Here is a 57,671-nt window from a genome sequence, read left to right on the forward strand (position 1 = left end):
TTCCCGGATCGTCCTGGAATGTGTTGCATTGTTGCCAACCACTGTGTCTACAAACAGGTCGCTGCCGGTATAGTTATTGAACTTTCCTTTCACGCCCATTCCGGAAACGGTAATGGTGTTACGGTTATCCAGGAAATAATCAAACCCGGCCCTGCCGAACATAAAGGTTCCTTCTCCGATATTATGATCGTTTTGCAGCAATTGCAGGGTGGTATCTTTTAAATATGTTGTTCTTGTAGTGGTACCATCAGAAATGGATTTCCGCTGACCGTAGTTTGCATTGGCAAATACATTGAATTTGCCCTGCCGGATATTGATATTGCCTCCGAAATTGGTTTTTCCCCGCTGATCGATGCCGGCTCTAACGTTACCGCTGTAACCGACCCGTTTGGTTTTTTTCAGCACGATATTCAGGATACCGGCAGTTCCGCCGGATGCATCGTACTTGGCCGAGGGATTGGTGATCACTTCAACGCTTTCGATCTGGTCGGAGGGGATCTGATCCAGTGTAAGCGTAGTAGGGCGCCCGTCTACAAAAATCTGGGGGCTGCTGTTGCGGATGCTGATATTACCGTCGATATCCACGTTTACCGAGGGAATATTCTTCAGCAGATCGGTTGCGGTACCACCAGCCGCCATCAGGTTATTTTCCACGTTGTAAACCTTACGGTCGATACCCAAACTTACGGATGGCTTGGAGCCGGTTACAGTAACAGCAGAAAGTGTTTGATTGTCAATGCCCAGTTTGATATTGCCCAGGTCCTTGTCCAGGTTGCCCAGCAGGGAGGCCATATCCCGGTTGCCTTGTTTGAGTTTGGTGGGATCAATAAAAGAAAAGGGCTTTCGATAGGCAACGTAGCCGATACCGGTAATTTCCAGCAGGTATCGTCCGATTGCCGGCACGCCTTCCAGGCGGAATTCCCCGTTGGCTTTCGTCAGCATCCCGGTAACAACCGTGGTTTTGTTTTGACCGGTAGCAGAGTCCTTTTTTACCAGCAACAGCTGGATGGATGCAGCGTCGATACCCTTGCCGGTGGCGGAGTCTACCACTTTCCCGTAAAGTGATCCTGTGGGCATCTGGCCATTCTGCGCATTGATTCCTATTGTTAGTAAGAGCATCAGCCCCAGGAAGAGTTGTCTTTTCATCAAAATTACTTTTAGTGCGTTAGACGGTTAAATAATAGAATACTTGTTACGGGACAAAAAAAAGCAGCCGCGCTGCTATAACGCCATGAGCCATCAGCAAACCAGGTAAAAAATAACCAGGTTTACCAGCCCGATGGCCAGCCCGAAAAGCAAGCCTGCGTTGCGGTACCTACGGAGCGGTGCAGCGGCCTGTTTCTTAACAAGGGAGGATATGGGCTGTTGTTTCAACTGCCGGATGACGATCTGTTCCGGATTCAGCGATGTTTTCAGATTGCCGGCGATCTGGAGCATTACCTGGGGAAACAGGATTTTCAATTGATTTATAAATACCTCCTTTACCTTGTCGGTGGTCTTATTGCCGATGAACATCGCCAGCATTGGGATCTCTTCTTTGAGCTTCACGTTTAAAAAGTCGTCAATGTGTTGCTCGATGGCCGGCATGGCTTTTTCGATAAGGGCCGGGTCGCTAACTTTTTGTTCAATATTAAAGGACTGACCAACCAGTTCACCGGCCCATTGGCCCGCTTTTGCAGCCAGCTGTTCGTCCTGGCGGGGAAGGTACCGGTTCAGAAAATAATTGCCCGCTGCCATATGCAGCAACCAACCAGTGAGGGCCGAAACAGGAAGAAGGAGCAATAAGCAATAAGACATAAAATAAATTTGTCGCGGGGTGCTTACAAAAAAACCCCGAATAAGGATTCGGGGTTTGATCAGGGTGGCTAACCGGGTTCGAACCGGCGACCCTCAGAACCACAATCTGATGCTCTAACCAACTGAGCTATAGCCACCATTAACAGGGCTGCAAATGTAAATAAAAAAGGAATATAAACGGCAAGAAATTATTTATTTGACAGCAAATATTTTTATTGACGTAATTTTAATAGGAAATTTTATCAATTTATTGTCTTAAAAAAAATAACGAAATACGTAAGTCGTCGTTTTAAAATATTATTTTTGGGAAATGCGTGGTTTGTTAAAGTATATATTGAATATGAAAAGATTACCTTTTGTACTGTTGATTATATTGTTGACGGGTTCTTTTTTTGCATTTAAATCATCCGTTGCACGTACACCTCCGGGTAAGTACGAGCAGATCATGGGACTGGTGGGGCAGCTCCTGGTACAAGGGCATTTCAGCCCCCAGAATATTGATGATAACTTTTCAAAGAAAGTGTTCGACAAGTTTATCGATGATCTCGATTTTGAAAAGAATGTGTTTCTTAAATCCGATTATGATTCGCTGGCCGCATTGTATGCTACCCGGATCGATGATGAAATAAAAGGAGCGCCGGTGCAAAGCTTCCTGGCGATCTCTGCTGTTTTTGACAGGAGGATCCGTGAAACAGCCGGATGGAGCCAGACCATTCTTGCAAAACCATTTGATTTTTCAGTAAATGAATCCATCACCCTCAATGCAGATAAACTACAGTACCCGGCCAGCGGCGCCGAGCGCCAGGATCGCTGGAGGAAGAAGCTGAAATACCTGGCACTGGAACGGTATGTAGACCTGCTCGATGAAAGAAGTGCCAATAAAAATCAAAAAGGCTATGCGGTAAAGAGCGATGCAGAGCTGGAAAAGCAGGCGCGCAGTCGTACCGATACCGTGATCGGGCGGTTGTTTGAACGCTATAAGGCAAAGTACCGTGATGAAGATAAGTTTGATATGTTTATGAATGATATCGCTAATACGATGGATCCCCATACGAGTTTTATGGCTCCAGTGGACAGGCGGTATTTTGATGAGGAGATGAGCGGGGTATTCTTTGGCATTGGGGCGGCACTGCAGCAGGTGGATGGTAAGATAAAGATCACCTCACTGAATGCCGGAAGTCCGGCGGAAAAATCCGGACAACTACAGAGCGGCGATATCATCACTAAGGTAGCGCAGGGCGATGGTCCGGCGGAAGACCTGATGGGATATAACGTACAGGATGCAGTGAAGCTGATCCGAGGTAAAGAAGGCACGATTGTAAAACTCACCGTACGGAAAGCTGACGGCGTAGTAAAAGTAGTAAGCCTGAAAAGGGAAAAAATTGAGAATGATTTTGATACCTATGCCAGAAGTGCCGTAATCAATGACCCGGTAAAACATACTAAAGTAGGTATTATTTACCTGCCTGAGTTCTATGCCGCATTTGATGATCCGAATGGTCGCCGCAGTTACCTGGATGTGGCGAAAGAAGTACAAAAACTAAAAGATGCCAAGGTTGACGGCATCATCATCGATCTGCGTTACAATGGCGGCGGTTCGTTATATGATGTGGTAAAGATGGTGGGTCTTTTTGTTGGGAACGGCCCCGTGGTGCAGGTAAAAGGCCGCGTGAACCCGGCTGAGGTGCTGGATGTAAAAGACGAGTCAGTGCTGTATGACGGCCCGCTGGCGGTGATGGTGAATGAATTCAGTGCTTCTGCTTCTGAAATATTTGCGGCTGCCATACAGGATTATGGCAGAGGTGTGATCATTGGAGGCACCTCTACTTTTGGTAAAGGAACCGTGCAGCGCAATTTTGGCCTGGATGCTAAAAACGGAATTACTTATGGAGAGTCGGACCTGGGAACCATAAAACTGACCCTCCAGAAATTTTACCGGGTAAGCGGGGGCTCTACGCAATTAAAGGGAGTGGAGTCCGACATCGTGTTACCCAGCTACATGGATGTGCTGAAGATGAAAGAAAAGGATAATAAGGATGCATTACCTTACGATGAAATTAAGCGGGCTAATTACATGCCCTGGAAAAGCGCCTGGAACCTGCCGGAAATAAAGTCCCTGAGCGAACAGCGGCTGAAGGCAGATTCTTCATTCAAAGTGATCAAGGCGAACAGCCAGTGGCTGGTACGCGAAAATGATGAGAGCTCGCTGAATATCGAAAGCTATCGCCAGGAGCGGAAGGCGATCAAGGAAAAATCAGACCAGATGAATGCCGCACAAAAATTAAAAAATAAAATGGATGTGGCCCTTATACCAGCGGAGGCCAATAAATTTGCCAATGACAAAAGCAAAGCAGAAAGAGCAAAGCAGTGGTTAAAAGTACTGAGCGAAGACATTTATCTGAACCAGGCTGCAAATGTAGTAGATGATATGGTGAAGATTGACCGTCTGGCCAAGAACACGGCACCACCGGTGCATCCGTAATTGTTTATTGAATCATCATCTTATTAAGTACATGAAAAAACCGGCTGAAAGGCCGGTTTTTTTTGATATAGATGATTTGGTTTACGCTAAAAGACCAGCTTATTCAAGTAAGCGGCTCCTTCCTTCACACATTCAATCGGCGCTTTTTCATAAGCTTCCTGTTCCAGGATATAATGCTCCATTCCCGCAGCACGGGCAGCTGCCAGGATCGTTTTAAAATCGATGGAGCCGGTACCCACGATCACACTTAAATTCGGCTCTCCTTTTTGTGGCACGGCGCCTTTTTTCCGGTCTTTTACATGGCAAAGCTTAAACCGGCCGTTGTATTTCTTCAACCAGGCCACGGGATCCTGTCCTGCTGTAACCACCCAGTAAATATCCATTTCATAGTCCATCAGACTTTGGTCCGTGTGCTGCATAAAAATATCCTGGGGATATTGTCCTTCCTGCTGGCGGAAACTGTAATCATGGTTATGGTAGGCAAAGCGGATTCCGTTCTTCTTGCAGATTTCACCCGCCATATTGAATTCGTCGGCTAGTTTTTTATATTCATCAAGGGTTTTCTGCGGACCTACATACGGACAAATCAGGTAGCGCATACCAATTGCTGCGGCTTCTGCTGCCTTGCGTTCAAAGTCGGTCCTGAAATCACAGTGGCTGCTCACGATCTTCATACCCAGTTCATCCATATAGGCTTTAAATCCTTTATGCCCCATGCCCCAGAACATTCCCTGCGCACCTTCATAGCTCTCGATTTCTTTATAACCAAAGGCGGCGAGCTGTTTCAGGATGCCTTTCGGGTCTTTAGGCAGGTCGTCTCTCAGGCTGTAAAGCTGTATTCCCGGGGCCTTAATACTGCCGGCAGCCTTCATGCGGGAAGAGGGAGTGCAGGCGGCATTCAGTGTTGAGCCCAGCATCAGACCAAGCGCGGCGCCCCCCGACCGTTTTAAAAATTCTTTTCTATTATACATAATTATACGTTTAGCGGGTTTAAACATCACATAGCAGGATGGCATCTTTTAGCGCCTGTTTGCGTTCTTCATCCGTTTTTCCTGTTGGAATAAATTCCTGAGCCACATATCCTTTAAAGCCGGTTGCCGCAATGGCTTTCATAATAGCGGGATAATTTAGTTCCTGCAGCTCATTCAGTTCATGCCTGCCCGGAACACCTGCCGTATGATAATGGGTAAAGTAGGAGTGATAGGACCGGATATTGGCAATCACATTTCCTTCATCGATCTGCATGTGATAAATATCGTAAAGCAGTTTGAAATGCTCCGATCCTAAACGCTTGCAAAGCTCTACGCCCCATGCACTGTGATCGCACATATAATCATGATGATCTACCTTGCTGTTCAGCAGTTCCATAACCAGGGTTACATTGTGTTTTTCTGCATGCTGCAGGATCTTTTTCAATCCCTGCACACAATTTTTCAGACCGGTTTCATCATCCATGCCCCGCCGGTTACCGCTGAAACAGATCAGATTTTTATAACCGGCTTTTGCTACATATTCAATATGCTCGGTATAGTTTTTTATCAGGGTGCTGTGAAAGTTAGGCTCGTTCCAGCCATCTACGAGGTTGATCTCGGCACCGTTACACATGCTGGAGTAAATGCCGTGTTTCTTTAGTGTATCCCAGTCTTTGGGCCCTACCAGGTCAATGGCCGCAAATCCCAGTTCTTTTACATTAAGGCAAAGTTGTTCCAGTGAAAGATTTCCGTAGGTCCACCGGCATACGCTGTGATTAATATTCCCTTTTAAACTCATGTTCTTTTTATTGTTCTTTAAAACCGAGCTCCAGCCGGAAACATTACCGGCCAGGGCTGCTGTGATGGCAATTGTTTGGATCGCTTTTCTGCGGGATGTCTTTTTCATACGACTATTGAGGTAATGCTGCAGCTTTTGATTTATCCCTGAAAAGTAATATGAATAAGACCATTACCACGGCCGCAATCCCTGCCGGAACCAGCCATACCATTTTCCATTCAGGCGTGCCTGCTGCTGTTTTATAATGCTCGGATATAAAACCTGCTACCCAGAAACCGATCAGCATCCCTACACCATAGGTGGCCAGTGTAATCAATCCCTGAGCCGAACTTTTATATTGTTCACCAGCTTTTGCATCAGTATAGATCTGCCCGGATACAAAGAAGAAGTCGTAACATACTCCATGCAGCACAATTCCGGCAATCAGCATAAAAGCCAGTTCACCGGAATTGCCATATGCAAATAAGATATAACGAACGACCCATGCGAGCATCCCTACAAGAATGGTATTCTTAAACCCAAAACGTTTAAAGAACACCGGTAACAATAAAATAAACAATGCTTCGGATACCTGGCCGAATGCCATCATACCAGTGGCATTTTCAAGCCCGATGCCTGTAAGGAAGGGGTTGGCATTTTGATAATAGAAAGCAAGCGGAATACAGATAGCGATGGAGGCAAGGAAAAAGATCAGGAAGTTCGGGTCCTTTAATAATTTAAGCGCATCCAGTCCAAGGATCTGTGAAACGCTGGCATTTCCCTGCGCTTTTTTAGGAGGTGTTTTGGGAAGGGTAAAGCTGAAGAGTCCCAATACACCAGCAGCAACAGAAGCCATCAGGAAGGTGTTTCTTAACGTACCATTCGTGGTATTGTTTTGCACCTCATCCCATTTGAGCCAGCTGATCAGCAAACCCGCCAGGATCCAGCCGATGGTACCAAAAACCCGGATATTGGAGAACTGTTTTTCCGGATTGCTCATCTGGCGGAAGGAAACCGAATTCACTAATGCCAGAGTAGGCATATATACGATCATATAGCCAAAGGTATAGGGATAAAATACACTTACATCGTTAGACTTGTACATCATATACATCAGGATGGCTCCGGCAATATGCAAAAGCCCGAGGATTCTTTCGGCGTTAAAAAAACGGTCAGCGATTAACCCGATAATAAAGGGGGCAATAATGGCTCCGTAAGATTGGGTGGAAAATACTTTTGCAATATCCAGGCCGTCTGCTTTTAAGTTTGTTCCCAGGTAGGTACCCAATGTTACAAACCAGGCGCCCCAGATAAAAAACTCCAGGAACATCATAACCGATAACTGGACTTTTACGGATGATTTCATATAACTGCTTTAGAAGGATTGTTTAAAATTAGTAAAGAATATAAGGTTTGAATATTACCGGTCAGGCAGTCTGAAGTTGTTTGTTTTTATTTCGGGTATAGATGTTCAGGCCAATAAACGCTACGATCAGCACGATCGGAATCACGAGTGTGGAGTTGATGATCTCGGGGCCTGCTGCTTTGTTGGCTTCTGCAAGGGCAATCTTCATTTCCTGCGTAGCCTCCGGCGCATTATAGGCCTTGAGGTCGGCACCTGCAGGCAGTTTTTCTGCGATCAACCGGTCATATACGCCGCCCATCAGCATCATGTATATGGATACAGCAAACATCCCGGCCCCGCCCATCAGGTTGAGTCCGATGGCTCCTGTTTTGGGAAGGTATTCGGATACAAAACCCAGCATCGTAGGCCAGAAATAGCATACACCCGCACCAAAAATGAGGGCCCCTATAAAAATCATATTGCCTGATGTATTGCCCAGCAGGTAAAGCCCGATGGTAGCCACGATGGCCGACATCAGCAGCACGCCCTGTGGTGCCAGGCGTTCTACGATCGGTCCGGCCAAAGCCCGGCCAATGACCATCACACCGGTAGATACCGTTAATACCAGCAATGCATTATCGGTGATATTACGCAGCAGCACATCGATCCACTGGCCGGTAAACAATTCCGTGATCGCTGTTCCGAACATGCAGATAAGCATAAAGATGAACAGCGGATTACCCAATGACCGGTACATTTCGCTGGTAGAAACCCCGCTGGATACGCGCTCGGTAACCGGAAACTGGAGTTTGGAGAAGAGAAACCCGTAGATCAGTGTAGGAATCAGCATAACGCCTACCTGCACCTGCCAGCCCAAAGCTGCCTTATCGAAGAAATATACAATAAGTGTACCTAATACGATGCCGCCGGGGAACCATAAGTGAAAATGGTTCAGTTTGGTGGTTTTATTTTCGGGGTAAAGCGCCGTAACAAGCGGGTTACAGGCGGCTTCCACGGTTCCGTTGGCAATACCTATAAATAAGGTAGAAAAGAATAATGCCCAGAAGGGGTTCCCGAACTTCCCGGAGAAGATCGTTAACAGAATCCCCAGCAGATGGAAAATAAAGGCCACTACCAGGAGGCGTTTCATGCCGATCACATCCACCACAATACCACCGATGATCACTGCCAGGGGAAATCCCCAGAATGCGGTGGCTGCAATGGTACCAAGTTCTGCTTTGTCCAACCCAAAGTCGACCCCCAGTTTATTTAATATACCTGCTCGTATTCCAAAGGATAGCGAGGTAACCAGGAGTGCCAGACAGCTTGCCACAAATAATTGGGGGCGTTGAATTGATTTCATACCAATGCTTTCGTTAATTTTTGAATGTTTAAAAGTTATCAGAGGCTAAATGTACTATTTTTTCATTCTTGAAATGAATTATACGATTTTTTTTTGCGTTACTGTTTGCATACTGAAAATGCCCGGCCGCAGCGGAGTACGGGAACAGGATATAGGAGCAGAAGCGCATTTTCTTCAGCTTTATACCCGCTGTTATTTTGTTTGTGCTCATTGCCCTTTTTTTTAAAAAGTCCGCAAAACTAATACAGTCCGGAGACTTCGCGTATTTATTACATATTAACCCTGAAAATCTACTTTGGGTTATTTGAAAGTTTTGTACATTTAGCCGGTATATTTTAAAAACAAATAACGATTATATGACTACGCTGAAAGGACCTGGTATTTTCCTGGCTCAGTTTGCCGGCGATCAAGCGCCCTTTAATACGCTGGAATCGATCTGTAACTGGGCCGCTTCCCTGGGTTTTAAAGGGGTACAGATTCCCACGAACAATGATCAGTTCATTGACCTGCAAAAAGCCGCGGAAAGTAAAACCTATGCCGACGAGATTAAGGGCATTGTAAATGCATGTGGAATGGAGATCACTGAGCTGTCGACCCACCTGCAGGGGCAACTGGTGGCGGTGCATCCCGCCTATGACCTTTTATTCGATTCTTTTGCCCCGGAGGCCGTACGGAACAATCCTAAAGCACGTACCGAGTGGGCGATTCAGCAAATGAAATATGGTGCAAAAGCGTCGCAGAACCTGGGACTGAATGCTCATGCAACGTTTAGCGGTTCTTTATTATGGCATACCTTCCATCCCTGGCCCCAGCGGCCTGCCGGGCTGGTAGAAGAAGGTTTTACAGAACTGGCCAAACGCTGGACCCCGATCCTGGATTATTTTGACGAATGCGGGGTGGATGTTTGCTATGAGATTCACCCGGGTGAAGATCTGTTCGACGGAGATACGTATGAAATGTTCCTGGAGAAAGTAAACAATCATCCGCGAGCCTGCCTGTTGTATGATCCCTCACATTTTGTGTTGCAATGCCTCGATTATATTGAGTATATCGATATCTTTCATGAGCGCATCAAGGCGTTTCACGTAAAGGATTCGGAATTCAATCCTACCGGCAGGAAGGGCGCTTTCGGGGGGTACCAGCCCTGGCTGAAGCGCGCCGGACGGTATCGCAGTCCGGGAGATGGCCAGGTGGATTTTAAAACGATCTTTTCCAAGCTGGCCGAGTATGATTTTAAAGGATGGGCCGTAATGGAATGGGAGTGCTGCCTGAAGCATCCGGAGGATGGCGCAAGAGAAGGCGCGCAGTTTATCAAAGAGCACATCATCCGGGTTACCGAAAAAGCATTTGACGATTTTGCGGCTACGGTTAAAGATGATGCATTAAATCGGAAAGTTTTAGGGATCAATTAATATCTTTATAAAAAAAATCAAACAAATACACAGAACATGAAGAAAGTTATTTTATCTGCGGTTATCGTGGCGGCTATAGCTGCCGCATGTGGCGGGGGAGCGGAAAAGAAACCGGAAGGTGCCGGTTCGGAAACAACGGCAACCGAAAAGAAAGATGATGCGTCTGCCAATCCGGATTATCAGGCAGGCCTGGCGCTGGTGGGGCAGTACCAGTGTATCACCTGTCATAAGATCGACGAAAAATTAACCGGACCTGCCTACCGCGATGTAGCCAATAAATATGCGGGAGCCGACGATGCTACCATTACGAAGCTGGCGCAAAAAGTAATTTCAGGTGGTAGTGGTGTTTGGGGTGAAGTACCCATGACCCCGCATCCGAATGTGTCTGAGGCTGATGCAAAGACCATGGTAAAATACATCCTGCTGTTAAAAAAATAACCTCATTAAACCTTGATTATGACAAAAACCTTTTTGATTGCTGCAGTGCTTGGCCTGTCGGCATATTCCTGCTCGGGCCAGAAGCATGGCCAGTCAAACGAAGCGCCGGCTAACACACTTAGTAAAAAAGAAAAAGCCGCCGGCTGGAAGCTGCTGTTTGATGGCAAAACCACGACCGGCTGGCATACCTACGGCGCCACGGCCCCGGGTACAGCCTGGCAGGCGGTAGATGGCACCCTGCAACTGGATGGGGATGCTAAAGACGGGAGAGGCGACTTAGTTAGTGATGAGGAGTATGGGAATTTTGAGCTGCAGCTCGACTGGAAGATCTCTCAAAAAGGAAACAGCGGTGTTTGTCTTTATGTGATCGACAATAAAGAAAAGTATAAATACATGTGGTATACCGGGCCTGAAATGCAGATCCTGGATAACGACGGGCATCCGGACGGGAAGATCACCAAGCACCGGGCAGGTGACCTGTACGATATTATCAAAAGCAGCAGCGAACCGGTAAAAGCCGTGGGTGAGTGGAACCATGTGGTGATTAAAAGTTTGAATGGCAAACTGGATTTCTTCCTGAATGGTGTTCATATTATTGATACCCATATGTGGGATGATAACTGGCGTGCACTGGTTGCCGGAAGCAAGTTTAAAAATCTTCCGGATTTTGCTGCTTTTAAATCAGGCCGTATCGGATTGCAGGACCATGGCAATACGGTTTGGTTCCGCAATATCAAGATCAAAAGATTATAATTTAATACGTTCCCTTTTCCATGTACCGCTACAGAAGATTCGGCCGCGGTCTGATGCTCGTGTGTGTGTCTTTGCTCCTGCAATACGGAGCTGCCGCACAAAACGACCAGGCCTCATTTGCCATTGGTGATACCCGCTTTTTATTAAATAACCAACCCTTTGTGATCCGTTGCGGGGAAATGCATTATACCCGTATTCCCAGGGATTACTGGCGGCACCGGTTAAAAATGGCAAAAGCCATGGGGTTGAATACTGTATGCGCCTATCTTTTCTGGAACTTTACGGAGCGGGAACCCGGGCAGTTTAACTGGACCGGGCAGGCTGATGCTGCTGAGTTCTGCCGGATGGCACAGCAGGAAGGTTTGTATGTGATCCTGCGGCCAGGACCTTATTCCTGTGCAGAATGGGAGTTTGGTGGATTTCCCTGGTGGCTGCTGAAAGATAAAACGATGCGTGTGCGCACGCAACATCCGCAGTATCTGGAAGCCTGCAAGCGCTACCTGCTCGAAGTGGGTAAACAGCTGGCGCCCCTGCAGATCAATAAAGGCGGCAATATCCTGATGGTGCAGGTGGAAAATGAGTATGGAAGTTTTGGTTCCGACCGGGAGTACATCGGGTTGATCCGTGATTACCTGAAGGAAGCCGGCTTCACGGTTCCCTTCTTTACCTGCGACGGGCCCGTTCAGTTAAAGAATGATGTGCGGACCGATATTTTCGCGGCAGTTAATTTTGGCGGTAATCCCGAAAGCGGCTTTAAAGCGTTGCGCGAAGTGCAGGCACAGGGGCCGCTGATGTGCGCCGAATATTATCCCGGCTGGTTCGATAGCTGGGGACGCCCGCATCATACCGGATCCAGCCAGCGAGTGATTGATGAACTGAAATGGATGCTGGATCATAACGCGTCCTTTAGTATCTATATGGCACACGGAGGTACTACTTTTAGTACCTATTCGGGTGCTAATGCTCCGCCGTACCTGCCACAAACCAGCAGTTACGATTATGATGCGCCCATTAACGAAGCCGGTAATCCCACCGCCAAGTTTTATGCAATCCGGGAACTGCTGGGAAAATACCTGCAACCGGGAGAAACCCTGCCGGATGTACCGCAGGCCGCAACAGCGCAATCTTTGGCGCCCATGCACTTTACGGCGGTAGCTCCATTGTGGAAGAACCTGCCGGATCCGGTTGCGTCGGATACTGTGTTATTTATGGAAGACCTGAACCAGGGATATGGTGCTGTGCTGTATCAGACCTCGATGCCGGCCGGTGGAGCGGCCACGCTTCAGTTTGCAGATATCCATGACTATGCACAAGTATATCTAAACAATCAGCAGATCGGAACCCTGGACCGGAGAAAGGGCAATTTTAATATCAGCATTCCGGCACGTTCCAAAACCGTGTTACTTCAGGTACTGGTGGAGGCAACCGGGCGGGTAAACTACGGGCACCTGATGCATGACCGGAAAGGCATTCACGGCCCTGTTGTATTGAACAATGGTACAACCAGGAAAGAACTGGGGAAATGGAAACAATATCCCATTCGCCTGGGTGATGTGAACATTCCGGTAAAATATGAACCGTTTGCGGGACAGGTGCCTGGTGGGGCCGGTTTTTATAAAGCAACCTTCCGGGTGAATGAACTAAAAGATACCTATCTCGATCTGCGGAAATGGAATAAAGGACTGGTATGGATAAACGGCATTTGCCTGGGCCGTTACTGGAATATCGGGCCTACGCAGACCATGTACCTGCCGGGCTGCTGGCTGAAGAAAGGGATCAACGAAGTGGTCGTGTTTGATCTGCAGGGCACCCCTAAACCCGAACTCCGGGGACTGGATCAACCCATCCTGGATTCCGTGACTGAAAAGCGTGCGGCTGGTCATAAAAAAGCAGCTCAAAAATGGATGGTACCGGCTGCCCAGGCCTATCATACCGGCAGCTTTGAAGACAGCAAGGAATGGCAAACGGTGCGCTTTAAGCCCATAATTGCAAGGTATTTTTGCCTGGAAGCGTTGACTGAATTTAAAAACCAGCCCTATACCTCCGCTGCTGAGCTCCAGTTGATGGATACAGAAGGGAAAGAGATCCCGCGCAGCGCCTGGAAAGTGCTGTATGCGGATAGTGAGGAACTGAGTGGCGACGATGGAAATGCGGCCAACCTCTTTGATCTTCAGTTTACCAGCATCTGGCACACCGAATGGCAGGACCGCAGCCCCAAACATCCCCATCAGGTAGTGATAGACCTGGGTAAAGCCTATAAAATAGCCGGTTTAAAACTGCTGCCCCGGCAGGACAATCCCAACGGCCGGATCAGGGATTACCGCCTGTATTTTTCAGCTACACCTTTCAAGGGTTTGTAAGCCGGTTTGCCACGGCGGCAATGATTTCACGCAATGCACTATACCGCTTCGTGTTTGTTAGTGCCTTCCGGTCTTCGTGGCGCCCATTTCGTGCAACAACGGGAAGGAACGGGATGCAAAGAATGTAATAGAACCTCTGTGTATGCTGCGCTTCTGTGGCTTTTCTCGCGGCGACGCGGCAGGCCTGGAGATCGATTTCGATTTAACCGCAAAGCGCGCAAGGGTTTCGCAAAGTTCGCTAAGGCTTTATAGCCGGATATTTCCCATTGCGTATCCTGGCGGATTCTTTGCGCGCTTTGCGGTTAAAATGGAACCACAATACTTCCGTGTTTCCGTGGCTTTCCCTTTAACACGATAAACTTTCCTGGTTTCACGCAACGACGCAAAGAAGCAACGATGCGTGAAAATAATTATATTTCAGTGTTTCAGTGTTTCTGAGGCTTTTCCTTCAACACGATAAACTTTCCTGGTTTCATGCAACGACGCAAAGGAGCAACGACGCGGGGGAAAGAAATAGCATCTCAGCGTCCCGGTGCCTCTGTGGCTTTCCTCATTTTTTCTTTAACACCTTCAATGCCCTGCTGCGTACACCCGGTGAAGCGTTGGGCAGCGCAAATTCCAAGGCTGTTTTCAATTCGGGTAATATTTCCGGGTAACGGTCCGTCATACGGGAGAGGATGCCAATGGCAAAGGCACGGGAGGCGATCGTTTCCTCCGGATCTTCCAGTATGCGGAAACAGCTATCCATGACCGGACCATGAAATTTTTTGGGTGTTTCCGGGCCCTGATCCATCAAACGCAGGATATTCCTTTTTACAGCGGCCGGTTGTGCCGGATCATTCAATAGCTGGATGATCTTCCCGTAGTGCGGTGTAATTAGCTCCGGATGACGGATGACGCAGTAGCTCAGGGGCCAGGCGGCCCGCTGTACCACGCGGGGTTCGCCCTTTGAAAAAAGCCCGAACAACTGATCAAACCGCTTTTGATTGGCACCGATCCATTCAACAATTGCAGCAACGGTTTCTTTTTTTATGGCTGCCGTGAAGATAACCGGTAGATTCATAAAAGCTGGTTAAAAGAAAAAAGCCGGGAAAACCGGCTTTCAAAAATAAGATTTAAATTGTTTAGTTTCTTCTTCCAAACAAACGCAGCAGCATCAGGAACAGGTTGATAAAATCCAGGTAAAGACTTAAAGCACCCATGATGGCCAGCTTCTTTACATCACCTGCAATCACGTTGCCTTCCTCATCAATTCCTTCACCAATCCGTTTTAATTTCTGCACATCGTATGCGGTTAAACCGGTAAACACGATTACCCCGATAAAGCTGATGATATACCCCATAGAATCGCTTTTGAGGAAAATGTTCACGATGGAGGCAATGATGATACCGATCAGTCCCATCATCATGATACGTCCCATGGAAGTAAGATCTTGCTTGGTGGTATAACCCATTACGGCCATGATCCCAAACATCAGCGCTGCGGTAAGGAAACAGCCAAAGACAGAAGTAGTGGTATAAACCAGTAAAATAAAACTAAAACTGATCCCGTTTATAGCAGAATAAATCAGCAGTAATGCCATTAAAACAGGCGCAGAAAGCCGGTTGAAGGCAAAGGACATCAATAAAACAAATCCGAGTGGCGCAAATACAATTGCATAAAATAAGAGCTTATTGGATATAATCGGGGCGATGTATTGCTCTGGATCGCTCGCAAAAAAATAGGCCACTACGGCAGTAATCCCCAATGCTACGAACATATAGGTAAATACATTGGCGAGGAAGGAGCGCGACCGGGAGCCTACCGCTTCGTTCCTGGAAAAAATACTGTCTGGTGTACTTCTTGAATAATTGTCTTCCATTGTTTTGTCAATTTGTACGTGAAAATAAACGAAAAAAGCTAGTTTACAAAAGATTGGATCGTTAAAATATAACCAATCAACCCTTTATTGAGAATCTCCGGAGTCATCAACAAAAAAAATCCGGAAAAGTTCCCGGCTCCTTTAGAAAAACGGTTCCAGGTTTAAAATTTGAGATTGGATCCGTTTTATACCTGATGTGTTTCCAGGGATTTAAAGTTCAACGTTTAACGTTCAAAGTCGGATTCGTTCTTACGCCCTGATGTGCTTTTGTTCTCATTTCTGATCTCTGATTTCTGATAACCAATTGCTGACGATACTCCATCAGGATACATGACATCAGACAGGAACACTATCCACATTCTCACATTTTCAAATGATTCCTATGACGCTCTAAACAGTTTCTGGATCCGGTTCAGCGCCGGCCCGGTCATCAGGGTTGTAGACAGGGCCATGATCACCAGGATAGTAAAAATTTCTCTTGAAATTACCCCCAGGTCATACCCGATATTGAGTACCACCAGCTCTGTCAAACCACGGGTATTCATCAGGGCTCCCAACTGGAGGCTTTCGCTCCAGGACTGACCGGTAAACCGCGCCGCAGCAGCGCTGGCACCAAACTTGGCAATTACGGCAATAATCAGCACAATAATACAGATGCTCCAGAGCGCGGCATTATTCAGTAACGCAATCTGTGTTTTCAACCCTGTAGAAACAAAAAACAGGGGCAGGAGCAGGAGCAGGGCCACGCTTTCGATCTTTTCAATCAGTTGCGTGCGAAACTCCATATCCGCCGGCATCACCATACCGGCTACAAAGGCGCCAAACAGGGCATGGATACCGATGGCATCGGTAAGATAGGCAGAGGCGATCAGGATGATCATGCATACAGCGATAAAAGGAACCGTTAGCCGGTTGTTTACCTTCCGGTAGTAGTTGCCCATAAGCGGACGTATCACTTTTATCATCACCAGGATATAGGCAATGGACAGCAGGATCGTGTAGAGGGCGCTCCAGGCAGATCCGGCTTTGACTACTGCGATCACCAATGCCAGGATACACCAGGCCGTAACATCGTCGGCAGCGGCACAGGTAATGGCCAGCACACCGAGGTTTGTTTTTGAGAGGTTCCGTTCCTGTATGATCCGGGCCAGCACGGGAAAAGCAGTAATGCTTAGCGAAATGCCGATAAACAAGGCATAAGAAATAAACTGTACACCCGTAGGTGCAAATTGCTGATAAGTAAAATAAGCAGTAGCCACGCCCAGCGTAAAAGGCACAATAATACTGGTGTGACTGATCATTACCGCTGCATTGGTTTTTCCCCGCAACATAGACAGATCCAGTTCCAGTCCTACAATGAACATGAACAGTACCAGGCCAATCTGGCTGAGCAGGTTGAGGTTGCCCAGCGACTGTGGCGGAAAAACAAAGGCCGATACTTCGGGGAAATAATAGCCCAGGAACGAGGCGCCCAACAGGATGCCCGCGGCCATTTCACCGATCACGCGGGGTTGTTTAAGCTTTTTAAACAGAAAGCCCATTAATGATCCCACCAGCAGGATCACAAAGATCTGCAATAGGAGGATAGCCAGCGGTTCCCGGATATTGTGCCGCAGCACCGCGGTAAACGGAATCCCCAATGCCGGCTTGCTTTCGATAATGGATTTAATATTTTTTTGCGATTGTAACTGGTTACCCATCGTCAGGATCCACCAGATAATCGCAATAGCTCCGGCAATTGTTAACACATAAAAAAGAAGGTTCCTGTATCGTTGCATGGGGGGATATTTCCTCCGCAAGATATCCTGTTTCTTTTTAATGCAACGATTATTTTTATGTTGATACCCCGGTACGGTTACTGAGGCGCTGAAGCACTGAATGCTGTTATATGTTTTCGGACTCCAGCGGAAGTGTAGTCCTTAAAAGGGGAAGTGCTGTTCTGCCTGGTATGGGATAATCTGTCTTCTAAGCAGGGTCTCTCGCAGAGGACCCCCGCGCCGGATACGGCCGCTGTGGAGTGGCGCATCGGATCCCGTTATATACTCCCTGCCCCGGCAGAAGCGTTGTCCTTAAAAGGATTACTGTTCAGCCTGATATTGGGGTGACCTGAAAAATAAAACCCTGCGCTCATGCAGGGCTTATCAATATTCAATAGTGGTGGATCTATCCATGATGATGGATGTGTTGTTGTACCGGAGTACCATGAACCGCATCTTTTACATCCAGCGTGAAGTCGGCCGTATATACAGTACCATCTACATTAAACTGAATCCATATCCGGTAATTGCCGGCTTTTTCAAATTGCGTATGCGCCACCACCGGAACATCCGTACCTGCCTGCGGGTGAATATGCAGGAAGTCCTTATCATCCCGGTGAATGAGGATCAGGTGTGCCACGGCGCCCAGATACGGCGATAAAGCTCCTGCATGCAACTGTTTTCCTTCACGCTCGATCCGGAAGGGCAGGTGTAAGGATGCTCCGGTGTACAAGGGTGCGGAAAGATCGATAGAAATAGTAAAGTCACCGGTAGTTGCCGTTAATTTTTCACTTCCCGCTGCCACCAGGTGCTGGCTGTTGCCTGAAACCTGCAGTGCTATTTTATCTACGACCGGCAATGCCCCCTCCGGCTGGTAATCCGCATACAACAGGTAATTGCCAGCGGCTGGAAAAGTAACCCTTACTGTATAACTGCCATCTGCCTGCAACACCGGATGCAGGTGCCGGAACCAGGTAAGCGCTTCATTCAGCACGATCAGGTGGAATGCGGCTTCGTGTTGTGGCACCAATGTTACAGGACCGCCGGATCCTGCACGACGGACCGGTTTAAATGAAAGCAATATTGCCTTATCTGCAGTAACTGTTTCGGGTGCTGTTAACAGATGCATTTGTATACCGGATCCGGAAAGGGGATGGGAAAGATGATTCATATGTTCTTTATATCGGTTTAAGATGCTGTTTAAGGAATATTCTGAAAACCATTAGGAAGTTAAGGTATCATGAAGATCATACAGAACAAACTGTGTTTAATGTCTTAATGGCTTCAGAATGTCAACTGCTATAAAACGGGCTCAATCTTAAAGCCGGCGTTTTTAACGGTGTTGATAACGTCTTCAGGGGTGGCGCCGGCAGTTTTTACGGTAAGAATCTTGTCCTTGCTCAGCGTATCTACATGCCACTCGGCAATGCCATTGTTGCCATCCAGCGCCGGTCTTACAGATGCCACACAGCCGCCGCAGTTGATATTTGTTTTAAACTGAAGGGCCGCGCCTGGCTGCGGGTCGTTTCCGGATGCAATGCCTGCCACTGTATAGCCGGCTTTTTCAATTGCCGCGGTAACAACGGACTGCTGTTGCGCGTCATTTACTGCTACGGTTGCCTGGCCCGCTGTTATTCCATTTACATGTATACCTTCTATGTTGCTAAGCGCGTTTTGAACACGTACCTGGCAATGGGCACTCTGCATATCGGGAATGGAGATCTGAATTGTTTTCATGTGTATTATTTTTTACTGTTTAGATTACAAATTTCGTTTAAACCTACTGCCGGACTGTTACATCATTCCGGGGTATTCTTACATGTTTTACCGTTTCCATTTAAGGCGCAAACTATTGGTGACCACGCTTACGCTGCTCAGTGCCATTGCAGCCCCGGCAATCATGGGATTGAGCAGGAACCCGTTGATAGGGTACAGGATGCCTGCTGCCACCGGAATGCCGATTATATTGTAGATAAAGGCCCAGAACAGGTTCTGGCGGATGGTGGCTACCGTTTGCCGGGATAATTGAATGGCCTCCGGGATCTTATTCAGGTCGGAAGAAATAATGGTCATCTTCGCCACATCCATTGCGATATCGCTGCCTTTACCCATGGCAATGCTTACATCTGCCTGGGCCAATGCGGTACTATCATTGATGCCGTCACCCACCATGGCTACGGTTTTACCTGCGGCCTGTAACTGCTTTACAAAAGCGGCTTTCTGTTCGGGTAGTACTTCTGCCTTATAGGCGCCGATACCGGTTTGCCGGGCAATGGCGGCGGCGGTTGCTTCATTGTCGCCCGTTAGCATGTATACCTCGATACCGGCCTGCTTTAAAGTCTGTATGGCCTGCCGGGATGAATGCTTGATCTGGTCGGCAATGGCAAATACGCCCAGAGCCTGTTGTGCATCGGCAAACCAGATCACGGTTTTGGATGCATTGCTCCATTGTTGCGCCTTTTCCTGCAACGCAGGATCGATCCGGATTCCTTTTTCACCCAGCAACCGGCGGTTGCCGGCGTAGTAGACGGCGCCTCCGGCCCGGGCACTGGCGCCGCGGCCGGTTAAACTTTCAAAATCGGTGATCGCGGTGGTGGACAAATCTCCGAAGTGTTTTACCACGGCTTCTGCAAGCGGATGCTCCGATTGCTTTTCAATACTGTAGAAGATCTGTTGTACAGCTGCTGCCTCATTTTGCCAGTAACTGTCGGTAACCATCGGCTTTCCCTCCGTGATGGTACCGGTTTTGTCCAGTACCACGGCATTCACTTTTTTGGCCAGTTCCAGGCTTACCGCGTCTTTGATCAAGATCCCTTTTTCTGCGCCTTTGCCAATACCCACCATGATTGCAGTAGGAGTGGCTAATCCCAGCGCACAGGGACATGCGATCACCAGCACGGTTGCAAAGGCGATCAGTCCCTGTGTAAAGCCGTTATCGCCGCCCAGTACAATCCAGCTTGCAAAGGCCAGGATGGCGATCCCGATCACCACCGGTACAAAGATGCCGGCAATTTTATCAACCAGTTTCTGCACCGGGGCCTTGCTGCCCTGGGCTTCCTGTACCATACGGATGATCTGGGCCAGCATGGTTTCGGACCCTACTTTATCGGCTCGGAACCGGAAGCTGCCTTTTTGATTAATGGTGCCGGCGAATACAGCATCCTTTTCGTTTTTTAATACCGGCACCGGCTCCCCGCTCAGCATGCTTTCATCAACGTAAGAACTTCCTGCTGTAACCATGCCGTCTACGGCTATTTTATCACCAGGCTTCACCAGGATGATGTCGTCCTTATGTACATTCTCAATAGACTGTATTTCTTCCCGGCCATCGGTACGGATGATAGTGACGGTTTGCGGCTGTAATCCCATTAGCTTTTTAATCGCTGAAGATGTATTTCCTTTTGCTTTTTCTTCGAGCAGTTTCCCAAGGAGAATAAATGTAACGATCACCGCTGCGGCCTCAAAATATACATGGCCATGCAATCCGCGGTTATGCCAGAACGAAGGGAACAGCGTATTGAATACACTGAACAGGTACGCCGTCCCCGAACCGAGGGCTACCAATGTATCCATATTGGCGGAACGGTGGCGGGCTTGTTTCCATGCGTTGATAAAGAAATCCTTTCCAAAATAAAGTACCACGGGTGTGGAAAGTACCCACATGATCTCATTGGCATAGTTGATGTCCATAAAAAACATACCGATGATCACCAGTGGAACCGTAATCAGGGCCGACCACAGGGTTTTCTTTTTAAGCACATTGAATTTCTGCTGGTGGATGGCTTCCAGTGTTTCGGATTCTTTTGCTGCGCTTTCGATCAGCAGGTCATACCCGATCGACTGCACCGCTTTTTGCATAGCGGCCGTGTCCGTAATATTGGGCAGATATTCTACCGCTACGGAAGTGGTGGCAAAATTTACCGAAGCCGACACGATCCCCGGCTGGCTTTTTAGCATGCTTTCAACGCTGATGGCGCAGGAAGCACAGGTCATGTCCAGTACCGGGATATTCTTTTTTACAGTGGGCACATCGTAGCCGAGATCCCGGATGGCCGATACGGCTTTGGCCACCACTTCATTTTCATCGGTGGTGATCAGTGCGCGGCGGTTGTTCAGCTCCACTTTATGTGCTGCAATACCCCCTACCTTGTCCAGCCCTTTATCTACAATAAGAGCACAGTGTTCGCTTTCTACCCCTTCCAGCGGGATGGCTATTGCATTTAACGGATCGGTTGTCATAAATAAATCATTTTATAATTCTCTGCAAAGTTCGCCCAGGTATCCGGCGGCAGTGTTACACAATTATGGAATTGGTTTATATATTTCCGGGCGTTTGTTTGGTTGCCGCTGAAACATTGAGTTTGGGTATCCGGTATTTTGTCAAGATTTCACTGGCAACAGGTAGCCGCAATAAATATCTGTGTTCCTGTATTGCAGTGGCAAACCACTTAACCTGGATTAAGCCCGGAACAAAAGAAATGATGTAGCTTGCCGTTTAAATAAAGGCGCATGAAATACAGACTCGAAAAACCGCTAAATGCCGCCATCGGCACGGAGAAGTACCAATGTACCATTACCTGGCGTAACGGTGGTTTTATTGCAGATGAACCCCTAAGCCAGGGAGGCGGGGACAGCGGCCCCGACCCTTATACCTTATTGCTTTCCTCGCTGGCATCCTGCACACTGATCACCCTGCGTATGTATATCGACCGCAAAGGCTGGGACGTGCCGGAGATCCGTGTTAACACAAATTTATACAGTGAAATAAAGGAGGGCAATACCATCACGGTCATCGACCGTGATATTTATTTTCCTCAACCTGTACCCGATGACCAGGTACAGCGCCTGCAGGATATTGCAAGGGCTTGCCCGATCTCCAAGATCCTGGAAAACCAGGTTAGGGTGCGCACGTTTATGCGGCGGGACCCCGAAACAGCGAAAAGGATTGTTTACCGGAATGAAGCAGTTGCGGTGGTTTGGCGCCCTGAATTATGCCAGCACGCCACGCGTTGCTGGAAGGAGCTGCCCCAGGTATTCCGGCCAAAGGAAAAAAAGTGGGTAGATGTGGATGGTGCTTCGGCTGCGCAGATTGTTGAGCAGGTTCGTCGCTGTCCCAGTGGCGCGCTGGCCGTGGAATGGACCGAAAAAGATGCGGACACAGCGCTGTAGGAATCTTGGGGGCTGTTTTGCAGTTCGGTAATCTTAGAATACGCAAAGGGGATCCGCAGCGCACGCAATGGGCGTTGAACTATGTCGCCCTATCGCTTAACGAACGTTGCGAGCCCCCTTGCGGCCTTAGCGTTTAAAAGCGTTTCCAGACCTGGAAGTTCGATATACCATGTTATAAAATATTTAAATTGAAAAGTATTTTTTTGCAAAACAGCCGGAAGAATTAATTTTACGCCTTTATGAAGCGGAGGAGTGTACTGATCGTTGTTTATAGCCTGCTTTTTGCTGCAGTTTTTTTATGGAAACCCGTGCAAAAAGCGGAACACGGTGTTCCTGTTTGGGCATCTCTACACCAAAAGGCGCATTATACGGCCACACCGGATCTTCCCGTTTTTCCCCCCGATCTTTTCCTGGATCGCAATGATGACAACGAAGAAGATCTGGCCCGCGGAGTGCATGAACACGCATTTACAGACTTCCTGCACGATTTTTTTAGCTGGATCCAGAGCCGGCATCCCGATGTTCACAACAGGGAAAAATTATACGGACAATCTTATCTTGCATTCCTCACCCCGGAGAAATATATCTTTTTCCGCTCCATCCGTATATAACAGTTACCACCCGGCGCTCAATACCGGATATGCAATCCGGTGATATGGAGTAATCTGTTAATGTTTTCATAGTTTAATATCAACTTAAATCAAAATTACCAACCCCCGGCAATATACTGCGGCCAGAGTCACAGGCAGCACGGGCTATGATCGGTAGACCCGGACAAACCGATTGGAACAAGGCATCGCGTTTATTGGTGCCTGAAACCCGCGGGATTTTTTAATCCTCTGACATCCGCTCCGCAGATGGGCCATTTCGCAGTCATCAGTTTTCCAGCTGAGGCGGCTGTATTCCTTTAAAATTTCCATTCAACAATGAACAAAATCGCATTGCTGATCAGCTTGTGCCTGATTACGTACGCAACAACAAGCTGTAAGTCGAAGAAAGAAGAAAAAGCAGAGATCGAATCGTTTTCCGTTACCAGCCCCTTAAAGATCGATACCAATTATGTAAAAGAATATGTGGCACAATTACAATCGGTGCGCAATGTGGAGATCCGCGCCCAGGAGAAGGGGTATCTTGAAAAAAGCTATGTAGACGAAGGGCAATATGTAAAGGCAGGGCAGCTGCTGTTCCGGATTATGCCCAAAATTTACGAGGCAGAATATCAAAAAGCAAAGGCTGAGGCCCATTCAGCCGAGCTGGAAATGCAGAATACCCATCTGCTGGCGGATAAAGAGATCGTTTCTAAAAATGAGCTGGCGCTGTCTAAAGCCAAATATGATGTGGCGAAGGCTGAAATGGCTCTGGCCGGAGCGCATTTATCTTTTACCGAAATCCGTGCGCCCTTCAGCGGGGTAATTGACCGCATCCGGTTCAAGCAGGGCAGTCTGATCGATGAAGGTACGCTGTTGACCACTTTATCCGATAACAGTAATATCTATGCCTATTTTAACGTATCTGAAAGTGAATACCTGAATTTCAAAACCGACAGCAGCGGCACTACCAAAACGCCACTGGGGCTAACACTGGCCAATGCCGGTCATTATCCTTATCCCGGCAACATTGAAACGATCGAAGGCGAGTTTGACAATACCACCGGAAATATTGCATTCCGGGCAAGATTCCCTAATCCGAATGCGCTTTTAAAACACGGAGAAACCGGCAAGGTACTGATGCAGATCCCGCTTCGAAATGCGCTGGTCATCCCGCAAAAGGCTACCTATGAGTTGCAGGATAAGATTTATGTGTATGTAGTGGATAAAGACAATAAAGTACGGTCGCGGAATATTACGGTGCAATACGAGCTGCCCAATCTGTATGTAATTGGAGAGGGGCTTGTTGAAACCGACCATATTCTGCTGGAAGGTTTGCAAACCATTAAAGAAGACCAGAAAATAAAGCCGGTATATGCGGCACCTGGTGAAGTGGCCCGTAAACTGCAATTGCTGAATCCTTAATTGATGCTATTCCAAAACCGTTTTTATGTTTAATAAATTTATTAACAGGCCCGTACTGTCTATTGTTATTTCACTGATCATTCTCTTTCTGGGCATACTGGCACTTACGCAATTGCCGGTGACCCAGTTTCCATCGGTTTCTCCGCCCAAGGTGAATGTAACAGCGGAGTATCCCGGAGCCAACAGCGAACTGATGATTAAGGCCGTGGTCATCCCCCTGGAACAGGCCATCAATGGAATTCCCGGTATGAAATATATGGCTTCCGATGCCGGTAACGACGGGGAGGCCAGCATCCAGGTGGTTTTTGAGCTGGGTACCGATCCGAACCTGGCCTCTGTAAACGTGCAGAACCGGGTAGCCGCCGTGGTAAATAAATTGCCACCCCTGGTGGTGCGTGAAGGAGTAAAGATCACCCGGGAAGAATCCAATATGCTGATGTATGTAAACCTCTACAGCGATGATCCCAAGCTGGACGGCAGCTTTATTTACAACTTTGCCGATCTGAACCTGCTGGCAGAATTGAAGCGCGTAAATGGGGTAGGGTTTGCCGATATCCTGGGTGATAAAGAATATTCCATGCGGGTATGGCTGAAGCCGGACCGCATGCTGGCGTATAAGATCACGGCCAATGAAGTGATGGAGGCGCTGAGTGATCAAAGCCTGGAAGCTTCGCCGGGACGCCTGGGTGAAAGCTCCGGCAAAAAATCGCAGGCTTTTGAGTATGTCTTAAAATATACCGGCCGCTACAATAAGAAAGAAGATTATGAAAATATTGTATTGAAGGCCGGACCTGACGGGCAATTACTGCATTTAAAAGATATAGCAGATATAGAGCTGGGCAGTGCATTCTACAATATTTATTCAAAGCTGAACGGCCGTACTTCGGCAGCCATCGTGATCAAACAGTCCTATGGCAGTAATGCCAGTGAGGTGATCAAAAATGTAAAAGCCAAGCTGAAAGAGATCGAAGCATCCTCCTTTCCTAAGGGCATGCATTACGAGTTAAGTTATGATGTATCCAAGTTCCTCGATGCGTCGATGGAAAAAGTGGTACATACGCTGGTAGAGGCCTTTATTCTTGTAGGATTTGTGGTGTTCCTGTTCCTGGGCGACTGGCGGTCGACGCTGATTCCTATTCTCGCTGTGCCCATTTCATTGGTGGGAACCTTTTTCTTTATGCAGTTCCTGGGTATCACCTTAAACCTGATCACACTTTTTGCCTTAGTGCTGGCGATCGGGATCGTGGTAGATGATGCCATTGTAGTAGTAGAAGCAGTGCATGCAAAAATGGAAAGTGAGGGTCTGAGTGCCAAGGCGGCCACCATGGCGGCCATGCACGAAATCGGCGGGGCGATCATCGCCATCACCCTGATCATGGCGGCGGTATTTATTCCCATTGCTTTTATGTCGGGACCAGTGGGTGTGTTTTACCGGCAGTTTTCGGTTACAATGGCAACGGCCATCATTCTGTCCGGTATTGTAGCCCTTACTTTTACACCGGCTATGTGCGCCATGATCCTGAAAAACACGCACGGTAAAAAGAAAAAAACGGTGGTAAACCGCGCCATCGACGGATTTAACAACTGGTTTAATAGCCTGCAGGGCTGGTATAAAAAGCTGGTGTCGGTTATTGTGAACCGGCGGGCGTTCACCTTTCTGGTACTGGTGGCCTTTATTGCCGGAACCTGGGGCTTCAGTGTTTCTGTACCCTCAGGTTTTATTCCCGGCGAGGATCAGGGGATGTTTTATGCCATTATTGTTACCCCGCCGGGATCTACGCTGGAACGTACCGATGCCGTAGCCGCCCAGCTACAGAAGATCGCATCGGGTATGGAAGATATTCAATCCGTATCGAGCACCGCCGGGTACGAGGTGCTGTCTGAAGGAACCGGCTCCAACTCTGGAACGGTACTGATCAACCTGAAGGATTGGAGCGAACGCAAACACTCTATGCAGGAAGTAATGGAAGAACTGGAAGAAAAAGCCAAAGGCATTAAGGGCGCCACGCTGGAATTTTTTCCGCCACCTGCCGTGCCGGGCTATGGTGCCGCAGGAGGTTTTGAGTTGCGACTTTTAGACAAGGCCGGAACCGGTGATTATAAGCTGATGGAAACAGTGAGCCGAGATTTTGTAAAAGAGCTGAACAAGCGGCCGGAACTGCGGTCTGTATTTACTTTCTATAGTGCCAGCTTCCCGCAATACCAACTGGCAGTGGATAATGATAAGGCCAAGCAAAAAGGGGTTTCCGTAGAGAACGCCATGGATAACCTTTCTACACTGGTAGGCAGTAACTATGAAACAGGGTTCATCAAATTTGACCGGCCCTATAAAGTAATGGTGCAGGCATTGCCGCAATACCGTCAGCTGCCAGAGGACATCTTCAGCTATTATGTAAAAAATGATCACGATGAAATGGTGCCTTATTCGGCTTTTATGACCATGAAGAAGACCTATGGCTTATCGGAGATTACCCGGCATAATATGTACAACGCTTCCGAAATCAGCGGCGGATCGGCGCCCGGTGTGAGCAGCGGTACGGCCATTGATGTGATCAATGAAGTGGCCAAAGAAAAACTGCCCAGGGGTTTTGGTATCGATTGGGCCGGCATCTCCAAAGACCAGACGCGAAGGGGCAACCAGGCCATTTACATCTTCCTGATCTCCCTGGTATTTGTATACCTGGTATTGTCGGCACAATACGAAAGTTTCGTATTACCGCTGCCTATCCTGCTTTCATTGCCCATCGGCATCTTCGGGGCGTTTTGCTTTCTAAAGATCTTCGGACTGGAAAACAATATCTATGCACAGATCGCCATGGTGATGCTGATCGGTATCCTCGGTAAGAATGCGGTATTGATCGTGGAATATGCCGTACAACGGCACCGCGATGGTCATTCGCCGGCACAGGCGGCCATTGAAGGTGCCGCAGCGCGGTTACGCCCGATATTGATGACCTCCTTCGCGTTCATCGCCGGCGTGATTCCGCTGATGGTGGCCACCGGCCCCGGTGCCATCGCCAACCATACCATCGGATCGGCAGCGGCAGGGGGGATGTTGTTTGGTACCATCTTCGGTGTACTCATTATACCGGGCTTATACTACATATTCGCCCGTATATCGGAGCGGCATATCCTGGTGGAAGATGAAGAAGAAAATCCGTTAACAGAAGAAATTGATCATAATGAATAGTATGAAACGATACCTGACCGGTGTTGCAGTCCTTATTCTTGGTATTGAAGGCTGTAAAGTACCGGCAGTAGTGAACCATGAAGTAAAGGCAGCACCACCGGCATCCTTTGAGGCGGCGCCGGCGGATACCCTGAACAGTGCCTCGGTAAGATGGCAGGATTTTTTTGCCGACCCCTATTTGCTGAAATTGGTGGATACAGCGCTTCACAATAACCGGGAACTGCTGAGCACCCTGCAGGAGATTGAAATTGCACGAAATGATATTCGTGTAAAAAAAGGAGAATTGCTGCCCAGTGTGGTGGCTAAAGCCGGCAGCGGGATCGAAAAAGTGGGGCGGTATACGAGTCAGGGCGCCGGGGATGCTTCCACGGATATTGAACCCGGGAAAGAAGTGCCCGATATCCTGGGCGATCATGAACTGGGGCTTTATGCCACCTGGGAGGCTGATATCTGGAAAAAACTGCGCAATGGCAAACAGGCCGCAGTAGACCGTTACCTGGCCACAGTAGAAGGAAAGAATTTTGTAGTGACCAACCTGATAGCCGAGATTGCGGATTCGTATTATGAGCTGCTGGCGCTGGATAATCAGCTGGCTATTGTAAAGGAAAGCATACAACTGCAGAAGAATGGACTGGAAATTGTAAAAGTGCAAAAGGAAGCAGCAAGAGCTACCGAACTGGCGGTTAAAAAGTTTGAGGCGGAAGTACTCAACTCCCAAAGCCGGGAATATGAGATCCTTCAGCAAATAAAGGAAACGGAGAATAAGGTCAATTTTCTGCTGGGACGAAATCCCCAGCCCGTTGAACGATTTTCCGGCGGCTTCCTGACAGCCTTGCCCCGCCCGGTAAGTTCCGGCATTCCTTCGCAGTTGCTGGCCAACCGGCCAGATATCCGTCAGGCGGAACAGGCTCTGGCGGCGGCAAGGCTGGATGTAAAAGTGGCCCGGGCAGCTTTTTATCCTACCCTGGATCTTTCCGCGGCAATCGGTTTGCAGGCATTCAAACCGTCCTATCTGGCAAAATTGCCGGAATCGGTACTTTTTTCCCTGGCGGGCGAACTGGCAGGACCGCTGATCAACAAAAATGCCATCAAGGCCGAATTTGCCAGCGCGGATGCACGCCAGCAACAGGCCCTGTATGAATATGAAAAAACCATTTTAAACGCGGTGCGGGAAGTATCCAATGAGCTATCCAATATCGGTAACCTGGAGCAGAAATACCAGCTGAAGAACAATGAGGTGAATGCCCTGGCCCGGTCCATTGCAGTATCCAATGAATTGTACAAGGCCGCCAGGGCCGATTACCTGGAGGTACTGATGACCCAGCGGGATGCGCTGGAATCGCGGCTGGAGCTGGTAGAAACCCGTCAGCAGCAGTTTAGTGCAGTTACCCATATATACAGGGCCCTGGGCGGCGGATGGAAATGATTTTTTTTTCCCGCAGATCTATGCAGGTTTGCGGGAAAACTAACGGCATCTTCCGTACTCAAATTAAGCTAACCGAAGCGAATTATTTTATAGCTTAGCGGTGATGGTAACAGTTGCAGAAAAGGTAATTGATTTTAATCGTCATTTGCATTATACCGGCAAATTACCAGATGGCTTCCGGGTGATGAATCCCTACCTGGATAATCCTGAAACCCTGCAGGTGATGCGGAGATTTTATAATCGATATTATAACGATCGCCACCGGCGGAAATTTATCATCGGCATTAATCCAAGCCGCCACGGGGCTGGCGTAACAGGCGTACCCTTTACCGATACCAAAAGACTGGAACAGGTTTGTGGTATCAGGATGCAGTCGGCTTACACGCATGAAGTCTCCTCGGTATTTATGTATGATGTGATTGCAGCCTGGGGTGGTGCGGCCCGCTTTTATAATGAATTTTACATCAATTCGCCCTTCCCGCTGGCAATTGTCCGGAGCACAGAAGGAAGCAAATGGGTGAATGCGAACTATTATGACGATCCGGCGCTTTTTGAAATGGTAAAACCATTTATGATTGCGTCGATGAAAAAGCATATCAGCCTGGGATTGGATACTTCGGAGGTGTTTATCCTGGGAAAGAAAAACGCAGCGTTTATCAATAAGCTGAATGCTGCTGCCCGCTTATTTGATAAAGCCATTGTATTGGAGCATCCCCGTTATATTGAGCAATATCGGTCGAAGGACAAACAGCTGTATATTGATAAATACATCCGGGCGCTGGGTGGTGCCCTTTAAGGTACAACCGCGGGAAGCACAGGCTAAACCATTAAAGAAAATGCAGCGGGGCTTATTTATGCTTCCAGCGCTTTTACAATCCGGTGATACAATTCCTCATCGCTTACCGGCTCCGGTTGAAACGCGGTTCCGATCACTTTTTCGTATAATTCGATATAACGGTTCGAGATGGTTTGGATCCAGTCATCGCTCATTTCCGGAACGGTTTGCCCTTCCTTGCCCATAAAGCCGTTGGCGATGAGCCATTCCCGTACAAATTCTTTGCTGAGCTGTTTTTGCTTTTCGCCGGCTGCCAAACGTTCTTCAAATCCATCGGCATAAAAATACCGGGAACTGTCGGGCGTATGGATCTCATCCATCAGCATGATCGCGCCGTCTTTTTTGCCAAATTCGTATTTGGTATCTACAAGGATGAGGCCCTGCTTTGCCGCCAGTTCCTGTCCGCGTTTGAAAAGCGCCAGTGCCAATCGCTCCAGTTCGTTCCATTCACTTTCTGAGGCCAGTCCCTGGCGAATGATCTCTTCTTTACTGATGTCTTCGTCGTGCCCTTCGTCAGCCTTGGTGCTGGGGGTAATAATCGGTGTCGGAAATGCTTCATTTTCCCGCATGCCTTCGGGCAGCGGCACCCCGCATAATTCCCGTTTTCCAGACTGGTAGGTTCTCCAGGCATGCCCGGTTAAATGCCCCCGAACCACCATCTCAATTTTAAACGGAATGCACTTGATTCCTATGGAGGCATTGGGGGCCGGAACCTGCTGCAGCCAGTTTTCACAAATATCGCGGGTGGCATGGAGCATATACGCTGCTATCTGGTTCAGCACCTGTCCTTTAAAGGGGATCGGACGGGGCAGGATCACATCGAAAGCAGAAATACGGTCGGAAGCGATCATTACCAACCGTTCATCGTTGATGGTATACACATCGCGCACTTTGCCTTTATAAAAAGCGGTCTGGCCCGGGAAATTAAAGTTTGACATGCTGCGAAAATAATCAGCCTTTGAATATGAACGGCTTCTGGGCCTGAAAAAATTCCTGAGAACTTCCTTTGCCTCAAAATTAAATTTTTAATTACGACTAACAAGTGTTATTTTAACATTCAAAATAATCACAAAACCATTTAATTTATGAGACCTGCGATTCGCCTATTTGCCTTTTTATGCCTGTTCTGCCTCTATCATTCCATAGCGCTTGCCCAGCCCGGAACCATTACCGGTACTGTTAAAAACAGCGAAACAGGGGAAGGAATCAATGCGGCTTCCGTGATTGTTTCCGGGAGTGTTTCGGGGACCTACACCAGTACAGCCGGCAACTTTTCCATCCGTGTATCCTCGCTGCCGGTTAAAATCATTGTCAGTTCCGTTGGATATGCCACACAGGAGCTAACGGTGAGCTCCTATGAACCGGTAACCGTTTCCATGGTATTAGGTACGGCCCTCGGGCAGGAAGTAGTGGTTTCGGCCAGCCGTACGGCCGAGCGCCTGATTGAATCACCTGTTACAGTAGAACGGGTCAGTGCAGCCGCGATCAGAAATACCCCTGCAGCCAGTTACTATGACATTATTTCAAAATTGAAAGGAGTAGACGTGGTAAACGCATCCCTCACCTTCACATCACCCACCACCAGGGGATTTGGCGGGAGCGGTAATACCCGTTTCAACCAGCAGGTAGACGGGATCGATAACCAGGCGCCTGCCCTTAACTTTTCCGTAGGAAGCGTGGTAGGCCTAGGTGAGCTGGACGTGGAAAGTATGGAGTTGCTGCCCGGCGCCTCCTCCGCGTTGTACGGCTCGGGAGGTATGAACGGTACGCTGCTCGTAAACAGCAAAAACCCCTTTAATTATACCGGGCTTTCGTTCCAGGCAAAGACCGGGGTGATGAACCTGGATAACAAATGGAGAGGCGCATCGCCGTACTATAATTTCTCGCTGAGGTGGGCCCAGAAGGTATCCGAGAAATTTGCATATAAGATTACTTCTGAATATATACATGCAAAGGACTGGCTGGCGCGGGATTACCGGAACTATGGGCGCGTGGGTACCAACGGAATGATCAAAGACGGCACGCGGGATACGGATCCCAACTATGATGGAGTGAATGTATATGGTGATGAAACCACCATTAATTTAAGAGCGCTGGTGCTGAATGCCATTGGAGCCCAGGTGCCGTTCTGGCAATCCTATATCAGCCAATTGCCAGGTAATATTCCCGTTTCAAGAACCGGATATACAGAAGACGAACTGGCCGACCCCAATACCGTCAACTATAAGTTGGCGGGAGCGCTGCATTATAAGATCACGCCAAGAGTTGAGGCGATTCTGATGGGACAGTTTGGAACGGGGAATACCATTTATACCGGTAGCGACCGGTATTCGCTGAAAGATCTGAAAATTGCACAATACAAGTTTGAACTGCGGTCCGACAACTGGTTTGCCCGGGCATACACCACGCAGGAAAACGCCGGGGAATCACACAATCTTACCGCTACCGCGCGCCAGTTTAACGAACTGTGGAAGCCCAGCACCCAATGGTACCAGGAATATGGCTTTGCCTACCTGAATGCAAAAATGGCCGGCATGGGCGACCTGGATGCGCATAACCAGGCCCGCGCGGTGGCAGATGCAGGCCGGCCGGAAGCCGGGTCTGCAGAATTCAAAAGAATGTGGGATTCTGTGCGCTTAAAACCCATTTACAAAAACGGGGGCTTGTTCTTAGACAAATCGGATCTGTACGTAGCCGAAGGACAATATAATTTTTCATCCCTGCTCAATCATGTGGTGGATGTGCTGGTAGGCGGCAACTGGCGGCAATTTGTGTTAAACAGCGAAAAAACCCTGTTCCATGAAGTGAACGGTCCCATTAAAATCAATGAGCTGGGCGCCTACATGCAGGTGGGAAAAGAAATCATAAAGGACCGCTTAAAATTGACCGCTTCGGGCCGGTACGATAAGAATCAGTATTTCAAGGGTAAGTTTACACCCCGGATCACGGCAGTAATCCAGCCGGCAAAAGATCATAATATCCGTTTGTCGTACCAGACGGCCTACCGGTTCCCCAGCACCCAGCAGCAATGGATCGACCTTACAGTTGGCAGCGGCACATTGATCGGGGGAAATAAAGTGATATGGGAAGCCTATGACCTGATCAATAATCCGGGGTATTCAGCACCCGAGTTTATCGCCAACCCAGCCAACAGGATCCCGGTAACGTATAAGGAAATTAAACCGGAAAGTGTAGCCAGTTATGAACTGGGCTACAAAGCGCTGATTAAAAACAAGGTACTGTTGGACGCTTATGTATATACCGGGCAGTATGAAAACTTTATCGGAAGACGGGATGTGGTGCAATTCTATGATCAAAGCGATCCCACCAAATACCGGGGGATTTCGGTGGTGGTAAACTCCGATGTAAAAGTTAGAACGTTTGGCTGGGGGATGAGTATCGACTGGAGACTGCCGTCAAATTTTGCAGTGAACGGTAATATTTCTTCCGATGAGATCAAAGATGTACCTGATAATTTCCGGGCATCGTTCAATTCGCCTAAATACAGGACCTTGCTCGGATTGAGCAACACGGGTTTTGGTCCGAAAGACCTGTTTGGATTTAACGTAAGCTGGCGCTGGCAGGATAAGATCGATTTTGAGGGCGATTTTGCCTCCGGGCGAATCAACCCCACACATATTGTGGATGCGGCGCTTATGTACCGGCTGCCCGCCATCAAATCGCAGCTGAAGCTGGGGGCCAACAACCTGCTGAACCAGTATTACATCAATGCCATCGGGAACCCCAGCATCGGGGGACTTTACTACCTGGCATTTACCTATAATTTACAGTAAACACATTGCTTATATTAAACCTACTCATATGCATTTCACAAATACATTTTTTAAAAGAACGGGATGGGTGCTGTTGGCAGCGGGATTGCTCCTGCAGGCATGCAATAAAGACCTGCCGGAGGCGGTTCCACTCACACCCCAAAAATCTACTGCCACCGAAACCATATTACAAAAGCTGAATGCACCGGAATTTTCTATTTTAAAAACAGCGGTAGAAAAAGCAAGCACCTTTGCCGGCTCCACGGGTAAATTATCCGATTTGCTGGGCAATGCAGCAGGGGAGATGACTTTTTTTGCTCCGGACAACACCGCCATCCTTACCTCCTTTAGTTTGCTGGGATTGCCGGCGAATGCATCTTCACTGGATTTTTTCCGCCCCGGCCAGCTGGACTCGATGCTAAAATATCATCTTATTGGCGGCACACAACTTACCGGCAGCCGTATCAGCAGCACAGCGCCGGCGCTGGATATGTATTTACAGAGCATGTTGGTGCTGGCTGCGCCTGCTGCTAATTTGCCTCCGGGATACCGGATGCCCATTTTTCTAGGTAAACAGGGCACTGCTGTTTTTGTAAATAACGTTCCGGTTAAAACGCCGGATATCATGGCCTCAAACGGCGTGATGCATAAAGTGGCCGTTGCCTTGCTGCCACCGGATAAAGTACTCTGGCAAACCATTGCCGCCAATGCGGGAGGAAGTTATACGTATTTTAAAGCAGCCGTTATACGGGCCGATGGAGGCGAGAGTTCAACCGGACAGTTTCAAAGTGCCTTGAGTACGGCCAGCGCCAATTTTACTGCATTGATACCTACCAATGCCGCATTTGAGCAGCTGCTTGTTGGCCAAATTACCAAGGCCCTAATGGACAAAGGAATGCCCGGGCCCGCAGCGGGTACTGCGGCGGCCGCACTGGTAGCGGGTTATGGTGTAACGCTCATATCAAACCCCGCTTCTGTACCGGGTTACGGGCCGGATCTGGCAGCGGTGATCACGCCCCAGCTTTTACAGGGACTGGTGGCCTATCATTTGCTGGCAAAACCAGGTACTCCTCCCTTAGGATACCGGAACTTTACGGTGAATTTCCCGGCGGATAACGCTGTAAATGTACCCACCCTGGTCAATGCTTCGGTACCTGCACATCCGGGGGTAAGCCTGAAGGCAACTTTTTCAGGCGCCACGCTTGCATCCGCCACGGCAAAAGGCGTAGGCAATGCTACCGCATCCAATATTATTCTTAGTGCACCGCCCAGCAGCACCAACGACCTCAACCATATCAACGGGGTCATTCATCGTATTGACCAGGTACTATTGCCGCAATAATTCCCTGAATCTGCCCGGCAATTCAAGGCATTGTTTTTGCAGCAATTCTTTTGACGGCTGGAGACGGATATGAAAACGAAAAGCAGCACGGGTTGATGTGCTGCTTTTTTTGTGCAACCTTCTGGTGCTGTTTATGATGGAGTTAGTATCGGAGCTGAAGGCGGTGTAGCGTCTTGCACCGGCCGGGGCCGGTAAATGCCGGCGGCGATGCGCTCGGTGACCGTCTTGGGAAAGAATTTCGGAAGTATCGCATTCAGCCGGTTGGTGAACCCGGGAATGATCTCCGCCTTTCCCTTAAACATTCCGTTGAGGGCGATACGGGCCACTTTTTGCGGCGTCATGTTAAAACGGTTGGCAATCTTTCTTGTGTGTGCCGCCATACCCGCCCGGTTCACAAAATCGGTATCCGTACTACCAGGGCTCAAACAGCTTACGGAGATCGATGTCCCTTTTAATTCCTGGCGCAGGCTTCTCGTAAATGATAACACAAAAGCCTTTGATGCAGCATAAATTGCAAGGAAGGGAACCGATTGATAACTGGTGGTGCTGCCTACATTTAACAGGTAGGCATGGGGGATGTTTTTTAGCACGGGGATGAACAGGTGTGCGATGCGCAGCTGGGCTTTAATATTCACATCGATGATATTCAACTGCTGTTCCAGTGCAAGCGTTTCAAATGCACCGTTCAGACCATAGCCCGCATTATTGACCACAATTTGCAATCGGGGGTGATAAAACTCGGTTTGCCGGAAGATATATTCCGCCGCGTACTTATCCGATAGATCGAGCGGAACAGGCTTAACCGTAACCTCGTATTTCGTTCGTAAATAATCAACTGTTTTTGCCAAATGTGCTTTGTCAAGATCTACGAGGATCAGCTGATAATTTTTTGCGGCCAGTGCTTCTGCTATGGCGCGACCGATACCTTTGGCCGCTCCGGTAATTAATGCGTATGACATGGTTTATGGATGCGTCGGTTTAAAATTCGTTTTCGTATAAAAATGTAAAGAAGGATCCAGATCATGCTATCAGGTATTGAGTTTGGGTAGTAAAGGAAGCGCTGGTTGCGGCTCCTGTTTCTGCTTTCTTTTAAACAACAGGCCGCCCCGTTTGATGCCGGCCAGTTGGTGATAGAAGGGGGTGGCACTGGTTGCATCTTTAGGCTGATAGTTGCCGGTAATCACGGGAATATACATGACCCGCCTGCGGCTTTTTTCCCCGGTAAACGGCGACTGCTGTACCCGGTGCCAGAGCCTTCCGTCATGAATGGTGAGGTCGCCTGCTTCGATCGAAAAGCCTGCTTCATTTTTGTCGGGTGTATGATCGACGAAATATTTCTTTTTAAAGAAGAGCGTCCACAAGCCCTGGTTGTGTGTACCCGGCAATACTCTTAGCCCGCCGTTTTCGTAAGGGCAGTCGTCAAGATGCAATCCCACGTTCAGCATGGGTTTTATGCGCGAACCCAGGAACAGATCCCTCGGGCTGTCGGTGTGCCAGCCCAGACGGGTAAAGCTGCTGTCTCCCGAATTGATATAATGATTTACCACAAGACCGTCTTTTTCATTTTCGCCGATGCGCCCTTCGTAAGGCGCCAGCAATGCCGTAAGCGCACGCAGCGCTTCACTGTTTAAAAAACGGTGCAATGTATGACTGTACTTGGAAGCAAAAGCAATACGCTGGATGATTGGTCTGCCATCAATACCGGTTCCGTACTTAAGTGGTATGCCATTTATTTTGGTGATGTGCCGGGCTACGAGGTACTGTTCAATGTTGCGGATCTCAACCAGGAAAGCGGCAACAGTGCTTCTGGAAATGAATTGTTTAAAATGCAGCACACCGTGCTGCTTTAAATACGATTGATGAACCGGCTCAATCCGGCCGTTAAAAGTAAAGCTTTGCAAAGAATGGTTCATGGAACGCTATTTTATGATGATGGAATGTGGTGATACATCGGCATGCTGGGGATGCGGCGCCTGGAAATGAAATTCCGGATAAAAGAAACGGATCAACAACAACACATTCGGCAGATAGCCGGCAGCAGGTTCGGATAGGTGAAGTACTCCGAACGCGTGAAAACTTTGTATATTGAATATGGTTGCACAGGTGCGATATTAGTCTACTTATTTTGTAGACTACAAAACTAAAAAGATTTTTCATACAGCCAAATTTTTTTATTACAGTTTTTAAAACAGTGGTGTGGCAATCGATTTGCTGGATGCTCCCGTTTACAAACCGATAAGTTTGATCGGGCCCCGGCAGCTTTAAGAAGTGGATCAAGTCCTTACTTTTCGATGTATGTTATTTGCAAGACGGATCATGATGTATTTGATGAACACCAGCATTCGACGTTATAAATAGAGCATTGCCTCACGGGTAACAGAAAGTGCAGGCCCGGGATTAAAGAACAATAGCCTCATTGGCAACATGGGGCCTGTTATGCATCCTGTAAATACCCCGGAGGTGATAAATTGCATTTGATATAAAGTAAGGATACCTTAACCAGGTACAGTGATTTGTTACCGGGCGGCTGCGGTTGTCAGTTGCGGTGGACCTATGAAAAAAGCTGCTCAGAAACTGAACAGCTTTTCATGATCATGATCGGTTTATAATAGGTTTATCCGAAGATTCCTTTTCTCAGGTTACGGATTCCTTCACCAATTTTAAATCCGTTGTGATATACTTCAATTTTATAATCACCGTGTGTAAATCCATCAGGGTTGCGGATAGGGAATGCTACACCTTTGCGTGTTCCCTGCTCGTATTCCACCGGCACTTTTGCTGTAAAGTTGCGGTCACCATCCTGGCGGGTAGTCATGGAGCCGGAAGATAATTGTGCATTCTGAACCACCTGTCCTTTGGGATCTGTAACGACTACATAAAGGTCTGCAGGACCAGAAGTGGTAATTCTGTTCTCCACATTAAAGGCGATCCGCAGCATATCTACTTTGCGGGCAAAATTGGTTTCTTTTTCCTTGCCATTGCGTTTTTCCTTTATAGGAGTGATGGACATTCCGGATGCAGATAAGGTGCTGCCCACATCTACCGTGCTGGCCAGTTCATCGTTCTCCTTGGTTCTGGTATCGAGGTTCTGGCTCAGGATATCTTTTTCTGCTGTTAAATGTGTGTTCTTTGCTGTCAGCTCCATGTTTTCACCTTTCAGCTGTGCTACTTGCGCTTCCAGCCGGCCGATCTGGCCGTTCAATTCACCGATCAGGTGACGGGCTCTTTGAAGGTCGGCGGCAGTGGCCTTTTTATCATTCAATATTTTATTGATCTCGGCCTTACGGTCTTCGATCTCTTTTTGAAGTGCAGTTTTTTCTCCCTGTAAACCATTGTTGGCGCCGGTAATCGAATCCAGCCGCATTTCAGCAAGGTTAAACATTTGTCTTAATGAATCGGATTCAGACATCGCGGTTGCAACCTCAGTGTTTGTACTCTGGGACGATCCGGTGCCACCGGGTGCATTTTTGCTCCATAGTATATAACCCCAGGTTCCCAGCAGGGCGGCTACCAGCAAACCGATCAGTACGTTACGGCCGGTATTATTGCTGTTAGGATTACCGGAAGGAGAACCTGTTGTTTGTGAAGAAGCGGAAGGGTAATTCGTATTTGCCATAATCTTCAAAATTTAATCGTTTTTTTATAGTGTATGAATTTAATTGATTCCGAAATATATGTTATAAAATGGATATGTATCGGATGCTAATTATGATTGTAAACAGAAATTATGCCAAACGACTTTTTTACCAAAAACATATGCGTATTTATATAATATTTACAAATTGTTAAAAACGCTATCTTGCAGTTTATGAGCGTGGAAAAAATCCTAGGTGAATGGAAGAAAAGTAATTACAAACCGGTTTATTGGCTTGAAGGTGAGGAGGATTATTATATCGATCAACTGGTAAATTATGCAGAAACACATATTTTAACGGAAAGTGAGGCCTCGTTTAACCTGACCATTTTTTATGGGCGGGATGCAGCCTGGGCTGACATCGTAAACGCCTGCCGGAAGTACCCGATGTTTTCCGACAAGCAGGTAGTGATCCTGAAAGAGGCCCAACAACTGCGGGAAATTGAGAAACTGGAGGCTTATTTGAACCAGCCGTTGAGTTCCACGATCTTTATAGTTGCATATAAAGAAAAAAAACTGGATGCCCGTACAAAATTTGCAAAGCTGGTAAAGGAGCGTGCTGAGTTTCTGAGTACAAAAAAAATATATGACAGCGCTTTGCCGGAATGGGTAAATACGTATGTTGCCCGGCTGCAGTATACCATTTCGCCCAAGGCCACCATGTTGCTGGTAGATCATATCGGCAATGACCTGGCGCGCATTGAAAACGAAATTCAAAAGATCCTGATCAACCTGAAAACGCGTACTGCCATTACGGAAGAGGATGTAGAAAACTTTGTAGGTATCAGTAAGGACTTTAATATTTTTGAGTTGCAAACAGCAGTGGCGAACCGGGACCTGGCAAAGGCCATGCGGGTGATCCGCTATTTTGGTGATAATCCCAAGGCGGCCCCCATCCAGTTGGTATTACCGTCACTCTATGCGTTTTTCAGCAAAGTATTTATGATTTTCGGTGCCTCTGGTGCTGAAGATGCCATTGCCCGACAGATTGGGGTGAACGGCTTCTTTTTTAAAAGCTATTCGCAGGCATCCCGCACTTATGGATATGAAGGAGTAGAAAAAATACTGCTTTTATTGCACCAGTACAATTTGCGAAGCATCGGTATCAATGCAACCAGAATTGAAGATGAGGCTCTGCTTACAGAAATGGTGGTGAAGATGATGATGTAGTTCCTCCCTTTGGGGAATGTAAAATATTAAATGTAAGAGTGAATGTGGGAATTTGAAAATGTGAAAATCAAGATGCCGTTATTGCTTCACGAACTTCAGTCTGTATTTATTTGAGGGAAACAGGGATTGGTGGAGCATCATCAGATATGGATCCAATGTTTAAATTCCGGAATAGCGGCGCTACATCAGGTATTGAAACGTCATCCAACCCACCGCGGCGGGCACGCCTGGAACATTAAACCTGAAAACTGGAACTTCTCTATGCCTTCTCTAAGGCCTGTTCAATATCATAAATAATATCATCCACGTGTTCCAGTCCTACAGAGATCCGGATCAGACCAGGAGTAATACCGACTGCCAGCTGATCGGCCGGTGGTACTTTGGAATGCGTGGTGCTGGCAGGGTGGGAGGCAATACTTCGGGAATCGCCCAGGTTGGGTGTCAGTGATAATAGTTCCAGCGCATCCATAAAACGGCGCCCGCTTTCCAGTCCGCCATTCAGTTCAAAACAAACGATACCGCCTCCGGCTTTCATTTGCTTTTTGGCGATTTCGTATTGAGGGTGGGAGGGCAGGAACGGATACTTTACCCATGTTAATTTGGGATGATGCTCAAAATACCTAGCCACGGCCATGGCGTTTTCCGAATGCCGCTGGATGCGCACATCCAGTGTTTCCAGGCTTTTGGAAAGCACCCAGGAATTAAAAGGGGAGAGTGCCGGCCCCATATTTCTGCAAAAAAGATAGATTTCCTGGATCAGCTCTTTTTTGCCGACTATTACACCTCCCAACACACGGCCCTGTCCGTCGAGCCACTTGGTCGCAGAATGGATAACCAGGTCGGCGCCAAAATCAACCGGTGTTTGCAGTACCGGTGTTGCAAAGCAGTTGTCTACATTATAAATAATCCCATGCTTCCGGGCCAGCTGACCTACCGCTTCCAGGTCGATCAGCTCCAGCTGAGGATTAGTGGGCGTTTCGAGATAGATCATTTTTGTATTGGGCCGGATGGCAGCTTCCCAGGATGCAATATCATCGGCAGGAACCAGGGTATACTCGATGCCAAAACGCGGCAGGAATTTGGTTACCACCGTATTGGTACCCCCAAAAATCGAGCGGCTGCAAAGCAGGTGATCCCCGGTTTTTAACAGTCCAAAGAACGACATGGAAACGGCCGCCATACCGCTCGCTACCGCAAAACCGGCTTCGGCTTTTTCGAGTAATGCCATCTTGTTGGCAAACTCATCTACATTGGGATTGCTGTAACGGCTGTAAATATTGGCGTTGGTCTCATCCGCAAAGGCGGCGCGCATGTCTTCTGCCGAATTAAATGCAAAACTGCTGGTAAGATAAAGGGGGGCAGAATGTTCCATTTGCGCGCTGCGTTCCATCTGCGCACGAACTGCTATCGTAGAAGGATGTAATTTTCTGTTGCTCATTACGGGGAGTCGTGAATAGTTAATAGTGAATGGGAAAATTTAAGCGCCGGGGTGAACGATTACTTTTGTACGGATCGTTGCTCCTGCCTTTGTAAGGGTTACAGCTACCGAACAGTATTTGTTCATGGAGATGTCCACCGCCCGCTGGGCCTTGCCTTCATCCACATTACCCGTTATTTCAAATACCAGGTCGATTTCTTTCCACAAGGAAGGTTCCACGCCCGCTTCCCGTTCACCGTTCACCGTTACCGAATAATCTTTTATTTCCTGGCGTTGTTTTTTCAGGATACTGATCACATCAATGCTGGCACAACCTGCAAGTGCATTTAATAAAACCTGCATAGGGCGGGCTCCGTATTCCGTACCACCCATTTCCGGGTTGCTGTCCAGTTTTATTACCGTTCCGTTCTCGTTAACGGTATCAAAACCATAGTCACCGCTCACTCTTTTTAATACAACTTTTGCCATTTGCTCGTTTGTTTAGGCCGCAAAATTATTTGAAAAGATTGAGAATCTGAAAATTTGAGGATGTGGGAATGTGAACATGTGCAAATTTGGAAATGTGAACATGAAGATGCCGCTGCTGTTCGGTGCTCTTTATCCGGTTGATATTTCACAGGCGTTAAGCACAAACATCTGATATCTGGCGTCTAGGAAAAGCACGATTATAGAACGGATTCAACTTTGAACGTTAAACCTTAAACTAAACAAGCTCCATATTATCGATCAGCCGTACGGGACCAAGGAATGCCGCAATAAGACCGGTTACAGGTGTATGACCATCCCAATAAGTACATTCTTCCAGTGTATGCGTGTGGGCAATCGATATATAATCCGGGCGGAAGCTTCCGGTAATCAGCCGCTGCCGGGCAGTTTCCAGCAGGGTGGTAAGATCACCCGGCGCCAGCTGTTGCTTCAGGTAGTTTAATGTCTGATAAATGGCCGGAGCCTTTTTAAGAGCTTCGGGGCTAAGGCGGGTGTTCCGGCTGCTCATGGCCAGCCCGTCCGGCTCGCGCAGCGTAGGCACGGTATGCATGCGGATCCGGCTGAAATCAGGGTTCATAGCAATCAGCCGTTCAATGACCTTGCATTGCTGGAGGTCTTTCTGTCCAAAAAAGACATGATCTGGATCGATCGTATAAAAAAGACGGCTTACCACATCGGCCACACCCTGGAAATGGCCCGGCCGGTATTTCCCTTCCAGGATGTATTCCAGGCGGCCAAGATCATAATGTGGGGGGCTACTGGTGCCGGAAGGATAAACTTCTTCCACACCCGGGTAAAAAACAGCATCGCAGCCCTGTTGTTCCAGCAGTTTCAGGTCTTTTTCAATCGTGCGCGGATATTTCTCAAGATCTTTGGGATCATTGAACTGTGTAGGGTTCACAAAAATGCTGCAAACGGTAAAATCCGATTGCTGCCGGGCCGCCTGTACCAGGCTGATGTGACCGGCATGCAGGGCGCCCATTGTGGGCACAAAGCCAATTTTCTGCTTTTTATCGTGTAAATCAGTAATAAAACCCTGAATATCACGCCTCTTTTTGAATAAACGCATAACGCAAAATAGAATATTCGCACCAATTTTGGCTATAATAATGTACCTTTGCAGCCTTTAAAGTTTGTAAAACATGTCAGCAAAGAAAAGAATTTTATTTATAGCCAATGAAATGTCACCCTATCTTGAATTGACAGAATTCTCCGAAACAGTTAACAAACTTGCCATAAAAGCCAACGACAATGGATTTGAAGTACGGTGCATTATGCCGCGTTTTGGCAGCATTAATGAGCGCCGGCACCGGCTGCATGAAGTGGTTCGGCTTTCGGGGATTAATGTTACGGTAGATAATGATGACATGCCTTTGCAGATAAAGGTAGCTTCTTTGCCGAGCGCGCGCCTGCAGGTGTATTTTCTGGAAAACGAAGAACTGTTCAAACGCAAAACGCTTTTTCATGATGAGAACGACCAATGGTTTGAGGACAATGATCTTAGAACGGTTTTTTATTGTAAAGGGGCCCTGGAAACGGTAAAGAAATTCGGCTGGTCGCCGGATATCATCCATTGCAGCGGCTGGATGACCGGACTGATTCCTGCATACCTGAAAACCGTTTATAAAAAAGAACCCGTATTTGCGCACAGCAAGATCGTATACACCATTGGTGAAACCACCTTTAAAGAAAAACTGGGAAAGGAGTTTATACAAAAAGCGCTGATCCACCCATCTTTAAAAGAAAAAGACCTGGATGTATACAAGGATGGAACCAATGTGGCCCTGATGCGGGGAGGAGCCACCTTTTCGGATGCGATCAGCTTTGGCTCGGCAGATGTAGATAAAAAGCTGGTAGCGGAGTTTTCAAAAGTGCGTGGGAAAAAGACCCTGCCGTTTAAAGAAGACTCTGATTTAACAGAGTATTTACAACTGTATCACGATCTTGCGAGCTGATGAATCTTTTACGCTTATTAAATTCAATATTTTTTGTGAAAAAAAGGCATTTTTTTGCACTCGGTCTTTTCATCCTGGCTACCGGACTGATTGTTTCCTGCAGCAAAATAAACCTGGCTACCGAACTGGGACAAGGATTGATTCCGGAGGTGGATAATATCCATACGTTTGATACCACATTGGAGGTGGAAAGCTTTAATAAACTGTTTACTGCCGAAAACGACAGCTTCAAAACCCTTTGGAGCGACCGGCAGTTCCTGGGTGTGATCAGCAATGATCCCGTATTTGGTAAAACAGATGCCCGGATGTACTTCCAACTGCTTCCTGCAAACGGCAAGAAAACACTGGCAGGTGCTCCGGGAAAACGCTATATCGATTCCATTGTGCTGAGCCTGCGTTATGCCGGTACCTATGGAGATACGGCACTGGCGCAAACCATACAGGTATCGGAGATCAATCAGGCAACACAGTTTCATTTGTATAATACCCGGGATACGAACGTAGCCTATTCCGTGCGCGACAACAGCTGGTTAACCACTGCAGGGGTATTGGGAAATGCAAGCATTGTGCCGTTCAAGTTAAAAGATTCTACTACGGACATTCGTGTGAAGGATACCATAAAGATTGCCAACCAGTTGCGCATACGATTGAATCAGGCTTTTGGTCAGCGTTTGCTGGATTATGACTCTACAGGTGCCAATGATGCTTATTCTTCAGATTCTGTGTTCAAGACCAAGTTCAATGGATTTGCATTGCAATCTGTTAATGGTGGTAATGCTTTGCTTGGATTTGTGTTGGCAGATACCAATACCCGCGTTTCCGTTTACTACCGTTTTGAAAAGACCGATGCGCCGGGAGATATCGACACGGCCGTTGCCGTGCTGAATCTTGCCAATCAATCCGCCGCGGCAAACTATATCGGCCGCGATTACAACGGAACCCAGATCATTTCGGCTACCTCGGATGATATCCAGGATAATATCCTGTATATCCAGAACACACCGGGCTCTTATGCCAATTTGAAAATCCCCGGATTGAAGACCTTCCCCAAGTCCATCATTCATTTGGCGGAATTACAAATGGAATCCATTTATGATGCGTCCGACACCGTATTCAATGCACCTGGTAATATGTTCCTGGATGTATATGATTCAACCGCTTCCAAATATAAGCTGTTGCCCTATGCATTCCAGATCAACAGCTCGGGGGGCTTATCTGGATACGATGCCTTCTTCAGTGCGCGAACACAGGGACAAACCTACTATTACAAAAAAGATCCATTAAGCAATAACAGTATAAAACAATGGCGCTTTAATCTTACCCCGTATGTACAAAGACTGCTGACGGGGGCTGTGCCACTCTATACAATGCGTCTTTATGCACCTGCTTACAGCCGCCTGTCACTGGGAGATCCCGGCATCAGCGCCGACCTGGGGGCTGTGAAATTCGTAATTCCTCCGGCCGCGGCTACATCTGCTATCCCGGGAGTGGGAAGGGTGCGCATTGGCGGCGGACAACATCCTACCCAAAAGATGAAATTGCGGATCGTTTACTCAAAGCTGTGATCCTTAGCTGATATTATTTCATTTAAATAACAACGGGTGCTATATTTGCACCCGTAAATTTTTAATTATTTTTTAATAACCCATCGTTTATGCCGTATTTATTTACTTCTGAAAGTGTTTCTGAAGGACACCCGGATAAAGTAGCCGACCAGATTTCGGATGCGCTGATTGATAACTTTTTAGCCTTTGACCCGCAGTCGAAAGTGGCCTGTGAAACACTGGTAACTACCGGGCAGGTGGTTTTAGCCGGAGAAGTGAAGTCAAAAGCATACCTGGATGTACAGGAAATTGCCCGCAGCGTGGTAAGCCGGATCGGCTATACAAAAAGTGAATACATGTTTGAAGCCCGCTCCTGCGGCGTGTTATCCGCCATTCATGAGCAATCTTCAGACATCAACCAGGGCGTAGAGCGTAAGAAAAAAGAAGATCAAGGCGCCGGCGACCAGGGAATGATGTTTGGTTATGCAACCAATGAAACAGCCAACTATATGCCCCTGGCATTGGACCTGGCGCATACCTTATTGATCGAGCTGGCAGCACTGCGCCGTGAAAATAAAAAGATCCAGTACCTGCGCCCGGATTCCAAGAGCCAGGTAACCCTGGAATATGATGATAACAATAAGCCCATTCGTATCGAAGCCATTGTGATCTCGACCCAGCATGATGATTTTGACAAAGAAGCCAAAATGCAGGAGAAGATCAGTAAGGACATGAAGGAGATCCTGATTCCCCGTGTGATCAAAAAATATCCGCAATACAAGCACCTGTTCAATAATAAGATCAAGTACCACATCAACCCAACCGGTAATTTCGTGATCGGCGGCCCTCATGGCGATACCGGTCTTACCGGAAGAAAGATCATTGTAGATACCTATGGTGGTAAAGGCGCCCATGGTGGTGGTGCATTCAGCGGCAAGGATCCCAGCAAGGTAGACCGTTCCGCGGCATACGCTACGCGTCATATTGCCAAGAACCTGGTTGCTGCCGGTCTCTGCGATGAAGTACTGGTACAGGTTTCCTATGCCATCGGTGTGGCCCAGCCTACGAGTATTAATGTAAATACCTATGGTACGGCTAAAGTGGATCTGACCGATGGTCAGATCAGTCAGATAGTGGCCCAGCTCTTCGATATGCGCCCTTACTTTATTGAGCAGCGACTGAAACTCCGCAACCCGATTTATAGTGAAACAGCGGCATACGGGCATATGGGACGGGAAAACGCCGTAGTGGAAAAGGTATTTATAGCGCCCGATGGTAAAAAAGTAACCAAGAAAGTAGAGCTGTTTACCTGGGAAAAACTCGATTATGTACCCAAGGTCAAAAAAGCATTCGGACTGAAATAAAGAACCGGTAAATTTTGTAAAAGCTGCTCCAAAGGGCAGCTTTTTTGCGTTCCGCTGTCCATCTGCAGTGTCCCTGCATGTCAAACCCCGGAAGCACTGAAAAAGGGCGTAAAAAGTGGATAATTCCCGCTAAAAAACAAGCCTTCCGACGCATAAATACGGTCCGGAAAAGTTAAATTTGCATATCGTGCATTTTGCAGTATTCAGAATGATTTAGAATATATTAGATGGAAGAAAATTTAGATCCGCAGTCAACACAAGATAGCAATCGCATCATCCCCGTAAATATTGAAGAGCAGATGAAAACCGCCTACATCGATTATTCGATGTCGGTGATTGTTGGTCGTGCCCTGCCCGATGTACGGGATGGTTTAAAACCGGTGCACCGCCGCATTCTGTATGCGATGAATGAGCTGAACCTGAGATCGAACCGCCCGCACCGGAAATCGGCGTTGGTAGTGGGTGAGGTGTTGGGTAAATACCACCCACATGGAGACAGTTCGGTATATGACGCCATGGTGCGTATGGCACAGGACTGGAGCATGCGTTACACCATGGTGAACGGTCAGGGAAACTTTGGTACGCAGGATGGTGACGGACCAGCGGCCATGCGTTATACGGAGGTAAAGCTGGAAAGTATTGCAGAGCATACCCTGCTGGATATTGAAAAAGAAACGGTCGACTTTCAGCCCAACTATGATGATTCCAGGGAAGAACCTGTGGTACTGCCTACCCGTATCCCACAGCTGCTGGTGAACGGATCCAGTGGTATTGCCGTGGGTATGGCTACGAATGTAATGCCGCATAACCTTTCCGAGGTAATAGACGGATGCGTGGCGTATATCAACAACAGGGAGATCACTGTAGAAGAGCTCATGTTACACGTAAAGGCGCCCGATTTCCCTACGGGAGGGATCATTTATGGTATTGAAGGCATCCGGGCCGGAATGCATACCGGTCGCGGACGCGTGGTGCTAAGAGGAAGGGTACGGGTAGATACCAAACCCAGCGGAAGGGAACAGATCGTGATCTCCGAAGTACCGTACCAGGTAAACCGGGATGCGCTTACCAGCCGTATCGGCGACCTGGTGAACAACAAAATCATCGATGGTATCGCGCACGTAAACAACGAATCGAATAAAAAAGAGGGTACCCGTATTGTGATCGATTTAAAACGGGATGCCATCGCCAACGTGGTTATTAACCAGTTGTATAAGAATACGGATCTGCAGACATCCTACGGTATCAATAACGTAGCCATTACACAGGGACGTCCGAAGATCCTGAATCTGAAAGACCTGATCAGTGAATTTGTTGCCTTCAGGCATGAAGTAGTGGTGCGCCGTACAAAATTTGAATTGAAAGAAGCGGAGAAGCGGGCACATATTTTACAGGGCTACCTGATCGCCCTGGATCACCTGGATGAAGTGATCCGGTTGATCCGTAATTCACCCACGCCTGAAGTGGCAAAGGACAACCTGATCAATGCCGGCTGGGGACTGGATGAAATCCAGGCTAAGGCGATCCTCGAACTGCGCTTGCAGCGGCTTACCGGAATGGAGCGCGAGAAGATCAAGGAGGAGTTCGACGAACTGATGAAACTGATCACGCATTTGAGAGAGGTGCTGGCAAATGAGGGAATGCGGTATGATATTATCACAGCCGAATTGCTGGAAATCAAAGAGAAATTCGGCGATGCCCGTAAAACAGAGATTACCTACCTGAATGATGAGGTTTCTATAAAAGACCTTATCAAAGAAGAAGACGTGGTGATTACGATCTCTCACCTTGGTTATATCAAACGTACGCCGGTAGATGAATTCCGCGCACAGCGCAGAGGCGGAAGAGGCGTTATGGGCGGTAAAACAAGAGATGAGGATTTTATTGAGCACCTGTTTGTGGCGTCTACCCACCATACCTTATTGTTTTTTACGGAAAAGGGAAGATGTTACTGGCTGAATGTATATGAGATCCCCGAAGGCGAAAAAACCGGTAAGGGAAGAGCGATCCAGAACCTGATGCAGTTACCTCCGGATGATAAAATCCGTGCCATCATTGATGTGCAGGATCTGAAAAACGAAGCATTCGTCAACAGCCATAATATCGTTTTGTGCACCAAGAAAGGGATTATTAAAAAAACTGCGCTGGAAGACTTCAGCCGCCCGCGTCAGACCGGTGTAAACGCCATTACGATTAACGAGGGCGACCGTTTGCTGGAAGCGCGTTTAACCGATGGCCATTCGGAGATCATGATGGCGGTTAAAAGCGGCCGGGCCATCCGTTTTTCGGAGGATAAAGTGCGCCCAACCGGACGTGGAGCCATCGGCGTTGGCGGAATTGAAGTGGATGATGAAAATGATGAAGTGATCGGCATGATCTGCCTGTCTGCCGAAACTTCCAAATCGGTACTGGTTGTGAGCGAGAAGGGATATGGAAAGCGGACGAAGATCGATGAATACCGGTTTACCAACCGGGGCGGAAAGGGCGTTAAAACGATCAGTGTAACCGAAAAAACAGGATCGCTTGTGGGGTTGCTGGATGTGGATGAAACACAGGACCTGTTAATTACCTGTAAGAGCGGAATTACCATCCGGATGCGGGTCAAGGATATCAGTGAACTGGGACGCGCCACACAGGGTGTAAAGCTGATTCGCCTGGAAGAGGATGACGAAATCGCCGCCATCAGCCAGGTGGATGAGCAGGAAATAGCCGAAGAAAGCGAAACAGCAACAGACGCAACGGAAGCCGCATCTGAAACGTCAACCGGAGAAAATGATGTAACTTCCGGTGAAGATTCGGGCGAAGAAAAAAATAGTGAAGAAGAAACATCAGAAAATTAACGGTTTTGCGTTATAAGTTCGGAACGAAAATTGCCGTTTATGACGGGCGTCCGTGTTGTTAAAGCCTTGAACAATTTAGAACTTAAAAACTTAAAAAGAATATGAAGAAGAAAATTACGCTTTTTGCGTCTATACTGCTGGCAGGGTCGGCAGTGTATGCACAAAAATACGATCCGATCAAAGGTGCTTTGTTAACAAACAATATAACAGAAGCACGCAAACTCTATGATAAAGAGTCGGCCAACGAAAAGTTCTTTTCAAAACCGGAAGGGTACATCATCAAGTCTTATATTCTTGCTTTTGATGCGTTAGACAGTGCCAAAGCGGCGGATGCCGACAAGAACAGGGAAGCCGGACTTGAGGCATTCAATAAATATAAGGAGCTGGATCCTTCCATGAAAGACCTGGATGCGTATAAAAACGCTCCCTACCAGCTCTATGCATCCTATTTTAATAGCGGTGTAGCGGATATCAACGCTAAAAACTACGAGTCGGCCTACAATAAGTTTAAAAATGTGGTAGATCTGTCGGATCTGCTGATTGCAAAAAAGATCAATCTTCCCGGCCCGATTGATACCAATGCCGTGTATTATGCCGGCGTACTGGCCGAAACGAATAAGCATATGGAAGATGCCGTAAAGTACAATACCCGCCTGGCAGATCTCAAAATTACCGGTCCGAATTACGAGCAGGTTTATCAAAGCCTGGTACGATATTATGCTGGTAAAAACGATGATGCCAATTTTGAAAAATACCGGAAACTGGGCAAAGAGCTGTATCCCCAAAGCGAATTCTTTAATTACAATAAACTGGATTTTGCAATAGGGGGCAGCAATAGCTTTGAAGAGAAGGTAGCCAACCTCGAAAAAATCGTTACAGGTACACCGGATGATTACAAGGCTAACCTGGCATTGGGAGAAGCCATTTTTGAGAAATTAAACCGTGCAAAAGAAGGTGAAGCAAAACCGGCAAATGCAGCAGAACTGGAAACAAAGATGCTGACAGCTTTAAAGAAGGCAGCCGCCGTCAATCCTTCTGAGTTACAGCCGATCTTATTAATGGGCGACCATTTTATGAACAAGGCCAGTGCACAGGAAGAGGAAATGCGGAATGCTGAAAAAGTAATGGACAGCAAAGGTGCAAAAGCAACTGCTGCTGACAAGCAAAAATTTGCCGACGCAAAGAAGGCCTATGTTGCAGAATACGCACAAGCAGCCGAAAATTTTGAAAAAGCAGCTGATATGCTGGGCAAGGTTGCACAGCCTGATAATGTACAGAAACGCCAGTACCGGGTTATTGCCGGAAACCTGGCCCAGTACTATTTCTTTATTGGACAGGATGCAACAGGTGCCAATAAAGCAAAATACAGCGCCCTGGAGAAAAAATATGATACGCTTTACAAGAGCATGAAATAACAGGGAAATAATTAATGACTGAAGGCGGGGATGTGCAGGCATCCCCGCTTTTTTATGTGTGGTGGTTCGGGGCTGCCAAAGGATCCCTGCTATCCAGTAAGAAGTTGCCGGGCCCCGCAAAAGACTGCCGGGCAAAACGGGGTAGCAAAAAAAACCGTTCCGATAAGATCGGAACGGCATTCAATAACCTTTATAAAAGGATATCTAAATAACTACTTAATTATTTTTTAGTAGAATCAGCAGCAGGAGCTTTAGCAGCTGAATCTTGACCAGCAGGAGCTACTGAAGTAGTATCCGGAGCAGGAGTAGGAGCAGGAGTTACAACTGTAGCTGTATCAACAGCAGGAGTTTCTTCTGTTTTAGTTTCAGAACTGTTACAAGCTGCGAAAGAAACCGCGATCAGAGCAATTGCAAATAATTTTTTCATTGTTTGTTTTTTAATATTAAAATTATAATTTGATATTAATACCTGTTTTTAAAAAAGGTAACCGATTTTAATGAAAAAAAATTTCTTCGCAATATTATGATTATTAATTTAATACAAATATTTTTTTAAAAAATGTGACGATCTTTTCCGAAGATGCTAAAGAACGGGGTTCTGACGGACCAAGCCATTGAACTTGACTGCGGATTCTTCTTCCTTCCCGATGAGATCTGCTAAACTGATCTGCACCAATAATTTATCAATCGTTAACTGAAGTATTTGCCACAACGACCGGGCCGAGCAGTCTACTGAATTGGTGCAAAAACGCATATTGCCTTTATGGGCGCCACAAAAACTGGTATCGAAAAGTACACCCCCAAGGGCCTCCAGTACATCTTTGATGATGATTTCATTTGCCGGCCGGGCGAGGATATAACCGCCTTTATTGCCAGGTGTGCTGCGTATAAGGTTGGCCATACGCAGGGTACGGGCGAATTTTGCAACATAATGGGTGGTCAGACCCTCGGCTTCACTGAGCTGAGGAATACTCAATCCTTCTTCATCCTTGCAGGATGCCAGGCGGATCAGAATCCTTAACCCATATTCTTCCTGTGCGGTAATTTTCATTCTATTGATTTTTCCCGGATTTTTTGTTCCTGTTTTAAATACTGTTTCATAAAAATCCTAACTCCAGCTGAGCAGCTTCACTCATCATACTTTTATTCCATGGCGGATCCCAGGTGATGGTAACCTCCACATCGCTTACTCCTTCTATAGCCCGGATCTTTTGATCTACTTCAACCGGCAACGACTGGGCCGCAGGACAGGAGGGGGCCGTAAGTGTCATCAGGATCTTTACATAATTGTTATCGAGAACTTCCACTTTATAAATCAGCCCAAGTTCAAAAATATTAACCGGCAACTCGGGGTCAAAAACCGTTTGCAGCTCTTTTATGACCTTTTCTTCAATTGTATCGGGTTCCATGTTATTTTGTTTGAGGCTCCAAGTCTGAAATTGATCGTTAAACCTTAAACGCCAAACTTCAAACTTTTATATGCCAGTGCATAATGCTTCATCTGTTTTACCATGGCTCTTAAGCCATTAGACCGGGTTTGCGCCAGGTGACTCGTCATACCAATCTTATTGATGAAATCCATATCCGCATTGAGGATTTCATCTGGAGTGTGATTCGAGAGTACCCGGATCAGCATGCTGATCAATCCCTTTACAATCACGGCATCACTTTCAGCTTTATAAATCACGTTGCCATCCTGGTAATCAGCCACCAGCCATACTGTAGACTGACAACCTTTAACTTTATTTTCGTCCTTTTTGAATGCCTCATCCAGCGGCTGTAATTTTTTCCCCAGGTCGATGATGTATTCATATTTATCGTCCCAGGAATCGAAGAGCGAAAATTCATCCACAATTTCTGCTTCTATTTCCTGTATACTTTTGTTCGCTGCCATCATACTTATTATTTATCCGTTCATTTTCCGGGCTGTGTACCTGAATAGATGTACAGGGTTCAATTCCTACATCAGTTGCCCGCTTATTCTTGCTGCACTCCGGAGGCTGTATCATCTCAACAAACCAATCGCCTTTTTTAATGCCTCCGCCAGTTTATCCACTTCTTCCAGGGTATTATAAACCGCAAAAGAAGCGCGGATGGTACCAGGTATACAAAAACGGTTCATCAGCGGCTCGGCGCAATGGTGCCCTGTGCGTACGGCAATCCCTTTATTATCCAGCAGGATTCCAACATCCTGCGGATGCACGCCATCGATCACAAAGGAAAGGACGCTTGCCTTTTCTTTGGCTTCACCGATAATATGAACGCCATCCAGTTCTTTTATTCTTTGAGTGGCATAGGAGAGCAGCGCATCTTCATGCTTACGGATGTTTGCTTTGCCCAGCGCATTGATGTATTCAATAGCCGGTTTAAAGGCTACAAAATCTGCAATATTCGGAGTGCCCGCTTCAAATTTATAAGGGAGCTCGTTATAGCTCGTTTTTTCAAAGGTCACTTCTTTGATCATTTCACCGCCACCATTGAATACGGGCATTGCTTCGAGAATATGCTTTTTACCATATAAGGCACCCGCACCGGTAGGGCCAAACATTTTATGGGCGGACAAAGCAAAAAAGTCGCAATCCAGTGCCTGTACGTCAATATCCAGGTGCATGGAGGATTGAGCGCCATCGATCAACACCAGCGCCCCTTTGGCGTGTGCTTTGTCAATGATCGTTTTTACCGGGTTGATGGTACCCATCGCGTTGGAAACATGCACTACCGAAACCAGCTTGGTCCGGTCAGAAAGCAGTTGTTCATACACCTCCATCTCCAGCTCTCCCTTATCATTTACCGGGATCACTTTCAGCACTGCATTCTTTTCTTCACACACAATTTGCCAGGGAACAATATTCGAGTGATGCTCCATCCCGGATATGATCACTTCATCGCCTTTCTGCAGGTTTTGTCTGCCCCAGGTGTAGGCTACCAGGTTAATCCCTTCCGTGGTTCCTTTTGTATAAATGATTTCTTCCCGGTGCGCTGCGTTGACAAACTGCCGGATGGCATCGCGGGTAGCTTCAAAAGCCGCAGTAGCCTCTTCCGCCAGTGTATGAATACCCCGGTGCACATTTGCATTCAGCTGCGTGTAATAGTATACCAGTGCATCGATGACGGCTGCCGGCTTCTGGGATGTAGCTGCATTGTCAAGATATATCAGCGGGTACCCTTTAACCAACCGGTTGAGGATGGGAAAATCACTGCGGATCGCTTCAATATCCAATACGTTGTTTACTGCGGGGGCCACGGTTATGCTTTCATTGCTCATCACTGTATTTTTAATGGACTCGGGATCTTTTAAGCAGTACCGCTGCTGTTATCCTGGCGCTTTGGACAGCATTAATCCAGGTTCAGGCTAGCGGTCACCAGCTTGTTCACAAATTGGCGTACATCCTCAGAGCCGATTTTTTCCAGCACATCCAGTGCAAACCCGTGCAATAACAGCGAGCGTGCAGTGGCTTCTGAGATGCCGCGTGCCTTCAGATAAAACAAGGCTTCTTCATCCAGGCGGCCTACGGTACAACCATGGGAGCATTTTACATCATCTGCAAAGATCTCCAGCTGCGGTTTCGTATTTACCGTGGCATTCCCGGAAAGTAAAATATTTTTATTGGTCTGGTAGGCGTTTGTTTTCTGCGCGATCTGACGTACAAAGATCTTTCCGTTGAATACACCCGTAGCATGTCCGTTCATAATGCCCTTGTACAATTCGTTACTGAGACAGTTGGGTTGCCGGTTATCTACTACAGTATGATTATCTACATGGGTATGCCCGCTTTGCAGGTATAAACCGGAAAGATTGGCTTCGCAATAGGGGGCAGACATCACCATGTTCAGGTTATTGCGTACCAGGCCTCCGCTTAAGGAAATGGTTACCACATTGGCCACGCTTTTACCTACCTGGTGCACATGTGTGGTACTTACGATGGTAGAATTAGCGGCATCGTTCTGTATTTTATACAGGTGAAGCACGGCATTTTCTTCCACGGCAATTTCAAAAACCTGGTTGGTAAAGCTTTCGTCGGAACCGATCGTTGCAAAAGTTTCCAGGATTTCAACCTGTGCATTTTCACCTACATGCACCAGGGCCCTTGGCTGGGCAAAGATGTTCCCGGAACGGGCATCCGTTACATTATAAATATAAACCGGGTGATTTACCGTTTTCCCTTTCTGTATGTGGATGAACACGCCTTCCTGGATAAAGGCCGTATTGAGGGCATTAATACCATCCTTATGATAATCGGCACTGTGCCCCAGATGTTTTTCCACAACAGGGGCATATTGATTGTGCGCAGCGGTTTCGAGGGAAATGACTTCCAGCTCTTCCGATCGTAAAACAGAATGTTCTGCATGATAATGCCCGTTCACAAAAACGATAACATTTGCATTTTCATGCCCCGGCAACAGGAAGGGCTGCAGTTCAGCGGCCCGGAACTGCTGCTCCTGAAGATCTGTTGTAAAATGATAATCTTTGCTGAAAAAGTCACTGATTCTTGTATATTTCCATTCCTCGTGTTTTACGGTAGGAATACCTGCTTTTTCAAACGTGCTAAACGCATCATCCCGCAGGGATTTTAGCCGGGAATCCAGCTGTTGTTCCTGCAACTTTTCAAAACGATCTTTAAAATATGTTATTGTATCCATTATTTAATTTGAAAATTTGAGATTTGAAGATTTGAAAATAAAATGAACGGTACCACACCAGCTTCCGGGATCAATAACCGGAAATGCCTCTTTGTTCCGTCCCCATTTCCAAATTTTCAAATTTCCATATTAGCACATTATTACGCCAGTTCGCTTTTTATAAAATCATATCCTCTTTCTTCCAGTTCGTAGGCCAGCTCCTTGGTGCCGGATTTTACGATGCGTCCGTTATAAAGCACGTGTACAAAATCGGGGATGATATAATCCAGCAGGCGCTGATAGTGCGTGATTACCAGGATGCCATTTTCGGGAGTACGCAGTTTATTAACGCCGTTGGCCACAATACGAATGGCATCAATATCCAGACCCGAATCGGTTTCATCCAGGATCGCCAGTTTGGGTTCCAGCATCGCCATCTGGAATATTTCATTCCGCTTTTTTTCGCCGCCGGAGAAACCTTCGTTCAGTGAACGGCTCAGCATGGACTGATCAATTTCGACCAGCGCCATTTTCTCTTTCATTTTCTTTAAAAAAGAAACCGCATCCAGCTCATCCTGCCCACGGTATTTGCGGATCTCGTTCACCGCTGTTTTCATAAAATTAGTCGTGCTCAGTCCGGGTATTTCAACCGGGTACTGGAAACTCAGGAAAATGCCTTCGCCGGCTCTTTCTTCGGGCGCCAGTTCCAGCAGGTCTTTGCCCTCAAACGTTACAGAACCACCGGTCACCTCATAATCCTGCTTGCCCGCCAGTACCGATGCCAGGGTGCTTTTGCCGGAACCATTGGGCCCCATAATCGCATGTACTTCGCCCGGCTTAATGTCCAGGTTAATGCCTTTTAATATTTCCCGTTCTTCGATACCTGCGCGGAGGTCTTTTATTTCTAACATTTCCTTTTTGTTTAAAGTTTAAAGTTCAACGTTCAATACCGCTTATTGATACGTAGTTCCTTTAAATGTTGTTTTATTTAGATGATTAATAAAATTGTTTATTTTATCGTTTATTACCTTGCTCCGGCAAACTGCCGGGTTATGTACTGCAACACAAGTGAGTGACACAACGAAGCAGATCGTCGTTCAACTGCTGACCCAATAATGCAGCCGTAACCTTAAACGTTGAATTTAAAACTACCCGACAGATCCCTCCAGGCTGATGGCCAGTAGTTTCTGCGCTTCTACAGCAAACTCCATCGGAAGCTGGTTCATCACCTCTTTGGCGAACCCATTGATGATGAGGGCTACCGCTTTTTCGGTATCGATACCGCGCTGGTTGCAATAAAAGATCTGGTCTTCGCCTATTTTTGAAGTGGTGGCTTCATGCTCCACCACGCCTGTATTGTTCTTTACCTCAATATAAGGGAACGTGTGTGCACCACATTTGTCACCTAACAATAAGGAATCACACTGGGAGAAATTCCGTGCGTTGCTGGCGTTCTTACCTACACGCACCAGTCCGCGGTAACTGTTCTGGCTTTGACCGGCAGAAATTCCTTTGGATACGATGCGGCTTTTGGTGTTTTTACCGATGTGCAGCATTTTGGTGCCGGTATCGGCCTGCTGGAAATTGTTGGTTACGGCCACGGAGTAGAATTCACCAGTAGAGTAATCTCCCTGTAAAATCACGCTGGGATATTTCCAGGTAATGGAAGAACCGGTTTCAACCTGTGTCCAGGAGATTTTGGAATGTACGCCTTTACAAATTCCTCTTTTGGTAACAAAATTATAAATACCGCCTTTCCCTTCCTTATCACCGGGATACCAGTTTTGCACGGTGGAATACTTAACCTCGGCATGGTCCATCGCCACGATCTCCACAATGGCTGCATGCAGCTGGTTTTCGTCCCGCATGGGCGCCGTACAACCCTCCAGGTAACTTACATAAGAACCTTCTTCCGCAACAATCAGGGTGCGTTCAAACTGACCGGTATTTTCGGCATTGATCCGGAAATAGGTCGAAAGCTCCATCGGGCAACGTACACCCTTGGGTATGTAGCAGAAAGAACCATCGCTGAATACAGCAGAATTCAATGCTGCGTAAAAATTATCAGTAACAGGCACTACGGAAGCCAGGTACTGGCGCACCAGTTCCGGATGTTCTTGGATCGCCTCACTGATGGAAC

General features: G+C 47.5%; 46 protein-coding genes and 1 tRNA gene (2 of these 47 only partly in view). 19 read left to right on the plus strand and 28 right to left on the minus strand.

Annotation, left to right across the window (positions count from 1 at the left end):
• From LL912_RS03970 to LL912_RS03980, 3 genes are all read right to left on the minus strand, one after another.
• Window positions 1-1,146, minus strand: partial view of a TonB-dependent receptor gene (locus LL912_RS03970; RefSeq protein WP_235552262.1) — the start only. Its footprint begins 1,479 nt before the window's first position; only the first 1,146 of its 2,625 coding nucleotides appear in the window; its start codon is at window positions 1,144-1,146; its stop codon lies beyond the left edge, outside the window.
• Window positions 1,147-1,239: 93 nt separating this feature from the next.
• A complete protein-coding gene (locus LL912_RS03975; RefSeq protein WP_235552263.1) occupies window positions 1,240-1,797 on the minus strand; it encodes a hypothetical protein in 558 nt (185 codons plus the stop codon).
• Window positions 1,798-1,860: 63 nt separating this feature from the next.
• Window positions 1,861-1,934, minus strand: a tRNA-His gene (locus LL912_RS03980).
• Between the two features lie 203 nt (window positions 1,935-2,137).
• Between LL912_RS03980 and LL912_RS03985 the strand changes: the two genes are divergently transcribed.
• Window positions 2,138-4,279, plus strand: a complete 2,142-nt coding sequence (locus LL912_RS03985) for a carboxy terminal-processing peptidase (protein WP_235552264.1) — start codon at window positions 2,138-2,140, stop codon at window positions 4,277-4,279.
• Between the two features lie 86 nt (window positions 4,280-4,365).
• On the opposite strand, the gene LL912_RS03990 is transcribed toward LL912_RS03985, so the two are convergent.
• From LL912_RS03990 to LL912_RS04005, 4 genes are all read right to left on the minus strand, one after another.
• Window positions 4,366-5,250 (minus strand): sugar phosphate isomerase/epimerase family protein, encoded by an 885-nt coding sequence (locus LL912_RS03990; protein ID WP_235552265.1) that lies wholly within the window; start codon window positions 5,248-5,250, stop codon window positions 4,366-4,368.
• A 19-nt stretch (window positions 5,251-5,269) separates the two neighbouring features.
• The gene (locus LL912_RS03995; RefSeq protein ID WP_235552266.1) at window positions 5,270-6,157 is read right to left on the minus strand and encodes a hydroxypyruvate isomerase family protein; all 888 of its coding nucleotides are present in this window, start codon (window positions 6,155-6,157) and stop codon (window positions 5,270-5,272) included.
• A 4-nt stretch (window positions 6,158-6,161) separates the two neighbouring features.
• Window positions 6,162-7,394 carry a nucleoside permease gene (locus LL912_RS04000; protein WP_235552267.1) on the minus strand — a complete coding sequence of 411 codons (1,233 nt, stop codon included), beginning with the start codon at window positions 7,392-7,394 and terminating at the stop codon, window positions 6,162-6,164.
• Window positions 7,395-7,455: 61 nt separating this feature from the next.
• Complete coding sequence (locus tag LL912_RS04005; protein ID WP_235552268.1) at window positions 7,456-8,736, minus strand: MFS transporter; 1,281 nt, start codon at window positions 8,734-8,736, stop codon at window positions 7,456-7,458.
• A 356-nt stretch (window positions 8,737-9,092) separates the two neighbouring features.
• Here LL912_RS04005 and LL912_RS04010 point away from each other — a divergent pair, with 356 nt between their 5' ends.
• Genes LL912_RS04010 through LL912_RS04025 form a run of 4 tightly spaced genes read left to right on the plus strand, consistent with a single transcriptional unit; the run spans window position 9,093 to window position 13,699 of the window.
• Complete coding sequence (locus tag LL912_RS04010) at window positions 9,093-10,148, plus strand: sugar phosphate isomerase/epimerase family protein (protein WP_235552269.1); 1,056 nt, start codon at window positions 9,093-9,095, stop codon at window positions 10,146-10,148.
• 36 nt (window positions 10,149-10,184) lie between these two features.
• Entirely contained in the window at window positions 10,185-10,586 is a 402-nt protein-coding gene (locus LL912_RS04015; RefSeq protein ID WP_235552270.1) for a c-type cytochrome, read from the plus strand.
• 18 nt (window positions 10,587-10,604) lie between these two features.
• Complete coding sequence (locus LL912_RS04020) at window positions 10,605-11,339, plus strand: 3-keto-disaccharide hydrolase (protein ID WP_235552271.1); 735 nt, start codon at window positions 10,605-10,607, stop codon at window positions 11,337-11,339.
• 20 nt (window positions 11,340-11,359) lie between these two features.
• Window positions 11,360-13,699 (plus strand): beta-galactosidase, encoded by a 2,340-nt coding sequence (locus tag LL912_RS04025; RefSeq protein ID WP_235552272.1) that lies wholly within the window; start codon window positions 11,360-11,362, stop codon window positions 13,697-13,699.
• A 550-nt stretch (window positions 13,700-14,249) separates the two neighbouring features.
• Here LL912_RS04025 and LL912_RS04030 read toward each other — a convergent pair.
• The 6 genes from LL912_RS04030 to LL912_RS04055 form a co-directional block, all read right to left on the minus strand.
• Window positions 14,250-14,762: a hypothetical protein gene (locus LL912_RS04030; protein WP_235552273.1), complete on the minus strand. Its 513-nt coding sequence runs from the start codon at window positions 14,760-14,762 to the stop codon at window positions 14,250-14,252.
• A gap of 61 nt (window positions 14,763-14,823) precedes the next feature.
• On the minus strand, window positions 14,824-15,561 hold the full coding sequence (locus tag LL912_RS04035; protein ID WP_235552274.1) for a Bax inhibitor-1/YccA family protein: 738 nt from the start codon (window positions 15,559-15,561) through the stop codon (window positions 14,824-14,826).
• Window positions 15,562-15,941: 380 nt separating this feature from the next.
• The gene (locus tag LL912_RS04040; RefSeq protein WP_235552275.1) at window positions 15,942-17,339 is read right to left on the minus strand and encodes a cation:proton antiporter domain-containing protein; all 1,398 of its coding nucleotides are present in this window, start codon (window positions 17,337-17,339) and stop codon (window positions 15,942-15,944) included.
• A gap of 385 nt (window positions 17,340-17,724) precedes the next feature.
• A complete protein-coding gene (locus LL912_RS04045) occupies window positions 17,725-18,489 on the minus strand; it encodes a hypothetical protein (protein ID WP_235552276.1) in 765 nt (254 codons plus the stop codon).
• Window positions 18,490-18,617: 128 nt separating this feature from the next.
• A complete protein-coding gene (locus LL912_RS04050) occupies window positions 18,618-19,055 on the minus strand; it encodes a heavy-metal-associated domain-containing protein (protein ID WP_235552277.1) in 438 nt (145 codons plus the stop codon).
• 87 nt (window positions 19,056-19,142) lie between these two features.
• Entirely contained in the window at window positions 19,143-21,557 is a 2,415-nt protein-coding gene (locus tag LL912_RS04055; RefSeq protein ID WP_235552278.1) for a heavy metal translocating P-type ATPase, read from the minus strand.
• A 270-nt stretch (window positions 21,558-21,827) separates the two neighbouring features.
• Between LL912_RS04055 and LL912_RS04060 the strand changes: the two genes are divergently transcribed.
• The 6 genes from LL912_RS04060 to LL912_RS04085 all read left to right on the plus strand — a co-directional run bounded on the left by LL912_RS04060 (window position 21,828) and on the right by LL912_RS04085 (window position 29,911).
• Window positions 21,828-22,487 (plus strand): (4Fe-4S)-binding protein, encoded by a 660-nt coding sequence (locus LL912_RS04060; protein WP_235552279.1) that lies wholly within the window; start codon window positions 21,828-21,830, stop codon window positions 22,485-22,487.
• A gap of 239 nt (window positions 22,488-22,726) precedes the next feature.
• Window positions 22,727-23,098: a hypothetical protein gene (locus tag LL912_RS04065; RefSeq protein ID WP_235552280.1), complete on the plus strand. Its 372-nt coding sequence runs from the start codon at window positions 22,727-22,729 to the stop codon at window positions 23,096-23,098.
• A 315-nt stretch (window positions 23,099-23,413) separates the two neighbouring features.
• Window positions 23,414-24,499, plus strand: coding sequence for an efflux RND transporter periplasmic adaptor subunit (locus tag LL912_RS04070; RefSeq protein ID WP_235552281.1), 1,086 nt, complete (start codon window positions 23,414-23,416; stop codon window positions 24,497-24,499).
• A 25-nt stretch (window positions 24,500-24,524) separates the two neighbouring features.
• Entirely contained in the window at window positions 24,525-27,689 is a 3,165-nt protein-coding gene (locus tag LL912_RS04075; protein WP_235552282.1) for an efflux RND transporter permease subunit, read from the plus strand.
• A 1-nt stretch (window position 27,690) separates the two neighbouring features.
• Window positions 27,691-29,115, plus strand: coding sequence for a TolC family protein (locus tag LL912_RS04080; protein ID WP_235552283.1), 1,425 nt, complete (start codon window positions 27,691-27,693; stop codon window positions 29,113-29,115).
• Window positions 29,116-29,218: 103 nt separating this feature from the next.
• Complete coding sequence (locus tag LL912_RS04085) at window positions 29,219-29,911, plus strand: SMUG2 DNA glycosylase family protein (protein WP_235552551.1); 693 nt, start codon at window positions 29,219-29,221, stop codon at window positions 29,909-29,911.
• Window positions 29,912-29,967: 56 nt separating this feature from the next.
• Here LL912_RS04085 and LL912_RS04090 read toward each other — a convergent pair whose 3' ends face one another.
• Window positions 29,968-30,888: a phosphoribosylaminoimidazolesuccinocarboxamide synthase gene (locus LL912_RS04090; protein WP_235552284.1), complete on the minus strand. Its 921-nt coding sequence runs from the start codon at window positions 30,886-30,888 to the stop codon at window positions 29,968-29,970.
• 147 nt (window positions 30,889-31,035) lie between these two features.
• On the opposite strand from LL912_RS04090, the gene LL912_RS04095 reads away from it, so the two are divergent.
• Together LL912_RS04095 and LL912_RS04100 are read left to right on the plus strand one after the other, a co-directional pair.
• Window positions 31,036-33,744, plus strand: a complete 2,709-nt coding sequence (locus tag LL912_RS04095) for a TonB-dependent receptor (RefSeq protein ID WP_235552285.1) — start codon at window positions 31,036-31,038, stop codon at window positions 33,742-33,744.
• 28 nt (window positions 33,745-33,772) lie between these two features.
• Complete coding sequence (locus LL912_RS04100; RefSeq protein ID WP_235552286.1) at window positions 33,773-35,065, plus strand: fasciclin domain-containing protein; 1,293 nt, start codon at window positions 33,773-33,775, stop codon at window positions 35,063-35,065.
• Window positions 35,066-35,196: 131 nt separating this feature from the next.
• Here LL912_RS04100 and LL912_RS04105 read toward each other — a convergent pair whose 3' ends face one another.
• From LL912_RS04105 to LL912_RS04115, 3 genes are all read right to left on the minus strand, one after another.
• Entirely contained in the window at window positions 35,197-36,024 is an 828-nt protein-coding gene (locus LL912_RS04105) for an SDR family NAD(P)-dependent oxidoreductase (protein ID WP_235552287.1), read from the minus strand.
• A gap of 69 nt (window positions 36,025-36,093) precedes the next feature.
• Complete coding sequence (locus tag LL912_RS04110) at window positions 36,094-36,978, minus strand: phytanoyl-CoA dioxygenase family protein (RefSeq protein WP_235552288.1); 885 nt, start codon at window positions 36,976-36,978, stop codon at window positions 36,094-36,096.
• Between the two features lie 701 nt (window positions 36,979-37,679).
• On the minus strand, window positions 37,680-38,681 hold the full coding sequence (locus LL912_RS04115) for a hypothetical protein (RefSeq protein WP_235552289.1): 1,002 nt from the start codon (window positions 38,679-38,681) through the stop codon (window positions 37,680-37,682).
• A gap of 192 nt (window positions 38,682-38,873) precedes the next feature.
• On the opposite strand from LL912_RS04115, the gene holA reads away from it, so the two are divergent.
• Window positions 38,874-39,869 (plus strand): DNA polymerase III subunit delta, encoded by a 996-nt coding sequence (holA, locus tag LL912_RS04120; RefSeq protein ID WP_235552290.1) that lies wholly within the window; start codon window positions 38,874-38,876, stop codon window positions 39,867-39,869.
• Window positions 39,870-40,128: 259 nt separating this feature from the next.
• Here holA and LL912_RS04125 read toward each other — a convergent pair whose 3' ends face one another.
• From LL912_RS04125 to panC, 3 genes are all read right to left on the minus strand, one after another.
• Window positions 40,129-41,307, minus strand: a complete 1,179-nt coding sequence (locus tag LL912_RS04125) for a trans-sulfuration enzyme family protein (protein ID WP_235552291.1) — start codon at window positions 41,305-41,307, stop codon at window positions 40,129-40,131.
• A gap of 39 nt (window positions 41,308-41,346) precedes the next feature.
• Window positions 41,347-41,775 (minus strand): OsmC family protein, encoded by a 429-nt coding sequence (locus tag LL912_RS04130; protein WP_235552292.1) that lies wholly within the window; start codon window positions 41,773-41,775, stop codon window positions 41,347-41,349.
• 235 nt (window positions 41,776-42,010) lie between these two features.
• A complete protein-coding gene (gene panC, locus LL912_RS04135) occupies window positions 42,011-42,862 on the minus strand; it encodes a pantoate--beta-alanine ligase (RefSeq protein ID WP_235552293.1) in 852 nt (283 codons plus the stop codon).
• A gap of 73 nt (window positions 42,863-42,935) precedes the next feature.
• Here panC and LL912_RS04140 point away from each other — a divergent pair, with 73 nt between their 5' ends.
• The 5 genes from LL912_RS04140 (at window position 42,936) to LL912_RS04160 (ending at window position 50,911) form a co-directional block, all read left to right on the plus strand.
• On the plus strand, window positions 42,936-43,748 hold the full coding sequence (locus LL912_RS04140; protein WP_235552294.1) for a glycogen/starch synthase: 813 nt from the start codon (window positions 42,936-42,938) through the stop codon (window positions 43,746-43,748).
• Window positions 43,749-43,783: 35 nt separating this feature from the next.
• Window positions 43,784-45,313 (plus strand): DUF4270 family protein, encoded by a 1,530-nt coding sequence (locus tag LL912_RS04145; RefSeq protein ID WP_235552295.1) that lies wholly within the window; start codon window positions 43,784-43,786, stop codon window positions 45,311-45,313.
• Between the two features lie 89 nt (window positions 45,314-45,402).
• Entirely contained in the window at window positions 45,403-46,656 is a 1,254-nt protein-coding gene (metK, locus tag LL912_RS04150; RefSeq protein ID WP_235552296.1) for a methionine adenosyltransferase, read from the plus strand.
• A 227-nt stretch (window positions 46,657-46,883) separates the two neighbouring features.
• Complete coding sequence (gyrA, locus tag LL912_RS04155; RefSeq protein WP_235552297.1) at window positions 46,884-49,496, plus strand: DNA gyrase subunit A; 2,613 nt, start codon at window positions 46,884-46,886, stop codon at window positions 49,494-49,496.
• A 101-nt stretch (window positions 49,497-49,597) separates the two neighbouring features.
• Window positions 49,598-50,911 (plus strand): hypothetical protein, encoded by a 1,314-nt coding sequence (locus LL912_RS04160; protein WP_235552298.1) that lies wholly within the window; start codon window positions 49,598-49,600, stop codon window positions 50,909-50,911.
• 220 nt (window positions 50,912-51,131) lie between these two features.
• Here the strand turns inward: LL912_RS04160 and LL912_RS04165 are convergent, their stop codons facing one another.
• The 8 genes from LL912_RS04165 to sufB all read right to left on the minus strand — a co-directional run.
• The gene (locus LL912_RS04165) at window positions 51,132-51,338 is read right to left on the minus strand and encodes a hypothetical protein (RefSeq protein WP_235552299.1); all 207 of its coding nucleotides are present in this window, start codon (window positions 51,336-51,338) and stop codon (window positions 51,132-51,134) included.
• Window positions 51,339-51,494: 156 nt separating this feature from the next.
• Complete coding sequence (locus LL912_RS04170) at window positions 51,495-51,962, minus strand: RrF2 family transcriptional regulator (protein ID WP_235552300.1); 468 nt, start codon at window positions 51,960-51,962, stop codon at window positions 51,495-51,497.
• 46 nt (window positions 51,963-52,008) lie between these two features.
• The gene (locus LL912_RS04175) at window positions 52,009-52,320 is read right to left on the minus strand and encodes an SUF system Fe-S cluster assembly protein (RefSeq protein ID WP_235552301.1); all 312 of its coding nucleotides are present in this window, start codon (window positions 52,318-52,320) and stop codon (window positions 52,009-52,011) included.
• A gap of 44 nt (window positions 52,321-52,364) precedes the next feature.
• Entirely contained in the window at window positions 52,365-52,808 is a 444-nt protein-coding gene (locus LL912_RS04180) for a SufE family protein (protein ID WP_235552302.1), read from the minus strand.
• 108 nt (window positions 52,809-52,916) lie between these two features.
• Window positions 52,917-54,176 carry a cysteine desulfurase gene (locus LL912_RS04185; RefSeq protein WP_319941311.1) on the minus strand — a complete coding sequence of 420 codons (1,260 nt, stop codon included), beginning with the start codon at window positions 54,174-54,176 and terminating at the stop codon, window positions 52,917-52,919.
• A gap of 71 nt (window positions 54,177-54,247) precedes the next feature.
• Window positions 54,248-55,552 (minus strand): Fe-S cluster assembly protein SufD, encoded by a 1,305-nt coding sequence (gene sufD / locus LL912_RS04190; RefSeq protein ID WP_235552303.1) that lies wholly within the window; start codon window positions 55,550-55,552, stop codon window positions 54,248-54,250.
• Between the two features lie 140 nt (window positions 55,553-55,692).
• Window positions 55,693-56,442, minus strand: coding sequence for a Fe-S cluster assembly ATPase SufC (gene sufC / locus LL912_RS04195; RefSeq protein WP_235552304.1), 750 nt, complete (start codon window positions 56,440-56,442; stop codon window positions 55,693-55,695).
• 237 nt (window positions 56,443-56,679) lie between these two features.
• Window positions 56,680-57,671 carry the 3' portion of a Fe-S cluster assembly protein SufB gene (gene sufB / locus LL912_RS04200; RefSeq protein ID WP_235552305.1) on the minus strand. 490 nt of this gene lie beyond the right edge of the window, so 992 of the gene's 1,482 nt are visible here — the last part of the coding sequence; the start codon falls outside the window, past its right edge; it ends in the stop codon at window positions 56,680-56,682.

This window comes from Niabella agricola (assembly GCF_021538615.1).
In the GTDB taxonomy this organism is placed as follows: domain Bacteria; phylum Bacteroidota; class Bacteroidia; order Chitinophagales; family Chitinophagaceae; genus Niabella; species Niabella agricola.

Bases quoted from the DNA above. Each gene is read 5' to 3' on its own strand.
- LL912_RS04115 (WP_235552289.1), bottom strand. From the start codon at position 38,681: ATGGCAAATACGAATTACCCTTCCGCTTCTTCACAAACAACAGGTTCT.
- LL912_RS04030 (WP_235552273.1), bottom strand. From the start codon at position 14,762: ATGAATCTACCGGTTATCTTCACGGCAGCCATAAAAAAAGAAACCGTT.
- LL912_RS04035 (WP_235552274.1), bottom strand. From the start codon at position 15,561: ATGGAAGACAATTATTCAAGAAGTACACCAGACAGTATTTTTTCCAGG.
- LL912_RS04100 (WP_235552286.1), top strand. From the start codon at position 33,773: ATGCATTTCACAAATACATTTTTTAAAAGAACGGGATGGGTGCTGTTG.
- LL912_RS03985 (WP_235552264.1), top strand. From the start codon at position 2,138: ATGAAAAGATTACCTTTTGTACTGTTGATTATATTGTTGACGGGTTCT.
- sufD (WP_235552303.1), bottom strand. From the start codon at position 55,552: ATGGATACAATAACATATTTTAAAGATCGTTTTGAAAAGTTGCAGGAA.
- LL912_RS04005 (WP_235552268.1), bottom strand. From the start codon at position 8,736: ATGAAATCAATTCAACGCCCCCAATTATTTGTGGCAAGCTGTCTGGCA.
- LL912_RS03995 (WP_235552266.1), bottom strand. From the start codon at position 6,157: ATGAAAAAGACATCCCGCAGAAAAGCGATCCAAACAATTGCCATCACA.
- LL912_RS04045 (WP_235552276.1), bottom strand. From the start codon at position 18,489: ATGAATCATCTTTCCCATCCCCTTTCCGGATCCGGTATACAAATGCAT.
- sufC (WP_235552304.1), bottom strand. From the start codon at position 56,442: ATGTTAGAAATAAAAGACCTCCGCGCAGGTATCGAAGAACGGGAAATA.
- metK (WP_235552296.1), top strand. From the start codon at position 45,403: ATGCCGTATTTATTTACTTCTGAAAGTGTTTCTGAAGGACACCCGGAT.
- LL912_RS04180 (WP_235552302.1), bottom strand. From the start codon at position 52,808: ATGATGGCAGCGAACAAAAGTATACAGGAAATAGAAGCAGAAATTGTG.
- panC (WP_235552293.1), bottom strand. From the start codon at position 42,862: ATGCGTTTATTCAAAAAGAGGCGTGATATTCAGGGTTTTATTACTGAT.
- LL912_RS04065 (WP_235552280.1), top strand. From the start codon at position 22,727: ATGAAGCGGAGGAGTGTACTGATCGTTGTTTATAGCCTGCTTTTTGCT.
- LL912_RS04175 (WP_235552301.1), bottom strand. From the start codon at position 52,320: ATGGAACCCGATACAATTGAAGAAAAGGTCATAAAAGAGCTGCAAACG.
- holA (WP_235552290.1), top strand. From the start codon at position 38,874: ATGAGCGTGGAAAAAATCCTAGGTGAATGGAAGAAAAGTAATTACAAA.
- LL912_RS04160 (WP_235552298.1), top strand. From the start codon at position 49,598: ATGAAGAAGAAAATTACGCTTTTTGCGTCTATACTGCTGGCAGGGTCG.
- gyrA (WP_235552297.1), top strand. From the start codon at position 46,884: ATGGAAGAAAATTTAGATCCGCAGTCAACACAAGATAGCAATCGCATC.
- LL912_RS04025 (WP_235552272.1), top strand. From the start codon at position 11,360: ATGTACCGCTACAGAAGATTCGGCCGCGGTCTGATGCTCGTGTGTGTG.
- LL912_RS04010 (WP_235552269.1), top strand. From the start codon at position 9,093: ATGACTACGCTGAAAGGACCTGGTATTTTCCTGGCTCAGTTTGCCGGC.
- LL912_RS04105 (WP_235552287.1), bottom strand. From the start codon at position 36,024: ATGTCATACGCATTAATTACCGGAGCGGCCAAAGGTATCGGTCGCGCC.
- LL912_RS04040 (WP_235552275.1), bottom strand. From the start codon at position 17,339: ATGCAACGATACAGGAACCTTCTTTTTTATGTGTTAACAATTGCCGGA.
- LL912_RS03975 (WP_235552263.1), bottom strand. From the start codon at position 1,797: ATGTCTTATTGCTTATTGCTCCTTCTTCCTGTTTCGGCCCTCACTGGT.
- LL912_RS04000 (WP_235552267.1), bottom strand. From the start codon at position 7,394: ATGAAATCATCCGTAAAAGTCCAGTTATCGGTTATGATGTTCCTGGAG.
- LL912_RS04085 (WP_235552551.1), top strand. From the start codon at position 29,219: ATGGTAACAGTTGCAGAAAAGGTAATTGATTTTAATCGTCATTTGCAT.
- LL912_RS04110 (WP_235552288.1), bottom strand. From the start codon at position 36,978: ATGAACCATTCTTTGCAAAGCTTTACTTTTAACGGCCGGATTGAGCCG.
- LL912_RS04015 (WP_235552270.1), top strand. From the start codon at position 10,185: ATGAAGAAAGTTATTTTATCTGCGGTTATCGTGGCGGCTATAGCTGCC.
- LL912_RS04075 (WP_235552282.1), top strand. From the start codon at position 24,525: ATGTTTAATAAATTTATTAACAGGCCCGTACTGTCTATTGTTATTTCA.
- LL912_RS04095 (WP_235552285.1), top strand. From the start codon at position 31,036: ATGAGACCTGCGATTCGCCTATTTGCCTTTTTATGCCTGTTCTGCCTC.
- LL912_RS04055 (WP_235552278.1), bottom strand. From the start codon at position 21,557: ATGACAACCGATCCGTTAAATGCAATAGCCATCCCGCTGGAAGGGGTA.
- LL912_RS04060 (WP_235552279.1), top strand. From the start codon at position 21,828: ATGAAATACAGACTCGAAAAACCGCTAAATGCCGCCATCGGCACGGAG.
- LL912_RS04140 (WP_235552294.1), top strand. From the start codon at position 42,936: ATGTCAGCAAAGAAAAGAATTTTATTTATAGCCAATGAAATGTCACCC.
- LL912_RS03990 (WP_235552265.1), bottom strand. From the start codon at position 5,250: ATGTATAATAGAAAAGAATTTTTAAAACGGTCGGGGGGCGCCGCGCTT.
- LL912_RS04170 (WP_235552300.1), bottom strand. From the start codon at position 51,962: ATGAAAATTACCGCACAGGAAGAATATGGGTTAAGGATTCTGATCCGC.
- LL912_RS04090 (WP_235552284.1), bottom strand. From the start codon at position 30,888: ATGTCAAACTTTAATTTCCCGGGCCAGACCGCTTTTTATAAAGGCAAA.
- LL912_RS04165 (WP_235552299.1), bottom strand. From the start codon at position 51,338: ATGAAAAAATTATTTGCAATTGCTCTGATCGCGGTTTCTTTCGCAGCT.
- LL912_RS04050 (WP_235552277.1), bottom strand. From the start codon at position 19,055: ATGAAAACAATTCAGATCTCCATTCCCGATATGCAGAGTGCCCATTGC.
- LL912_RS04080 (WP_235552283.1), top strand. From the start codon at position 27,691: ATGAAACGATACCTGACCGGTGTTGCAGTCCTTATTCTTGGTATTGAA.
- LL912_RS04185 (WP_319941311.1), bottom strand. From the start codon at position 54,176: ATGAGCAATGAAAGCATAACCGTGGCCCCCGCAGTAAACAACGTATTG.
- LL912_RS04125 (WP_235552291.1), bottom strand. From the start codon at position 41,307: ATGAGCAACAGAAAATTACATCCTTCTACGATAGCAGTTCGTGCGCAG.
- LL912_RS04020 (WP_235552271.1), top strand. From the start codon at position 10,605: ATGACAAAAACCTTTTTGATTGCTGCAGTGCTTGGCCTGTCGGCATAT.
- LL912_RS04070 (WP_235552281.1), top strand. From the start codon at position 23,414: ATGAACAAAATCGCATTGCTGATCAGCTTGTGCCTGATTACGTACGCA.
- LL912_RS04130 (WP_235552292.1), bottom strand. From the start codon at position 41,775: ATGGCAAAAGTTGTATTAAAAAGAGTGAGCGGTGACTATGGTTTTGAT.